We start from the raw sequence: 44645 nt of genomic DNA, 5'->3' as shown, positions 1-44645 counted from the left end.
CGCAAAAACACCTCCAAGGTTGTCTCCATATCTTACGACATGGTTGCATTCTCTTGAAGGTGTTTTAATTTGTCTCACGCTATGGGGTCAGTCCCCATCCTCGCTTGCTCTTTTTGATTTATAAAGATTTATGATGGCTTCTTCGTGATCTGCGTTTTCGAAAGAAGCCATAAAGCTTATCGAGAAGACGGACATTTTTGGCGGCGCGCTGGGATTTGCTTATTCCTGTCTCGTCATAAATAACGAATCTTCCCTGACGATCAAGTTCATCCAATCTTGTCTGTTGATACTCATGTAACTTCTCCAGCGTATATATATCGTTGTTCATGTGACCTCCCTGCAAGACATTCATAAATTCGCTTCATCCATGCGGAATGTCTTGATACTTTCATTATGGAGGTCCACCGAACTTGTAAAAAGGGTAAACATGAGCAGCAGATTTTCCCCTTTTAACGAACTACAGGGCTGCCGCAGGGAAGGGCTTTAGACTTTATTCTTCTTATGAACGATAGCGGTATTCTCAATCTGAATCGTGGCATGTTCGATGTGGAACTGGGTGTCCAGAAGGTCGATGGCTTGCTGTAAAACATCAAAGCTATCTATGTCATCTGCGATAACAACGTGGCAGCTCAAGGAGTCGAAATTGGACGTAATCGTCCAAATATGAAGATCGTGGATACCTGTAACCCCTGTAATGGATAACAATGACTTCGTTACGGCCTCTGGGTCTACGGATGCCGGTACCCCTTCCATTAAAATATGAACCGTATTCTGTATGATTCTCCAGGCACTTTTGAGTATTAATATCGATACCAGGATGGAAATTATGGGATCGGCAATATACCAGCCGAAAGCAATCATGACAATCCCGGCGACAATAGCACCCACAGAGCCAAGCGCATCCCCAATGACGTGAAGGTAAGCACTGCGGAGATTTACATTGTTCTTCACATCACCCGTTCGCATTAAGAACCAGGCACTGAGAAGGTTAGCTAGCAATCCGATAACCGCGATCAGCATCATGCTCCCGCTGGCAACAGTTGGAGGGTCATCGATACGCTGGATCGCCTCCCACACGATAAATCCGGCAATGACAAACAATGCGACACCATTTAAAAGAGCCGCCAAGATTTCAAAACGGTAAAATCCATAGGTTTTATTCGGTGATGAAGGCTTTGTGGCAAACCATAGAGCTACCAAACTGAGCAATAAAGCACTGGCATCACTTAACATATGGCCCGAATCCGATAACAGAGCCAGACTGTTGGTCAGCAATCCTCCGACAAACTCCAGAATCATGATGCCAACCGTGATGATCAAGGCAATGCGAAGTCCTTTCTTATTCCCTGACCGGGCATGATCATGATGGCTATGATCATGTCCGTGTTGATGGTTATGTTGATGCATAATCAAAAACTCCCCTTCCAAATGAATGATGTTAACATTTTGATTAAATGGTTGTAATACAAGCATGGATTAAATATGAGCATATGTTCATATTTAATGTTATTTCTTTAATTAGGAGTTGTCAAGTTTTTCCGGGAATTATTCAATTGAAATTAATTTAATTCTCACTTGTTTCGTTATCTAGTATGCTTAAGGGGCAGGCGATTCATCATCCGGTACGGCCATATCCACTCAATTGAACAGAAGGAGTGACTGACCTTATGAACGAACAACATAAATCTCTTGGCGAAGCTTATAATGAGACTACATATCCATTGATTGGGCATAGTCGCAGGAATGTCGAGGTGTTATTGGAGGCATTTCAGCCTGTGGACGGGTCTCAGGCGGGAGATATGTACGGCAATGGTGCCGTTATTGAAGATTTTCAGAAGTTTATGGCAGACGAATTAGGGAAGGAATCGGCCGTGTTTTTTCCAAGCGGAACGATGGCGCAGCAGATTGCCCTGCGGATATGGTGTGATGAAGCCGAACTGAAACGGGTAGCGTATCACCCGCTGTGCCATTTGGAGATTCACGAAGAGGATGGGCTTAAGGAGCTGCATCAGATTGAGACAATTCTCCTTGCTGGCGAGGATCGTTTGATCACACTCGAAGATGTTCAGAATCTGAATAGCGACATTGCTTGTTTGCTGCTTGAACTGCCGCAGCGTGAAATCGGAGGGCAGCTACCCTATTACGCGGAGCTTGAGGCCATTTCGGCCTATTGTCGATCTCAAGGCATAAAGCTGCATCTGGATGGGGCAAGATTGTTTGAAATTACGCCTTATTATCAGAGAACCGCTGCAGAGATCTGCTCGCTTTTTGATAGTGTATATGTGTCGTTCTACAAGGGCATCGGAGGGATTGCCGGAGCCATTCTGGCTGGCGACAATGATTTCCTGGCTAAGTCCAAAGTATGGAAGCGGCGTCATGGCGGTGATTTGGTCAGTCTGTACCCGTATATCATCAGCTCGGAGTACTATTATAAACAGAGAATAGAGAAGATGGGCCGTTATTATGAAGAGGCCAAAGAGCTGGCTGCGATGTTTAATCAGTGTCATGCCGTTGTCACTAAGCCTATAGTTCCGGTATCCAACATGTTCCATGTGTACTTTCAACTGGGCAAGAATCAGCTTGAGCCGATCCTGATGGATATTTACAATACGACCGGCATCGGATTTATCAGTTATCTTAAAGAGGCAAGTGAAGATCATTGCCAATCTGAGGTTCATATAGGGGAACGATACGGCAAGACGCCGAGGGAAGCCATTCAAGAAGCCTTCCGTGTGTTGAATGAGAAGCTGCTAGAGGCTGTGCAGCCATAAAAAGGACCTGTATGGAGAGGAGCTCATGAAAAATGATCGCCATCGGCAAAGCAGAAATCGGGGATTTACCTGCAATACTTGACCTACAGCACGATGCTTACATGAACGCTGTTGAGAACCATTATAGTGATGTTAACCGGGCAGAGCTGTTCACAGGTCACAAAAGCACGAAAAATCTCGCATTTTACGAAAGATTAGGTTATACCAAGTTTAAGGAAAAGGTTATGAATCATAACCTGACAGTGATCTATTTAGGTAAAGATATTTAATCAGCGTGTAAAACAAATGGATCGTGTTGTTGATCGTAGCCTGAGGATATAGATCCTTAGGCTTCTTTTTTGTCACGTATACAACTATACTTGTTTCAAGTTTTCCACATATCGATCCTGACTCGCGTATAGGGGACGAGGACCGGGTTCGTACATCCCAAACTCTTCTTGATCCCTCTCTTCTTAAATAGATAAGCGTCAGAGAATAGTGGTTACTTGTAACCGTACTACAAGGTATCCCGTGTGGGCACGTCGAATGTCCAAGATTACAAGTTGCACAAAATCATTGTGATCGAATGAACGAAGCGTGAAGGAGGGGGCCGATGATATGAGTGAGTTATTAACCGGTATGGAATCATTGAACGGGATCCATACCTATATCGAAGAGCAGATGAAGGCGTGGAAGGTTCCCGGATTATCTGTTGCGGTTGTGAAGAATCATGAGATCCTCATGATGGAGGGTTATGGTCATCGAAATATCGATCAGGGACTTCCTGTGACAAGTGAGACCATCTTTGCCATCGGTTCATCCACGAAAGCCTTTACTGCGCTCGCTGCTGGAATCCTGGCGGATGAAGGGAAACTGGATTTGGACAAGCCTGTAAAGGAGTATTTCCCTACCTTCAAAATGTTTGATGCTTTTGCAACGGAGAGAATCACCATCAGGGACATGTTGTGCCATCGTTCCGGTTTACCCAGACATGATCTGATGTGGTACAATTCCGCCCTGACGAGAGAAGAGATCATACATCGTCTGCAATATCTGGAGCCGAATGAGGATTTCAGGGCGAAGTGGCAGTATCAAAATATAATGTACATGGTAGCAGGATATCTTGTGGAATATGTAAGTGATTCTTCTTGGGAAGAGGTTGTGCAGAACCGGATATTTACACCGCTTGGTATGACCTCAAGTCAGTTCTCGGTGGATCAGACGCAGCTTCAGCATGATTTTGCAATGCCTTACATACTTCTCGAAGAACAAGCTAAACCAATACCATTCCGCAACATCGATACCATAGGTCCGGCGGGTTCAATTAATTCCAACATAAAGGACATGGCACACTGGGTAAAGTTTCAGATAAATCATGGGATCTATGATGACCAGCACATCGTGTCAAAAGAAATGCTGCAAGCTATACATTCGCCCCACATGGTATGTGACATGACGGAGATCAATCAGAATCAGACGAATATGGCGAGTTACGGTCTTGGCTGGGCAATCGAGCCATATCGCGGTTCACGCATGGTATATCATGGAGGTAATATTGATGGGTTCACTGCTCATGTCGCCTTTATTCCGGCGGAGCAAATAGGTATCGTTGTTTTATCGAATCTCAATGGCACCCCCCTTCCCGTGCTGATTGCCAATCATATTTTTGACCGTATGCTGGGTGGAGAGGTAGAGGATTGGAGTGCGCAAGCGCTGGAAAAAATGAAAGCATCCGAGGTGGAAATTAAGCCGACAGCAGAGGGTGAGACACTTCCGGACGTGAAAGCACTCGTCATTCCATTAACGCTCTCATTACTGCATTTTACGGGAGCCTATGAACACCCGGGATACGGCAAAATGGTTGTTGAGCTGGATGAGGGAGAGCTTCGGGCAACCTTCAATTCCATGCAGTTCCCCCTCACACACGTTAGCGACCTTCAGTTTGAACTTTATATTGCCGTGTTTAACATTAAAACGTCCGTGACCTTTCAACTGGGTTCAAACGGGCATGTTTGCCAATTTTCTACCATGTTGTTATTTGAACCTGGCACGAAGGAAATTGAATTTGTTAGAATAGAAAATAATAATGAACGATCCCATTCTTTTCAGCGAGGTGAAATGCATGGCTCATAGTAGAAGCACAACCGTTCAAACCGTTAAATCAGGCTCCGAGCAAAGCAGCACGGAGATAAGCGAACAAAGATTTGTTCGGAGCCTACTTCTATACCCATAGCGGCTTATATTTCATGTGAGTGCTTTGCTCGCTATTTACACGATTCTATGTAGATAGGAGCAGGGAGAATGAAATACGAGAAAGCACTAGATATTTTGCCTGAACACATAGTCAAAACCATTCAACATTATATTGATGGAAGTTATATTTATATTCCGAGAAAGTCGGAGAATCGGAAGTCCTGGGGAGAGCAAACCGGGATAAAGAAGGATCTGGATATTCGGAATCAGATGATTCTGGAGAGCTATGTGAAGGGTGATTCCATTCAAGCCCTATCCGAGCGATATTATTTAACGGAGCCATCCATCCGTAGAATTATTCGGAGTGAGAAAATGAAACTCTAGAATTAAAGCGACATTCGATGATACCCACGCGGATTCATCAGATGTCGCTTTATGTCTTCTTTCGCGCGATCCTGATTCATTCAGAATTAAACATGAACTTGAGTTGTCAGCCTAAAGAAGCTAAGTTTAGATCAGGTATAACTAAGAAGGGAGGGCTTCATGTTTATGACTCAAAACATATATGATAATGATGAATTCTTTAAAGGGTATAGTCAACTTAGCCGATCTGTCCACGGACTGGATGGTGCTCCTGAATGGTCGAGCCTGCGATCCATGCTGCCGGATCTAACCGGAGCTCATGTGCTGGATTTAGGCTGCGGGTTCGGATGGTTCAGCCGCTGGGCCAGACAACACGGTGCCACTAAGGTGTTAGGGGTCGATGTATCCGAGAACATGCTGACGCGGGGAAGGGCCGAAACGCAGGATTCTCATATTACTTATATTCGAGCCGATATGGAGGTCCTGGAATTAGAGCCGGAGTCGTATGACTTGGTCTACAGCTCCCTGGCTTTTCATTATATTAAGAACTTGTCGGGTCTGATGGGGGAAGTGTACTCATCACTCAAACCTGGGGCAAGCTTGGTGTGCTCTGTTGAGCATCCGATATACACCGCATCGATCCGTCCTGAATGGATCCAGCATCCAAATGGATACAACACATGGCCTGTTGATAACTACCAATATGAGGGGATGCGTACGACGAACTGGTTAGCCGATGGCGTTGTTAAGCAGCACCGGACGATGGGAACCTACTTGAATATGATGATAGGGCTGGGTTTCACGATTACCCATGTAGAAGACTGGGGGCCGTCCGATGAACAGATCATGTCCCATCCGGAATGGGGAGAGGAATGCCATCGCCCCATGTTTCTATTGATATCGGCAAGAAAATAGGGGCTAGGCGGGACATTGTTCCAGTATACGGGGAACGCGGTATAGGATCTGGTATGGTACAGGAGGAAATGGCGTCTAAGACGAGTGTCTTGGCCGCTTTTTATATGGAACCGTGCTTTATACTGTCAGAGAAATGGTGACAAAATTATAAATATTGTTTCTTAATGATTTACCAACATCAGGAAAACTATTAAAATAGAGGTTAACGGCATTTGCAAGAGGCTTTGCATGGGCTAGAGCATCAAGATGCGGAAGCGATTGAGGCTGAAATACGGTCTTACAGGTAAATCATCATAGACCTGTTCGTTACACATTACACAATTACTGGAGGCATCTCGTACATATGAGTCCAAAACCCGTAATCATCGAAGAGTACAATCCGGAATGGCCAAAAAAGTTTCTTGAGATCAAAACCATACTTGAGCATACGCTTGGTAACGATGTATTGAGAATCGAGCATGTAGGGAGCACCTCCATCCCGGGGCTGGCTGCAAAACCTGTTCTGGATATCGATGTAGTGATCGATTCTATGAAATCGCTTCCTACAGTTATAGCGAAACTCGAAACCCTAGGTTATTATCATCAGGGGAATTTAGGCGTCGAGGGCCGAGAGGCTTTTGGGAGAAAGGATGATTATGTCCCCTACAGCGATGGGCTTGAATTGAAACTTGCTCAACATGTATATGTCTGCGATCAAGAAAGCCGTGAATTGCATAGGCATATTGTTTTTCGGGATGCCCTCCTTCATCATCCTGAATGGGTTGTGGAATACGCCATTTTGAAGAAAGAGTTGTCCACCGTCTTTCGGCATGATCGCGAGGGCTATACGGTAGGAAAATCAGATTTTGTAAACCGAGTATTGGAGTTATCCGGAGGACAAGGAAGCCTCCTCCCATAAAATACATATCAGTGAGGTACATCGTATGGAAATTATATTGAAAGTATTAGATAGCACGGAGCTTAAATGCACCTGGAAAGAAGGATTCCAGCAGCAAAATATACACCGTTCGGAAGAGTATTATAATCTGTGTGAATTTGAAAACCAGATTGGCATTCGAGTCACCATGTTAGCTTTTGTTAATGACAAGTTGGCCGGAGTTGCCCACTTGAAATATGAATCGGACTATCCGTACTTTCGAGATCAGAACATTCCGGAGATCAATGATCTGAACGTATTTCCTGAGTACCGAAGGAACGGTGTAGCGAACAGGATCATTGAACAATTCGAAACCATCGTGAGTAAAAAGCTGCCGCGTATCGGAATTGGTGTGGGCTTGTACAAGGACTATGGTCCAGCACAAAGAATCTATGCCCGGCGCGGTTACATTCCCGACGGAAACGGCATTATGTACAACCTTGTGCCTGTTGTTCCCGGCGAAATGGTATGCGCAGATGATGATCTGAATTTATATCTAATTAAGGAGTTAGGGAAATAAATCATTTTCCACTGGGGATAAATTCTTCAATTCTTATGATTGCCGGGAGTTGGGTACATGAGATTCTTCATTCGATTAAATGTTTCGAGTTTTCTGTATGCAATGTTCCCTTTCGCAGTCATTGAACTGATGGCCAATGTTTACCGAATCAGTCGAGTAACAGGTTGGGAGTTAAGTCATGTGAACAAGCTAATCCTGGCCTTCTGCGTGGCTGGCATCACCGTATCCAACATTGCGTTTCCGAAGCTGATCAGGCATTGGCTGGATGGCCGTAAAGCAAGTTATTTTTCCCTTATCCTGTGGTTTCCCTATTTCGTGATACTGGTCAGTATTCTCGTTTCATGGCTGCCGATCACCGAACCAGCAGATCAACCTAACCCTGTGACAGGACTTATTGCCATGGCTGCATTGGCCTTGTACCCATTCTACTTGGGTATCCTTCATCTGTTTGGTACTACAGCAAAAAACATGGATAGATGAAAAGAAGCAAACATTAAAGATGTCCAACTGATCATGGCTAAGTGACCGGGAATTTTAAGCGAGAAAACGAGAAAGACAAATAATTGATAACAAGACAGGAGATAGGATCATGGATAGAGGTTTTACGCACTGCTTGCAAATCTTTCCGACGGCTGATTTTCAAAAAACAATCGAGTTCTATGAGCGGATTGGGTTTCGTGCGGTTGCCTATCTGGATTCAGGAGAACCGCATGTGTGTCTCTATCAGGATTCCATAGAGATCGTGTTAACCAAGTCGGAGATTGAAGTCGTGCCGAATCGGATTCGTTATGGCTACGGATATGATGCGTATTTTATTACTTGTAATCAGTACGAAATTCAGGAAGATTTAATGAACCTGGATGTGAAGATTGTCAGACCATTGTCCACGACGGATTATAACAACCATGAGTTTGTGTTTGAGGATGTGGATGGGCGCTGGATTGCCGTTGGCAAGAAACAACAAACCTGAGTGCGGATGTTAAACGGAGGCTTACACATGGTTGAGATTATGGTTGTACGACACGGACAATCGGAAGCGGATATTTTGAATCGGTGTGAAGGACGGGCTGACTTTTCTCTTACCGATCTCGGGTTGCAGCAAGCACAGCTTCTGGCCGAGTGGATTCAGCGTAATTACGCCTTGGATGCGATTTTTTGCAGCACCTTGATTCGGGCCAAGCAAACCGCGGCAGCTATTGCTGAATTGACGCAAGTGCCTGTAACCTATGACAATGATCTCATGGAGCAGAATAATGGCGTCATCGGTGGGATGTTGAGAGATGAAGCATTAATGAAGTATCCGATACCGGCCGGGGGAAGAAAGCGGCATGATGCCATTGAGGGCGGAGAATCTGAAGTACAGTTCAGAGCAAGGGCGGAACACTTCATATCCAAGCTGTTTACGACAATGGATAGCAAGCCTGAGTTACAAAGAGTCTGTATTGTTTCCCATGGTGGCATGAACTCGATGTTATTTCGAGCTTTCTTGAATCTTCCCTATCATTCCGAGATATTCATTCCTACTGGCGATACGGGCGTCCATCTATGGCAATATGAACCGAGTGGGAAAAAGGTCATAATGGCAACGAATTGGCAAGAGCATTTGGCTGCGACCTGATAGGTTCAGTCTCTCCCGTAACGGTCACATTGGTGTTACGGGTTTTTTACTAAGTTTGTGACACAGTTCTACATCATCTTAAATATTATTAACGGATCAGAGAAACTTTTTTACCAAAATTTACGTCTAATAGTATGACCTCATTAAATATCAAAAAAGGATTAGAAGGAGTTATGGAATGAAACTGAAGAAACGATCATTGCTTACCGTACTGGCTGTTGCCCAATTAGCTGCAGCTTATCCGGCGAGCGCGGATGCAAATGCCGCAGACAAGACACAGCCACCAGTCACCCAAGAAGTGTATGAGCAAAACACCGCGGCATCTAACGCAGTGAAATCCGGGGCCAACGATACGACTCAAGAGACACCTGAAACAACAGAGACAGAAGGGGCTCAAGAGACGAATAACACAGGAACAACGGACGTGCCTGTCACTGAGGAAACCGGTGAAGTTAAAGACCCAGCCACGGCAACGGAAGTGCAAGGCAACCAGAACAACAGCAATAGCCAGCAAGTCGCAAGCGGAAAAGAACTTATTCTTTTTTTTAACAGCACAAAAATGATTCAAGACGGCGTCACCTACAATGCACCACAACCCATGCAAGTCAAAAAGGGAGTATCCTATGTTCCCATTCGTGCTCTTGTGGACCGCGTAGGCTTCAAGGTCACTTACGATAAGAAGACCAAGGAAACGGTTATCACAAAAGGAACTAACGAGCTTCGTTTTAAGACTGACAGCAGCAAGTATACCGTAAACGGTGTATCCAAGGATATGAAAGGGACTTCCTATCAGACCAACAGCACGTTCATGGTTCCACTGACAGCGATTACGCAGGCGCTGGAAATCCCGTATAAAGTGGATAACGTAGGTAAACGTGTCATCATGAGTTTGGTTAGCAAGCCGGTCGCCAAATTTACGGTAGGGCCTAAAGAGATTTTCGCAGGAGAAACTACAGTTACCTACACACCGCAAGTTGAGAATGTGCAAGGCGAGATTATCAACGAGCGTTGGGAAGGCAATCAGGATATCTTCGATGCACCAGGTCAATACATAGTCACGTACTCTGTTCAGGATTCTACCGGAACGTGGAGTGATCCTTACAGTCAAACGATCACGGTCATTCAGCCTAATCTTCCACCTGTGGCAATGTTCGAAACTGACAAGTCGGAATATAAAATGGGTGAGCTGATCACGTATACGGACAAGAGCTCGGATGATCAAGACAAGACCGAGGATCTGACGTATAAGTGGGAGAACAAGGGTTATGCCTTCTTTACACCCGGCGTTCATACCATTAAGTTGACCGTTACCGATAAGAAGGGACTTAGCTCCAGTTATGAATCGACGGTTTATGTAACCAATGAAACACTGTATACAGAAGAAGATTTTAATATGCTCTTCATTCCGGAAGGGGAGAAATTCTCGTTCCTTGGCAACGTGACGTCCCGTCCGAAAATCAATTATGATTTTAACGATGAGCCCAGCACGCTGATCCGCAGCAACAGCCCTGAAACGGTAAATTCAGAAGGTATCGTTTATCGTGAGACAGCGGTTGGAGACATGCGCTTCATGATTCACCATGTGAACAATCTGAACAAGAATGTCAAAATGTACGTAATTGCAACGAACAAGAACAGTACACCTGTGACATTGAGACAAGATTACCTGGGATTTGCTGGGCCATCCCCGATTGCAACGGCTGCAGGCAAAAAATCCGTGCAATACTATTTCCAATCCATGCAGGATGGATCGAAGAGAACATCGGTTACGCTTGCTCCAGGTGAACAGAAGCTGGTTATGACAGAGCTGAGCGAGATCCGAATGAAACAGGGACATGTTATTTCCCTTTACTCGGATATGTACAGCGACCAGCCGATTCAATTCGATGTCGTTATGATCGATGAGAAGTCCGATCCATTGAAGGTGCTGGGAACACTGCCGATCCTGGACCGCGATGGGGTGCATAACCGCGGAACTTACCCGGATTCAACACGCATCATCCGTTATTCCGAGCTCGTTGGTGCGGAATCCCAGCGTCTCGTTCTGGGAGATAACCAGGATGACCCTAACTTGCAGGGAATGGATCCTATGGTCGGAGATATCACGCACAATACAGGCAACTTCGGCGTCTTGTACAAAATCACGCTGGATCGCGTGGCTCCAAATACACTGATCTCCTTTAACCCTAGGGGCGGTAAATACTCTGGCTATGCGATGATGAATGGTACGATTGTACCAATCTATTCCCTCGGACAGGTATCTCCTGGCGAGCAAGCGGTTCTGTATCGCACAGGTGATTACGAGCAAAAGGTTGAAATTATGCTTACAGCAGCGCCGGGAAGTAACCTGCCCGTCAATCTGCTGTTTACCCAGATGCCAGACACGGTTCATTAATACACCATACGGAAGACTTCATCACTTCAGTTTGTACCTGGTTCAAGACCGGGTCACAGGTTGAAGAGTGATGAGGTCTTTTTTTTATTGGAAAATGAAGAGATGAATGATAAAGTGTTGGGTATAGACTCCGTCGGGTTGACGGACCATACTGGAGTGATGAATGGTGGTCAAATCAGTGGATGTACCCTCCTAAAATGAAATGATTTATATTTTTAGGAGGGATAAGACCGATGAATTTTAATGTGATTGATATTAAGCAGTGGCCCAGAAAACCGTATTTCGAGCATTATACGTCCGTTCATGAATGCACGTACAGCATGACTTTAAACGTTGATGTATCTTTGCTGCTTCAGTCGTTGAGGACTAGGGGATTAAAGTTCTATCCTGCTTTTATTTACATGGTAACTAGAGTGGTCAACGAGCGGGTAGAGTTCAGAACTTCATATCATCCCAAACCGTTGTTAGGTTACTGGGATTCCATGACACCGAGCTACACCTATTTTCATCACGATGACCAGACCTTCTCCTGCGTATGGACTGAGTTTTCTGATGATTTCTCTCGGTTTCATAATCGATATGAGCAGGATATGGAACGCTATCGTGACGTGAAGGGAATCTTCGTTAAAGAAAATCCCCCTCCGAATACATTTTTCATATCGATGATACCCTGGGCAAGCTTTAGCGGTTTCAATCTGAATATGACGAACGGGAACACCGATTTTCGGCCGATCATTACCGGGGGCAAATTTGCCGAGCAAGGCGGTCGCATGTTGTTACCCATCGCATTGCAGGTACATCATGCCGTGTGCGATGGATATCATGCAAGTTTGTTCTTCCAAGATCTGCAGACCTTAGCTGATTCGTGCAACGAATGGCTATGATAAAGTAATTGTACATTTACTATTCGATAAACGACTGCTCACGCAGTCGTTTTTTGTGTTTTACAGAGGGGAGCATCGGTTATAAATAAGATTTCAAGTCGACATGGTCATCAAAATGAATGATATCGTCATGAATACAAACGATTTTACAACGATTCCCAATGACCTTATGCTAAAAGATAGAATTAGACCACGCGCATGAAGGGATGGGATCGGATGATGCTTGAGAACCAGAACTTGAGAACCAGAACATGAACCAGAAATTGTTAGTGCTTGTTGGAAGCCCGAGACGAGACGGGAACTCTGCCGCGCTGGCTGCCGTAGTTAAGCGAGGGGCCGAGAAGAAGGGCACGCAGGTGGCTTTGCATTTTGTAGATGACTTCATCTCTAGTTTTCTTCATGACTGCCGGATTTGCCGGCTCCCAAGTGGAGAATGCTCGATACAGGATAACTATGAATCCTTAATCATGGGAGAGTTTGTCCCGGCGGATGGCGTAGTATTCTGTTCCCCAATCTATTGGTATGGCTTATCTGCCCAGATGAAAGCATTCTTCGATCGCTTGTTCTGTTATTACGCGGCCTCGTACAAAAATTCGTCTGTGATATCGGAAGGAATGTCTAACAAACGAATTGGTTTGACGCTTGCATCGGAGGAAACCTATCCGGGTGCGGCCTTAGGCATTATTCATCAGATACAGGAATACGCTCGTTATACTCATTCTGAATTCGTTGGGGCAGTTCGTGGAGTAGGTAACAGCCGTGGTGAGGTAGCACTGGATATCCAATCGCCGCTGATGGCTGCTGAACAGTTGGGGTACGATATTTTTGAACGGAAATATTCGGACTATCAGAAGGATTCTGTTCGAAGCACTAAGGTCTGGTCTTGATCGCAACAAGAAAAAAAGCGTACACCCCTTGTGAGGCGGTGTACGCTTTTTTGGATCATACATTAATGAACACTGATCTGGAAGGTTTCCCATCCCGATGCGGTGCTCCGATTGGCAATGAGGGGAGAAGCCCCGGCATTATCCGCGCTGACAAATTGGCTATTCGCAGCAGCTCGCAAGGTAACGCCGCCGCTAACGCTGGCAACCTGGAACGTTTCCCATGTCCCGATGGAGCCGCTTCGAGCGATTAATGGCGAGGCCCCCGCGTTCTCTGCAGCAACAAACCGTCCGTTGGCCATGGATTTAAACGCATAATTTCCGATGCCCAGATTGATTCGTTCAAAGGATTCCCACGCACCGCCCACAGCATCGCGATTGGCGATCAAGGGACTGTTGCCCCCGTCCTCAGCAGCGACGAATTTGCCGTTAGCCGATGCTTTTAACGATATCACGTCCCGGGTTGTCTCCCCGTACCACTTGAATGTCAGAGCAGAACCAGCGGGAATGGTGTAGGTGAATGATTGATTGCCCCAGCGGGCCTTGAAGGTCTGGTTCTGATTCTCGGAGTTCGCGACTACGAGCACTTTGGACCCGTCCGGATTTTGAAAAGCGACATTATCCAGGCTGTTAGCATACGTATTGGTATCCACTCTGTATGCTCCAGGTACGACAAATTTGCTTAAGTGTCCCATCGCATAATATTGATTGTTATAAGTGACTTGATCTTGCGCATCCGAACGAATTCGCAGCATACCATAGTTAATGCTGTTGGAGAGCAGGGAAGGGCCGTTATTCTGATCCAGCGCAATGTTCCACAAAATGTACGATTTGGACCAGTTCCGGGTAACGTTAATCATCTCCCGGATCTGGTTCTTAAAGCCGTCATTCCATGAGCCGAAGCCTCCCTCGGTAAACCAGATATCCTTGTTCGGATGCAGGTTATGAAGCGTCGTCATGGCAGTGACATCCCCGCCGTAATGGTGGAAAGCGCTGCCGGCAATATAAGAGGCGGCGGCCGCGTTATTCAAGACGTCCCGCGGATACGCATATTGATCATAGTTATGGTCATAAGCGATGATTTTGGTCTGTAAACCGCTGCCGCGAAGGGCAGGCCCCAGATGATCGCGGATGAATTTGGTTTGATCATCCACCGACATATACATGGTCGGATATTCGTTCGAACCGTTAAACAACGGTTCATTCTGAGGCGTTATGGCATAAATCGGAATGCCCTCCGACTGGTAGCTTTGAATGAATCTACGAAGGTACTGTGCGTATACCTCGTAAGAATCATGGTTCAGATAGCCGCCTATCATGGAACCGGTGGATTTCATCCAGCCCGGCGCACTCCAAGGAGAAGCCATCACCTTAATCTGTGGGTTTTTCGTCAGGGCTGCTTTGACCATGGGAATGATGTAAGGTTTGTCGCGGTTAATGCTGAAATTGTTCAGGTTCCAGTCCCAGGCTGTATCTGCATAGCTGTACATTTCCCAGTTGAAATCCGAAGCGCCAATCGTTTGGCGCAGCATGCTGAGTCCGATGCCGCTTTGACCGAATAATCGCTCCATGACCTCGGCACGTTTCGAATCCGACAGCTGATGGCTGATTAGCCATGCGGATGAGTCGGTCATGGAGGCACCGAAACCATCCATTTGCTGATATTTCAAAAAGTCATTCACATCAATGGTTCGCTGATTACCGAGACTGTCCTGCTGGAAGACGATATCGCCCTGCCTTTGCAAAGCAGTGCTAAGATTATCGCGAGTCATCCAGACCTCAACCGATGGTCCCGCCGCCTTAATCGGCAGAGAACTCAGGGCCGAGCCGCTCCATATTACGGACAGCATGGATAGAAAGAGCAGCGGCTTTTTCATATTCAACTTGAACTTTAACATGACCAAACCCCCTTCAATTCATTTGGATTAAGCGTTTGCAAAAGTACAATTCCTCCTTTCTTTGGATTAGTTTACCATCGAATTAAAACGTTTTTAGTGTATCATTTTTTCGAAAAGGTATTTGTTTTTACGATGATGTATGGTCTGGGCTATGCTGGATTCCATTATGAAGCTTTAACTCCAGATGTTTTATGCCTATCAATGTTCTTGATTCAGCCTATGACAACGTGACGTTACGGCAAATACACCTACAGCAAACGCGACTGCAGCTCCAGGCAGGTATTCGAGACTGATGGGGTTCATGCTATAATATGAGGAAAAAACGGAGTAGGTGGAAACCTTGAGTAAACATACATCGGAGCGATCATGGCGTGCGGACAAACTCTCACAGCTGGGTTCTTCCATATTCTCAGAGGTTAGCGAGTGGAGGCTGGAGGCGCTTCAGTCAGGACGACATATTATCGATTTGAGCATTGGCAGCCCTGATCTTGGTCCTTCAGTTGAAATTCGTGAGTCGCTGAGCCAGGAGGCGCTGAAAGAAGAGAACTATACATATCCGGGTACAAGAGGAAGCGCGGAGTTCCGCGGACAATCAGCAGCATGGATGAAGCACCGATTTGGCGTGGAAGTCGATTCAGAGACCGAACTTCTGTCTTTAATGGGTTCTCAGGATGGATTATCGCACCTGGCTCAAGCTGTATGTAATCCTGGAGATATTGCGATTGTGCCGAATCCGGGATATCCGATCTATTCGGGAGCCCTTGCGATTGCGGGTGTAACTCCTTGGTATCTTCCGTTGAAGGAAGAGAACGAATTTATGCCCGATCTGGATGACATCCCCGAGGAGATTTGGACAAAAGCGACTTTTATTTTGTTGAATTTTCCGGGGAATCCGATAGCGGTGCGGGCGGATCTGGCTTTTTTTGCAAAATTGGTGGGCTTGGCGAAAAAATGGAACGTGCTCGTGGTGCATGATCTTGCTTATTCTGAAATGGGCTTTGACGGTTACCGTCCTGTTAGCGTTCTCCAGGTTCCAGGCGCCCGGGAGATTGCGGTTGAATTCCATTCCTTCTCAAAAAGCTTTAACATGGCCGGCTGCCGCATCGGATTCGTTGCGGGGAACGCAGATGCGGTTGGAGCACTCCGGGAGTTAAAAAGCAACATTGATTTTGGCATATTCAAGCCGATTCAGGCCGCAGCTATTTATGCGTTGGAACAGGCAATGGCATATAGCGAAGAGGAGGATGGCGTGGCATCATTGTATCAGCAGCGCCGCGACATCCTGGTAGCCTCACTGGCCGAAGCAGGATGGAACGTACCGAAGCCGGAAGCCACGATGTTTCTATGGGCTCGGCTCCCAGAGGGGTTCCGCAATTCATCGGCGCCATGGAGCTCACGCCGTTTCGCCCGCGAGCTGCTGCTTGCAACCGGGGTAGCGGTTATCCCGGGAGATGCCTTTGGCAGCGAAGGCGAGGGTTATGTGCGGATAGCACTTGTCCAGGAAGAGGCAGCCCTGCAGGAAGCAGCACAGCGGATCGGGAAGTTTATTAGGGAGCATGCGAGTCCGTCCACGTAAAGGACCTAGAGTAAAAAGTCATACGGGTTAATTAGCTAATCTATTGATTAAAGGGTGAGCACATGCGGAACTATGTCCCTGTACAAGCACCGACGCTGGAGAATCGATCTGCTGATTCTTCTTATACCTATCAGGAATACCTGCCAAGCTGGCCATTGACTCCTTATGTGGCCTGTTATTGGACAATGCATTATGAAGTTTTACCGTTTCAACATCATCGTCTTCATCGTATTCTTCCGGATGGTTGCGTAGATATTATATTTAATCTGAAGTCGCTGGAAGCCTCAACCTCTGGATTTATTGCCGGTCTGATGTCCGGTTATGAAGCTATAATACTTACGCAGGATCGAACTGATTGAAACGTTTTTATTGAACGTCATCAGACTGAATCATGTCCGTTCCGAGCCGCTGCTGAAGCATGGCATGCAGTATTTGTACGCGGCAAGAGGAAGAATGACGATTCATGACTTGGCCGACAAGCTTAATTATAGCGAGAGAAACATACGAAGAACGTTCCAGAAGGAACTGGGAGTCAGTCCGAAGGAAATGACGGATATTATTCGATTTCAAAATTTGCTGCAGGAGATGCGCCGGACCAAACCCACCCGGTTTCCCGAAATCGCTGCACAATACGGCTACTATGATCAGCCTCATTTTATTAACAGCTTCAAGCGTTTATACGGCATGTCACCAAAACAGGCATTTATGCCCTAAGGGATAGAAATGAAGGTGTGAAAGCTTCAAGGATGTCCGTTTTTTACAATCCTTTATTGCCTAAATCAACGAAAATGAGTAAGAGGTTATGATAATGATGTACAGGAGGTCATGCAAAATGAGAGCAAGCATATCCGTATTGACACTTGGCGTTGATGATCTTGAGCGCTCACTAAAGTTTTATCGGGATGGGCTCGGTCTTCCGACCGAAGGGATCATGGGGACTGAATTTGAGCATGGAGCGGTAGCGTTCTTTGACCTGCAGGCGGGCGTGAAGCTGGCGATATGGAATCGCAAAGACCTGTCGATTGAAGCGAATGTTCCTTTGTCTCCTGTGAGTTCCTCAGAGTTAACCATCGGACACAATGTGGGCAGCAAGGAAGAAGTGGATGAGGTGATGGAGCAAGCCAAAAGGGCGGGAGCTGCGATTACCGTGCCGGCACAAGACACATTCTGGGGAGGATACTCCGGTCATTTTCTCGATCCGGACGGACATCTCTGGGAGGTTTGCTGGAATCCTAATTGGGCTTGACTATGTTGTAAGGGATATGATAAATTAATCATCGATTGTTGCGCAACGGAACTGAATATTTGAATTTGAATGTATAACCTCATTAATATGGTCTGAGGGTCTCTACCAGGAACCGTAAAATCCTGATTACAGAAAATGTATCTCATTTTTTGTAATCGGGATTTATTTTTTTTGGTTGACTATAAGCAAATATGACTTCGAAGAAAGGGGATTTCATTCCAGATGAATCTGAAAGTATTAATTCTAGCGATTTCAACCATATCCGTGGGATTGGTAGAACTTATTGTTGGCGGAATTCTGCCGCTGATTGCAGATGATTTAAACATTTCGCTTGGCACGGCAGGGCAATTGATTACGGTATTCGCATTGGTCTATGCGATTTCGGGACCGGTTCTCCTTGCACTTACGGCAAAGGTGGAACGCAAACGGCTCTATATCATTTCCTTATTTGTATTCTTCATCGGTAACTTGCTGGCGTACGTGAGCCCGAACTTTGTGCTGCTGATGGGTGCCAGAATATTAACTGCTATGAGTACTGCTCTTATCATCGTCTTATCGCTTACGATTACAGCTAAAGTCGTTGAACCCGCACACCGGGCAAAAGCACTGGGCGTTATCTATATGGGGATTAGCTCGTCATTGGTGCTCGGGGTGCCGCTCGGTATTTTAATCAGTGAAGCTTTTGGATGGAGAGTATTGTTCCTTGGCATCGGCATTCTGTCCATCGGTTCCATGGTGCTGATCTATATGTTCCTGGATCGGATCAAGCCTGAAAATGTAATACCGTTGTCTCAGCAGATCAAAGCGCTGGGCAAGTCCAAAATCGCTGGTGCCCATCTGGCGACCTTGTTTATGCTGGCAGGGCATTACACCATTTACGCTTATTTTACGCCATTTCTCGAATCGGAACTCGGCTTGACTCCGTACTGGATCAGTATCTGTTACTTCCTGTTCGGACTGTCGGCCGTTGGAGGCGGGGCGTTCGGAGGCGCACTTGCCGATCGGATCGGATCACACAAGAGTATCGTGATTATCATCACTTCTTTTATCCTGGTGCTGTTCCTGCTGCCCTTCTCAACGTTCTCGATTGGTGTATTTTTAGTCGTGATGATGGTATGGGGAGCATTAAGCTGGAGCCTGGCTCCGCCACTGCAAAATTACCTGATTCAAGTCGATCCCGCTTCGTCCGATATTCAGCAGAGCTTCAACAATTCCGCGCTGCAAATAGGAATCGCGATGGGATCAGCAATCGGAGGGCTCGTATTGGAACAGGGCGGCTCGGTTGCCAGCACGGCTTGGGTAGGCGGAGGAGTCGTTATAGTGGCATTGGTCTGTGCTGTCTATTCCTTAACAAGACCTGCGCTGGCACTGAAGGCTGGCAAATAGTCTATGATGTAATTGATTGTTATCAAAGCAGTTGTCATCATGGCAGCTGCTTTTTAACATCCTCGCTCCAAAAAAAGCAGGTGCCTATTTAACCATTGCTTGTTATCGAGATAATCGAACGAATTCTGACTGAGAGGGCGCTTAAACAGCAAGTCCTCTCTTTTTTAAAATTAATCCCTACTTGACAGGTGTCATTAATTGGTTTAATCTAAGCGACAAGCAATTTCATTTAGCCATCATTAAATGATTGTTCATTATCTCAGTATTAAACAATATGATCAGCCGATTGGTCCACCAAAGGCTCCTGTTTACTGTTTTTCGTGATTGCAGCGAGAAGCGTAAATAGGGGCCTTTCTGTATATTCATAACGACCACACCAGGTTGTAGTGAGAACAAACCCATAGGCTGATAGGTTGGCATACGGAGGTGTATGACCCGGGAGAGGAGCGGCATGGAAGAGAAGGATTGGGCATTGCTGGAGGAAGCCGATTGGCATTTTCGCAGGATGGTTCGCAGATTCGTGAAGGAGCGCGACAAAATATCAGTGGAAGGCATTTCGTTACCCGGCCTGTTGATTCTAAATACGATACATCGCGATGATGGGGAACAGAGACTGGGCGAGTTAGCCGAACAGCTGGATTTCACATCCGGGGCGGGGCGTACTCGCAAGAGGAGTTAAGCGATCAAATCGCTTTTTTTAAACAGCTGAATGATCGTCTGGAAGGATTTGCGGTCCCCGTACTCGGGCAGACCCATTCAGCTGATAAGTCATTCGCAGACATTTCACAGACAAACGTAAGCCATCCGAAGCGTACGAACAAATTTACCTCTTATTGAATCTATTCATTAATCAACGAAAGGGAGTAGAGAACGATGGGACATCCGACGATTTATCCAACAGGTTCAACGGTATATAACCCTGCGAAGGCATGGAGCGGTTACACGATCTATCAAGCGGCGGAGACAGGTGCGCTATTAATCGACATGAATGGCAGGGAGGTTCATTTGTGGAAAGGACTACGGGGGTTTCCGAATAAGCTGTTCCCGGGAGGCTATGTCCTTGGCAGCACATCCGAGCGTGATCCGAAATACGGATTTCAGGATGAGACCAATCTCGTGCAGGTGGACTGGGACGGCAATATCGTCTGGAAGTTTGATCACTATGAATACATAGAGGACCCCGGACATCCGGCTCAGTGGATGGCTCGCCAACATCATGACTACCAGCGTGAGGGGAATCCCGTCGGTTATTATGTTCCGGGGCAAGAACCGAAGGTGGATTCCGGTAACACCCTTATTCTGGCACATAAAAATGTGAAGCGTCCCGATATATCCGATATTGAGCTGCTCGATGACACGATTATCGAAGTGGATTGGGAAGGAAACGTAATCTGGGAGTGGGCGGTCAGCGACCACTTCCATGAGCTCGGATTTGATGAGGATGCCAAGCTGGCATTATCCCATGATCCCAATACCCGTGGCTTCGGTGCCCACGCAGGGGACTGGATGCACATCAATTCGGCCTCGGTGCTAGGCCCTAACAAGTTCTATGACGCAGGAGACGAACGGTTCCATCCCGACAATATCATCTGGGACGCACGGGAGAGCAATATCATTGCCATCATTGATAAAAGCACCGGGAATATCGTGTGGAGGCTTGGCCCCGACTATTCAACCGCGGAAACCAAGCATATCGGCTGGATCATCGGCCAGCATCATGCCCATCTCATTCCGAAGGGCCTTCCGGGAGAAGGCAACATCCTGATCTTCGACAACGGCGGCTGGGGCGGGTATGGACGGCCAAACCCCGAATCGGAGGATGGGTTGAAAATCGCCCGTCGCGACCATTCCCGCATTCTGGAGATTAACCCGGTCACTTTGGAGATTGAATGGCAGTATACACCAACAGAGGCCGGCTTTCAGGCTCCGCTCGATTCTTATCGCTTCTACAGCCCCTATATCAGTTCGGCCCAGCGGCTTCCGAATGGCAACACATTGATAACCGAAGGCGCAGACGGTCGGATATTCGAAGTGACAAGAGAATTTGAGCTGGTGTGGGAATATATCTCTCCTTATAAGAACAGCCGCAACTCCAACATGGTCTATCGCGCTTACCGGGTTCCATATGAATGGGTGCCTCAGCTCGATTTGCCTGTGGAAACGGAACTCGTGCCGATCGATGTTGCCGATTACCGCCTTCCGGGCGCGGCGCCCAGAGGTGCCGTAACCAGTGTGGAGGTTGAAGGTACGATCTCGTATGGTGAAGGCGCGCTTTGCGTAGCCCGAACGGATGAAGTCGTGCAGAAAGAAAGGGATCGCGATGAATAGTAGCCGACATATTTGGAAGCGTTGGTGTGTTCTGCTGCTGGGTACAATTCTCGCCACCAGCGTACTTGGTGCTTGCGGAAACGCCTCAGGCGATCAGCAAGGAAGACGCCTCAAACTGAAAATCGCCGATATCTCCACAAATACCGTATTTCGGGTGGCAAAAAACAAAGGGATCTTCGAGAAGCATGGAATTGATGCGGAACTGGTAAACTTCGCCACGCCGGCAGAAGGCGTTAACTCCTTATTCATCAAGCAGGTGGACGTGGCATTCGGAGCTGATTTTCCACTTCTGAATGCTGTTAGCAAAGGCGATTACTCGATATTCGCTTCATCCGGGACAGCGACGGATCTGAGTGCAAGTGAATGGAAGCTGTTCGTTCGTCAAGAAATCGGCAGTGCAGCTGACCTGAAGGGTAAAAAGCTAAGCTTCTCCAGGGGGACGTTCGTGCCTTATCTATGGGACGTTTACCTTGGGGAAAACGGGGTTGCCCTGTCCGATGTGGAGTTAATCGGACAAGGAGGGTTTGACGAAGCCTACGTAGCGCTCAAAAAAGGCGAGATTGACGCGGCTTGGGTATACGGTGCAGTGCTGAACGAGAAGTTTGGCGCACTTGCGGAAGCGAAAGAGCTGTCGGATATGTCGAAGACCCCGGTACGGCTCGGAACAGGACTGATCGCTTCAAACGAGCTGCTGGAGGGCCATAGGGAAGTTTTCGTCCAGTTTCTGAAGGCGCTGGATGAAGCATCGATTTATGCCCAGGCCCATCCGGAGGAAACCGCCGACATCATGTATGAGGAAGTCAAGCAGCCGAGAGAAGCCACCTTAAAGGATCTGCCAAAGAATCCATGGAAGCTTGGATTTACGGATAAGGCCTATGCAGGATTACAGGGACAGAAGGATTATATGGTAGCTAACGGGATGATCGAGCAAGATTTTGAGCTGAACGATAAATTGAATTTGGATTTGGTAAGAGAAGCATTCCCGGAACGTGTAATCGATTTAAAGTAAGGAGATGAAGGCGATGAGAGCCCTGTCAAGTCAGAATGAAATCCATATCGAACGGTTGAATAAGAGCTACGCACAGCCCACAGCCGGTGATTTGCATTATATTATCCAAAATGTCAATCTGGCGGTAAAGGGCGGAGAATTCTTTGTTCTGCTGGGTCCGAGCGGGTGTGGAAAGTCAACGCTGCTCAGTCTGATTGCGGGCTTCGTATCCAAGACCTCCGGTCAAGTGAGAGTGGGGGAGAAGGAGGTGGAGCGCCCGGGCCAAGACCGCGCGGTTGTATTCCAGCAGGCAGATTCTTCGTTGTTTCCATGGCTTACCGTTAGAGAAAATGTGGAATTTGGTCTCCGCATGAAACGAATTCCTGTGGCGAAGAGAGAGGAAATATCCAATCAATTCATCTCGCTGGTGGGGCTTTCAGGCCATGAGAGCAAGTATCCAAGAGAGCTGTCGGGCGGGATGAAACAGCGCGTTCAGCTCGCTCGGGTACTATCCAATGATCCCGCAATTCTGCTCATGGATGAACCCTTCGGTGCATTGGATGCCATGACAAGGCGAACGATGCAGCGGGAATTGGTGCGGATATGGCAAGACACGGACAAAACCGTTATCTTCGTGACGCATGATATCCAGGAGGCGCTTCTGATGGGGGGACGAATCGGCATCATGTCAGCGAGTCCATCCTCCCGAATAACGGACATCTACGAGGTGCCGCTTGCCTACCCGAGAGACTTGTCAGATCCCGGCTTTCATACGCTGTACAACCAAATCCAATCGCACTTTGATGAGTAGAGAGAAGGTGAAGACCACATGAGCAACAGACTAAAAAAAGGGTTGCTGCACATCCTGTTCTGGATGGCCGGACTTGGGATATGGCAGCTGCTGTCCCTTGTGTACGGACCCGAAATTCTGCCGGGACCGATCTATACTGCGAAAGGCGGATACGAACTATTGATGGATGGCACCTTGTTACAGTACATCGGAATCAGTTCATACCGGGTGCTGCTCGGGTGGACGCTTGGGAGTCTGATCGCGATCCCGGCTGGACTTGTTATCGGGAAGGTTGGGACGATTCGGGTCTTTGCGGAACCCTTCCTTAATTTCATCCGGTTCATTCCGCCCATCGCATTCATCACTTTGTTCCTGGTCTGGTTCGGGATTGGGGAGACATCCAAAGTCATGCTTATTCTGTATGCGACCTTCTTCATTGTGGTCCTGAACACGTTGACCGGAGTCTTGTCAGTGGAAGAGGATAAGATAAGGTCCGCCCGCAGCATGGGTGCTTCGGAGTGGCAGATTGTGATTCATGTGATCATACCTGCAACGGTACCGTACATGTTCACCGGCATTCGGCTTGCGATGGGAACATCGTTCATGGCCATTATCGGAGCAGAGATGATTGCTTCCAATGAAGGAGTGGGTTATCTGATCTGGAATTCACGTTTGTTCTTCCGTACGGACTGGATCTTTGTCGGGCTGATCTGCCTCGGATTCATGGGATTCCTGACAGATCGTGCTGTCGGATTGCTGGGCCGAAAGCTATTGTCCCGATACGGCGTAGTCAGCGCAAATTCATTGCGACGGTGAAGAGATGGCTTCATATACAACGTAACGCACCCTCTGATAGAGGGTGCGTTTTGCGTTTATGAAATTCACACCTACTGTTACTTGGGATAATGGATAACCATGCTCAAGCGATTCAAGGAATCGCCGGAATTGTGGTAAACATGGGGTTTGTCTGCTGTGAATCGAATCGCTTCACCATGGCCCACTGTATATTCTTCGTTATCGATGCGCACCGTAAGTTCTCCTTGGAATACGGTGATAAACTCCTCAGTACCCTCGATATGGGACTCGGCGGTAAGATAACCGCCCTTGTCCATTTCGAGGGAATACATCTCAAAGCGCCGTCCGTCCTCAAAAGGGAAATGCGGATAAATCCGAATCCTTCCATTATCTTCTATTAGTGCCTGCGCATCATCCCTTGATACCACGACTGTATTCGAGTAGGGTTCATGGATCAGGGAAGTGAATGAAAGCTTCAGCCCGTTCGCAATCTTCCATACGGTTGTGATGGAGGGACTGGATTCGCCGCGTTCAATCTGCCCCAGCATGGTCTTGCTGATTCCGGTCAGTTCCGCGACTTTATCCAGACTCAGCTTTCTTTGCTCTCTGAGACTCTTCAAATTATGAGCCAATATAAGATGAATGGGTTTCAACGTCATCAACCACCTTCGTATACATATTGTGCGTTATAACATACTTAATGTATAATCATAGCGTACGTACGTTATAACGTACATTTCATTACATTATATCATACACACATACAAGAAAGGGGTGGGTAGTTTGTTTATCGTTCCGCTGTTGACTTATGCGATTGTCGCTTCATTCACGCCAGGTCCCAACAACATCATTTCAATGACCAACGCACGAAATCATGGTTTTAGAAAAACGCTGCAATTTATAGGTGGGGTAGCTGCCGGATGTTTGGTCATTATGCTGCTCTCCAGTTATTTCAATCTGGTATTATATCAATTCATCCCGAAGATCCAATTCGTAATGAATATCATTGGATGTCTGTATATGCTCTATCTGGCCGTAAAAATCATACGCAGCCAACCACAGGAGCGGGGCGATAAGGAGGAGGGCTTCAACAGCTTTTTCTTCGGATTCATCTTCCAGTTCATCAATCCCAAGGTCATTTTATACGGAATTACGGCGATTTCAACATTCGTTATTCCTTTCTATTCATCGCATGCCCATCTGGCATTATTCTCGGTGATACTCACGCTGGTCGGCCTCTGCGCTAACATGACCTGGGCATTATGCGGTTCGCTGTTTCAGAGCCTTTTGTCCCGATATGAACGCCCATTCAATATACTTATGGGGCTGCTTCTCATTTATAGCGCCTTTTCTGTCTTTACGGTGAGCTGATTTTGTCCTCAGTGACCATGATATTATCCCTGTGCTGGACGAAAAAAAGGCTTTACGGATCACGGATCCGCTAAGCCTTGGGCGTTATTCAAAGATTTTGGAGATCTGTTCCTTTAGCTTATTAGCGGAAGCGTGAAATTGGGTGAGCTCCTCGTCATTGAACTCAAGATTGAGAATTTCCCTTACCCCTGTGCGGTCAACCACACAAGGCACGCCCAGGTATACGTCAGACACGCCGTGATAATCGGTGAGCAGTGTCGACACATTAAGCACCGACCCTTCATTTTGCAGTATGGAGACGATGATCCGGTCAAGCGCTAACGCGATTGCATAAGAGGTAGAGCCTTTTGCATTGATGATTTCATAGGCAGCATTCTTGGTCCGGTCAAAAATATCATCTCTTTCATCATCTGACAAATCAATGCCGATACCGGCTATGTTGGCAATGCTCCACAGCGGCAGCTCGGAATCGCCATGTTCTCCGACAATATGGGCGTGAATGCTGCGCGGATTAATTCCTTTGTTCTGTCCGATCAAATAGCGGAATCTGGCGCTATCCAGAAGCGTACCCGAACCGATAACCCGATTTACAGGGAAACCGCTCTTTTTCAAAGTAACGTAAGACAGAATATCCACCGGGTTGGTAGCTACAAGAATGATGCCGTGGTCATTGTATTCCACGATGTTCTGAATAATATCGTCAAATATGGCCGTATTTCGCTTCAGCAGATCAATCCGTGTCTCGCCGGGTCTTTGGTTGGAGCCTGCTGCAATGACAATGATATCTGCATCCTTGCAATCGCTGTAATCTCCAGCCCACAGCTTAACTCCTCCTGCAAAGGGGAGACCATGGTTCATATCCAAGGCTTCACCAAGCGCTTTATCGTGATTCGCATCGATCAACACCAGCTCAGATACTCTCTCTCGTAAGAACAAGGTATACGCAGTCGTTGCTCCAACCGCTCCTGTCCCGATAATAACCACACGAGACGGTCGCTGAGTTTCATTTTGTGCCATAGTGCATCTTCTCCCTTGTCATCAATTAATGAAACCTTTGAATTTGCTTTACGAGGAACTGCATACAGCTGCGCTTTAAAGCATCCTCGGTAGTAATGATAACATAAACAGGAAGAATTAAGCAGCAAATGAAGCCTGACGAGGGAGGTCTCCGACTTTAAGAAGCGGAGATAAATCTCTGCTCCGCTTGATTGCAGGGATGGACTAGTATTCATTCAGCAGCGTAAACAGGACTGGCACGACCATGGTCATACCCGCAAGAACCGCAGCACCGATGGCTCCGCGGTAATTTTTTTGACGCCATAGCTGAGGGGTCAGACTTCCAACATAGAAGGCTGCCCACAAGGAAAAGATTCCGACCAAAGTAAGCTTGGCAATCTGAAGCATCATTCTGTCATCTGGTCTCCTTCAATGACGGGACCGACTTGGTCTCCGAACGTTCTCATCTTGAATTGGATATTAAGGTCGTATTTGGCCGTGTGGATGTGATCTCTCCATTTGTAGGCGTACCAATCCTGAAGAGTGGGAAAGCTGCCGCGAATCTGATTCCCGATGTGGAAGCAATCGACTTCCCATTTATACAGCATTTTATTTAGCAGTTTAGAAGCTCTTTCCTTTAATTGCTCCTCGATGGATGTTTCCAGCTTCTTCGTATTTTCCGACTGGGTATAATCAACATCGGAAACCGAACCTAACAGATCACCTTCCATCGTAATATTGAAGATGATCTGAATATGATCATCGAAACGTTGTGCATGCATGACTTTATTGGTGAGTGTGCCCATGTTGATACTGATGTTCAGCTTCGGATCGGAAGGGTCGCGAAATTCCCATACGGTTTTCTCGAACTGGCCGCGCAGCATATTCAGTGTTTTGGTCTCCATACCGTTAAGGAATCCCCGTAATTTCTGCCCCTTGTACACTGCGGTGCCAAAAAAATCGATAGGAACTTCTCCAGCTCTTGGTAAATCTCCCGCTTTATGCTCACTAACCAGTGGCTGGCTTGTATTTGAATTGTTGGCAGATTCACCATCATGCAAGTTCTCACTGCCCTTGTCGATATCAGGCCGCGCAGCCGTTAAAATGGACGTTGCGCCGTTACCCGGCTGTTCCATGTCCAATATAAAATCATGAAATCGTGCCTGCTTGGGTGTAATTGCCCCTATATTGTGAGGGTCTAATTCCAGTTCGAACCATAGATTAATGTCATTTTCCATCTTGGGTTTAATGTAATGCATATATTCCTGGGCACGACCCTTCGTTGTCAGGATGTTAACGTTCCGCCTAAACTCCGTATTCCGAACAACCTCGCCAACAACAGGAAGGATGCCTTGACGCGCAAGCTCTTCCCCTAGGACAAGGGCTTTGGAGTGGATCAAGGTTAGTCGTCTGGCGACAAAACTTTGACTTGTCAGCAGGGCAGCAGACAAATTGGCTCCTTCCTCAGAGAAGATTGTGACGACCTTATTGCTGCTCTGATCCGATCCACTTACGCTTGAAGCAGTTGCTCCGCTGCTGGCTTTCGGCATGGCGACGGCAAATGTATAGATATAGTCATTTTTCGGGCCGGTGTCCACTCCAATTGCCATAATAAAGGCCATGTTCTCTGGATCCAGCCGATCCCAGCAACCCGTCAGCATGGGAATACATATCGCAGGGATGAGAAGGCAATGAATGATCCGTCTCATAAGTTTCATGCAGTTCGTCTCCTCATTCTGTGCCTCATGATTCCGGCGAACCAGGTCAACATGGGTAGAGCTATGGAGAAGATAGATCCATAGGTACGCAAAAACCCGCCATCCCATGACACGGCTGTCATTTCATTGTTCGGGAGCAACGCAAATCCATAAACAAGCAGTGTAAGTGGAAAGATGAGGGTTTGGACCCTGGGTAATCGCAGAATCTGAGACATGGTGGCCGCGGTGCAATATAATCCTATGGCCAGTTTAAGGGCTGCGCTAATCAGCCAGGCAATCAGAAACAGACTCTCCAGGCGTTGAATCCACCTGCCGAATATAATCAGTCGGCTGACTTCGAACATCGGAACGTTTAATCGAATGGCGGTTGGATACGGGAATACATAAAGATAGACAATAGTGGTGCTGAATAGGGTGATGGATGAGATTGCGATGCACCACCAGACCGCACGTCCCCATTCCCGGGATTTGCGCATTCGGGGCAGCAGGAAACCAAAGACCAGCATCTCCGAGAACAGTGAGCTTTTGGCAATCCCGCTCATGATGATCCTGGATTTCCCCGTTCCCCAAAAAGGGGACAGCGCACTGGGCTCTGCGTGTGTCAGCAGACCACCAATCAGCACAATCAGCACACTTCCGATAATCAAACCAATGGTAAGCCAGCAGATTCGGCCCAATGACTCGATTCCGCAGTACGCTACAAAGGCGATCGGAACGATCAGAAAGATCAGAATCATATTCATCGGCGTACGCGGTAAAATATCGGAGGATAGAAGCTCCGAAAATTCACGCAGCACGAGAAAGGTTATCGCAAAGAAAAAGCAAAAGTAAGCGAGATTCAAAAAGGTCCCCACCCAGGGGCCCCATATTTCTTCCGTAGCTTCGATCAGCGTGGAGCCTTGCTTCGCATTCCGGAGAACACCGCGGATCGCCCACCACGTCAACGGACAGAAGATGGCGGCGATAATGGCTATCATCCATCCTGCCGTACCTCCTGCTTCCGCCAGTGATCTCTGAAAAGGAAGGAATATCTTGGTGATGATGAAAATGATCCCAATGGATGCGGCTTCCCTTATTCCGATATGATGCTGGTACATTAGTTTTCTCCCCCTTGCTCGGGAGCACCGTCTTGTCCATCCGGCTTTTTCTTTGATCGTTGCGGGCGCACAGAGAAGGGCCGCGCGAGCGGTTTCTGCAGGGGGCCGCGAAGCAGTGTATTTTCATTTTTAGGGTGAGGAGTAAGGGGTGCCAGACTCGGTACGCCGAATCGGTTCACAGACATCCAGCTTGTCCAGAGAATGATGGAGAGCAAGACGATGCCGATTAATCCCATAAAAGATGCGAATGCCAAATAAACGAAACGGAGGATTCGCGTTGTGAATTGCATATTGTAATTAGGAATGGTATAAGATGCGAGCGCCGTGGCGGCTGTCACGATAACCATGATCGGACTTACAATATTGGCTTGGACAGCGGCTTGTCCCAGGATAAGAGCGCCGACAATACCGATTGTGGGACCGATGACACTCGGAATGCGGACGCCTGCTTCCCGGATCAGCTCAAACATGGATTCCAGAAGAAATGCTTCTGCCGCCACGGGAAGCGGAATCGATTCGCGTGTCCCCGCAATGGCAAGAACGAGAGTAGTCGGTATCATCTCATGATGGAAGTTAGCAATCGCCACGTAAACCGCTGGTAAATAAAGGGACATGAGAAATCCAATCGCCCGTATGATTCGCAGGAAGGAACTGTATTGCCAACGAAGATATCTGTCTTCGGCGGTTTGCAGGAACAGCGGGAATTGTGTCGGTACGATGAGAGCGAAGGGCGAGTTGTTAACCAGAATTGCAACATAGCCATCCGCAATTTGAGCTGCCGTATGATCCGGACGCTCTGTACTAAGCATCCCCGGGTATATGGAATAGGGCTTATCCTCAATCAATTGTTCTAGCATTCCGCTATCCCCGATGTAGTCGATCCGAACTGCGGCTATACGCCGGCGAACTTCGTTGACCAGTTCGGCATTCGTGATAGATTTCAGATACACAATAGAAACGGCTGTTTGGGAGACCGTGCCTACAACACCGGATTCAACGATCAGATCGGAAGTGCTAAGACGTCCTCTGAGCAAAGACAAATTGGTTTGCATATCTTCAGTGAAGCCTACCTGTGGACCGCGCACTACATTTTCCGTTTTTGGACTTTCAAGACCTCTTTTCTCACCGCCTTTGACATCAGCCAGAATCGCAGTATCTAACCCATCGATGAGAATAGCGGCGGAACTGTTCAGAATCTCATGGACGATTTCCCCGAAATAAGAGGTTGATGTTAAATGACAGTCTGTGACAATATGAGTTTTCAAAGTATCCACGCTTAAAGGCTGATCCTCCGTCAGCTTGGCATTGATCAAGGGATGAATGACGAATTGGTTGAGATGCTGCGAATCCACCTGACTCTCCAAGTGGACAATCATGCCCTGAACCACCGCCCCTGTTTGTTCGATGACAAAAGGACGAAAGACCAATCCGCTGTTCTGAGGATATGAGAAATGCCCCTTGAGCCAATTGATATTCTGCTCTAATGTCGACGTCATCGCGAGGGGACCATTATCCCCAAGCAAAGGCTTGATTTGTGGCATGCTGGCAGGTTCTTGTCCATTCAACAATCCGGCATCTTCATCATTTTTTAAAGGTCTCAATGCGAATGGAGCATTTGGATTTTGGGTCTGAGACAGGTCAGCTACGAGGTATTTTTTAATTTTATGCCAACCCTGCATAATTCCATCTCCTGTGAGGTGAGTCAGGGACTCACGTTTATTTGTTCCTAGGTTTTGTACATACAGGTAAAATTATGCGGATATGATTGCGATGACTATGCTCTTCGCGGATGGTTTTAAGGTATAATTTAGTAAGAATTCCAGCATGAAGTCATAAATCATAATGAGCGCCTGAGGTGGTCTCTTGTTTGATTTATCAGGGACAAAACCTATTTAACGGATCTCTCCCTTGAAGTGCCACGTACCCCAATGATAAGATGTTTCATAAAAAATTTCGTGTTGTGGAGTGTACATTACATGCTTCATTACTCACTAAGGAGATATCGTTTATGGCAACTATTGAGGATTTCACCCAATTGGACATTCGAGTCGGAACGGTTATAGAGGCAGAACCCTTCCCTAAAGCCCGTGTTCCGGCTATTAAGATGAAGATCGATTTCGGGCCGCTTGGGATTAAACGAACCAGTGCGCAGATTACGAAGCGGTATGATGAGAATTCGATCGTAGGACAACAAGTGGTAGCAATCGTGAATTTCCCACCTAGGCGGATCGCGGGCTATGATTCTGAGGTTCTCGTCATCGGCGGAGTTCCGGAGCAGGGGGATGTTGTGCTCCTGAAGCCGGATTTCGACCTCCCCAACGGAACTCCGATTGCATAAGTTCCATTCATCTGCCGGTCTGGATAGGTTGAAGGGCGGGACGCTCCCACTTACGGAAAGTTCTTGTTAAGCGAACTGGACGGTTGTATTATGGAAGAAAAATATAGCTGGAGATGATCTAATGAGCAAAATTCAATTCTCGGTTCAAGTTCGTTTAGTATCAGACCTTACCCGTTCCAAGTTATTTTACGAAGAGGTGCTTGGATGTGACGTGAACGACGTCTGGGCTGTGCGGGATGATTTTGCGCTCGGCTTCAAATTGCTTCAGGCGAATTCTGCTACAGACGTAACGCCAAACCAAGCAGGCAAGGATCAACAGACGCCATGGGATACCTATGCATATGTGGATACACATCATGAACTTGATGAATTGTATGAAGAGTTGACCTCCAAAGGGGCAGAAGTGGTACAGGAGCCGGTATTAATGGAGGCGGATTGGGGCGTATGGAAGGATTTTGCGATTAAAGATCCGGACAACTATGTTATCGCTTTTGGCTCGGGGAAAAAGAGTTAACGGATCGATGAAGGACATCGACATAAAACAGGTCTTGATTAGCAGTGACCCCGCACTGTTGGATGTTGAGGCAATTGTGCACTTTCTGCGCCAGAGCTACTGGGCTAAGGAACGGTCAGAGGAGAAAATCCAGAAGTCGCTTGAAGGTTCTACATGCTTTGGGGCTTATTATGACGATCATCAGATCGGCTTTGCCCGAGTCGTTACCGATGGTGCCACGGTATATTGGTTATGTGATGTGTTTGTGGATACTGCCTGCCGCGGACTGGGTGTGGGTAAGAAATTAATCGAAACGATTACCACCCATGAAACTTACCGCAATTTATTTGGAATCTTGTCAACACAAGATGCCCATGGTCTCTATGAGCAATATGGTTTTGTCCGTGACCACGGGAAGACGTTGAGCCGAAGACCGGATTTTCTTAAAAAAGAGTAATTGCCTCCTTAAAGATGTATGATTCCGGTACTAAGGGATGTCAGAATCCTTGCGCATAACCCTGCTTAGAAGGGAGGATTCACCGATGATTATATGGGTTAACGGAGCATTTGGTTCCGGTAAGACCCAGGCAGCGTACGAGCTTCACCGAAGAATTCCGAATTCGTATGTGTATGATCCTGAGAATGCCGGTTACTTCATTCGGGACAATCTACCAGCCGATGTCAAACGTGGTGATTTCCAGCACTATCCCATGTGGAGGGAATTCAACTACTCCATGTTTAAGTATCTGGATCAGGAATCCAATCAATTAATCATTGCACCGATGACGATAACAAATGCTGATTATTTCAATGAAATTGTCGGTCATTTAAGACGCGATGGGGTTGCAGTGCAGCACTTTACACTGTGCGCATCCAAGGAAATACTCCTCCGACGTTTGCGAAGCAGAGGGGAAGGTCCAAACTCATGGGCTGCACAGCAAATTGATCGCTGCATCGACGGTTTCTCAAGTGAAGTGTTCCGCCATCATATTGATACCGACCATTTAACGATTGATGCAGTGGTGGAGACAATTGGCGCTTTGGCGCGTGTGGATCTTTTACCCGATCATCGAAGCCCTGCTAAGAAAACAATCGACCGAATAAGAACCAAACTCGCACATATCCGTTTTTTTGGATAGTCTGTGGCTAAACAAGGAGAAGGATTGAATGGGAATGGAAACACCAATGGGAAAAAATCCGATCTTGTTGTCTTTTCCAGACATGAATGAAGTGTCAGAGTCGCGGAGAACTGCGGTTTCACATTGGAAGGTGTATTGCGTAATGTGAAACCTAATGATTCCGGCGGATTTTCTCACTTGAAGATCTATTCTAAAGTGCGCGGTGTGGAATATTAAGCTAGATCTGAATCAGGATTATCAAAAAGACGATTTCTCTTCATGAGAAGTCGTCTTTTTGCGGTCGCGGAGCTGATTTCATTTCAATCATATTAAAATATTTATATAGAGCTAAATATTTTGCGCATATGAAAAAACAAGCTGTAAATCATCGATTAAACTAATGAAAACAAGCTTTTCCTAAAAGAAGAGGAAGGGTGAGAACCAAAAAAGTATAAAATTTGCATTGACAAAAGCCTATAGATGGATTATTTTTTGTACATGGGAATTAAAGTTGCACAAGAGCAAAATAATTGGCAAATGGCAGGACGAGTTTTAGAGGATTATACATTTTATCTGAATGAATTGAGCGAACTCATCATTTATTGGAGTGGAGGAGAAGAAGATGAAGAACAAGGGGACTAGAAGAACCAGGATATTGATAGGGGCTGCCATACTGAGTTTGCTGCTGGTATTATCTGCATGCGCAACGGGGGAAGTTGATCAGGAGGGTGCGGCAGGCGAGCAGCCCGATAAGAAAATTCGTGTAGTCACAACCATTGGACAGATTGCGGAACCGATCTCCGTTATCGGGGGAGACCGCGTGGAGGTACTCAGCTTGATGGGACCAGGCGTTGATCCGCATTTATATAACGCAACTCAAGGTGATATCAAGAAACTGGACAGCGGGGATGTCATATTCTACAGCGGGCTGCATCTGGAAGGAAATATGACGGAAATTTTCGAGCAGATCGGCAAGAATAAACCTGTACTGGCCATTGCTGACGCCATTCCGAAGGATCAGCTGCTGCAGGATGATACACAGGCTACAGACCCCCATGTGTGGTTTGATATCGATTTGTGGAAAACCTCCCTGGATTCTGCCGTAGAGAAGCTGAAGTCTCTGTCACCGGATGATGCGGCGTATTTTGAAGAGAACAAGCAGAAGTATTTTGCGCAATTAGACGAATTACAAGCAGAAGCCAAGGATAAATTGAGTCAGGTTCCTGAAGAGCAGCGGATCATGGTTACCGCGCATGATGCCTTTGGATACTTCGGCCGCATGTATGGGCTGGAGGTGGTGGGCCTGCAGGGTCTTAGTACGGAGGATGAAATCGGCCTCTCGGATATCAATGGAACGATAGATATTTTGCTTCAGCACAAAGTCCCTGCCGTATTCGTTGAGAGCAGTGTCAATCCTGCTTCCATCAATGCCGTCATCGAAGGTGCCGCCAAGAATGGCCTTAATCTAAAGCTTGGTGGCGAGTTGTTCTCCGATGCAATGGGTGAAGCAGGAACAACGGAAGGAACTTATATCGGAATGTACCGCCATAACGTCGAAACGATTTACCATGCACTAACAGGAAGTGGTGAATAAAATGTCTGTACTCCAAGTTCAAGGCCTCAATGCATCCTACAGAAAAAATAAAGTGCTTCACGATGTGTCCTTTGAAGTGGAGCAAGGTTCTCTAACCAGTATCGTCGGACCGAATGGTGCCGGTAAATCGACACTGTTAAAGGTCATGCTGGAGCTTCACCCGAAGCTATCTGGCGATGTTTCCTTCTTCGGTTCGAGCTTAAGCAAGACCAAAACCCGCGTTGGCTACGTGCCGCAGCGCGGGTCCGTGGATTGGGATTTTCCAACAGACGCACTGGATGTTGTCATGATGGGTTTATACGGCCGCGTGGGATGGCTGAAACGTCCCAACAAGAGCCATAAAGAGAAAGCAATGGCGTCCCTTGAGCAGATGGGCATGGCCGATTTTGCCGGCCGACAGATCAGCCAGCTCTCCGGTGGACAGCAGCAGCGGGTGTTTCTCGCCCGGGCGCTTGTACAGGATGCCGATCTATACTTCATGGATGAGCCGCTTGCAGGTGTTGATGCAGCAACCGAGAGAGCCATCATGACCACGCTGAAGGATCTCAAAACGGCAGGTAAAACTGTTATGGTTGTCCATCACGATCTGCAAACGGTTGAGGATTATTTTGACCATGTTCTGCTCCTGAACCGTACGGTCATCGCGCACGGCAAGACGGAAGAAGCATTCACGAAGGAGCATGTATACCGCGCATATGGCGGTACGCTTCGCTGGATGAAGGAGGCGTAACCTGTGCTGAACTCACTACTATCACCGAACACGCAATGGGTGCTGTTAAGCACATTGATATTAGGCATGGCAGCAGGTATGATCGGCTGTCTGGCTTATTGGAAGCGTCAAAGTCTCATGAGTGATGCGTTGTCGCATGCGGCTCTGCCTGGTGTCGTGATCGCTTTTGCATTGACGGGGAGCAAGAACCTGCTGGTCATGATTCTCGGAGCAGCCGTGAGCGCATTGATCGGGGCATGGATGATCCAGTGGATTCGTTCCTCCAGCCGCATTAAGGAAGATACGGCAATGGGCATGATTTTATCCGTATTTTTCGGTTTAGGCATTATGCTGCTCACGATTGTTAACCGTACGGCTGGCGGGAATCAAAGTGGCCTTGATAACTTTATTTTTGGTCAGGCAGCGTCCATGGTGCGCAAGGATGTCTTTACGATGCTAATTCTGGCTGTATTGGTTATCCTGGTTGTGTCGATCGGTTTTAAGGAATGGAAACTGTTCCTGTTCGATCCCGATTTTGCCCGTGGTTTGGGGCTGAACAGCCGACTGATGAACAGTCTTTACATGGGGGTGCTGGTTCTCGTGATTGTCATCGGCATCCAGGCCGTTGGCGTCATTCTCATGGCAGCGATGCTGATCATCCCTGCAGTCAGTGCAAGATACTGGACACAATCGTTTAGAACGATGGTCATCCTGTCTGCTGTATTTGGCGGCGGCTCCGGATTTATCGGCACGTTGATCAGCACACTCGGAAAAGGATGGCCAACAGGGCCATTCATCGTAGTCGCTTCCTCTGTGTTATTTACCATTTCACTCGTATTTGGTGCAGAGAAGGGACTCCTTATCCAGGCGATGCAGCTGCGCTCCCAGAAAAAGGAGCATATCGAATCCAGCAATCAAGCCGTTATAAAACCACAGCTGTCGGAGAGGGGGAGCCATCAATGACGTATACAGGATGGATATTATTGACCGCCTCACTTGTCGGTTTGTCTTGCGGGATCGTTGGGGTGTTCCTCATTCTGCGCAGAATGGCGATGATGGCAGATGCGATCAGCCATACGGTGCTGCTTGGAATCGTAACAGCTTTCCTCATCACAAGGGAACTAAGTGGTCCTCATATGTTAATCGGTGCTATTGTGGCGGGATTGCTTACCGCAGTGCTCGTTCAATGGTTTAATTCCCGGGGCGTCCAGCAGGATGCATCTATCGGTGTTGTATTTACTACCCTGTTTGCGATTGGTGTGATTCTGATTGCAACCCAAGTAGGCAATGCCCATCTGGATACAAAGCATGCTCTCATGGGGGAAATTACATTTGTGCCATGGGATTTGATGCATGTTCCGTTGTTAGGTGAGGTCCCGAAAGCAACCTTTATGCTGGGTGCCGTATTACTTGTCGTTGTTATTGTGATTTTGACGTTCTACAAGGAATGGAAAATCACATCCTTTGACCCGGCTCTGGCCGCCAGCATCGGAATTCCCGTGGTGTTGATGCATTATGTATTCATGTCGCTGGTATCGATCACAACCGTTGCCGCGTTTGATGCCGTGGGGGCAATCATGGTGGTGGCCATGCTGATAACACCTGCAGCGGCTGCTTATCTGTGGACGGATAAACTCTCGATTATGCTGGTGTTAAGCGGAGCGTTCGGCGTGATCTCCGCATTCACGGGTTACTATATCGCCGTATGGCTGGACACCTCGATCTCAGGATCGATGGCTTTTGCAACCGGAATCGTATTTCTCATCAGCTTCCTGTTCTCTCCAAAACATGGCGTGCTTTCCCGTTATCTTCATAAATTCAATACGCACGGCAGCCAGGAAAAACTGGATGGTATATCCTGACATTACGTGTTGCAAGAAGCTTGGGCGAATAGCATGCCCAGGCTTCTTTTTTTATAACGTAACCTTCAAAGCCATGTGGTATAATTAGTAAAATTTCTGTAGCGGCATGAAATGATAGCCGTTTTCAAGGAGTGCGTCCATATGCAGATGGAGTCGAAAAGACTAATGATCCGGGATTTTCAGGAAGAGGATTGGGCAAGCATCCACGCATATGCTTCAGATCCGTTGGTGACTGAATACACGATGTGGGGACCGAACACGGAAGAGGATACATCGAATTATTTGAAAGAGATTTTTCAGATGATGAAGCAGAACCCCAGGGACAGCTATGAGTTAGCGATCGTACTGAAGGAAAACGGCCGATTAATCGGCGGTGTGGGTCTTCATCGTTCCAAGACGAATGCGGAGCTTGGATACTGCTTGAATTCTCATTACTGGCGTCAGGGATATGCTACGGAAGCTGCAAGAGCCATGTCCGAGTTCGGCTTCAAAGAGCTGGGCGTGAACCGGATATTTGCTACGTGCCGGCCCGGCAATGTCGGGTCAGCAGGTGTGATGCGCAGCATTGGAATGAAGCAGGAAGGGCATCTGCGGCAGCACTTATGGTTTAAAGGCGGATACCACGATTCTTATCTGTTCTCCCTCCTGAGAGAAGAATTCGAAGCTCGAAATACATAGGGTTGAAAAGGGGATTCTACCGTCATGGGAAAAACGAAATTGTTGATTCGTCATCATGGGATATCGATTTACGAGGAAGCGTCAGGTAAAATCTATTATACCAAGGAACATCATCAATCCGTTGTTGTTCTGGCTAAGCAAGGTGAGGAGTTTTTGCTGATCCGCCAATATCGCGCTGCCGTGGATGAAGATGTTATTCAGCTCCCTGGAGGTGGCGTTGATGAAGGGGAGGATCTGGAATCTGCAGCCCGCCGGGAGCTGCTGGAGGAAACAGGCTGCACTTGCGGCAAGCTTGTTTATCTGGGCTGGCTGTACCCGGCATCCTGGAGATGCAATGAGATTGCGCATGTCTATTATACGGATGACGGAATCAGACAAGCTGAACAACAGCTCGAAGGATATGAGAACATTGACGTGGTCCGGCTGAGCGTGCAGGAATGCTTGCGGCGGATTCAGGCGAACGAGCTTCAGGATTCCGAGCTGGTCTATGCAGTGCTGCAGAGCTTGCTTAAGGGATTTATTCAACTAAGCGTTAACGAAGTGAACAGGCATATCGTGGATCAAAGTGTCTAGTCGATAGTTGATCCAGCTTGATCATCATTTCATCTAAAGAGCCGTTACCATGCAGAATATCATCTGCAAGGGGCGGCTTTTTTTTAATGCAAATATGGACCAATTCATCATTTATGTCCAAGGAGCAAACTTGGAGGCTCGAAGACGAATATAATCTATTATGAGCAAAAAGGAGTGTGCGATTCATGGGAAGGCATCTGCTGATCTATGATGTGGACTGGTGGATATTAGGGAAACATGCAAAGGTCATACAGCGTCATCATCCTGATCTATACCTGATGTCCATTCAGGATCTGGATCGGTATTTGGAGCAGCACAGCAGCGAAGAGCTTAATCAGGCTTATGACCGAACATGTGCGATGTGTCTGGGCATCGCCGCCTATTGTATATTCAAGCATATTCGTATTGATGCCTCTGCCGCAGTCTCCTATTATTACTTCAGTCAGAATTACGAGACATATCGCGAATGGACGAATAATGAGCTCATCCCCGATCCGGAATTCCTCGGGTTAGTCATACCCCGAGTTGGAGTCATAGGCGCGATGAATGAGCGGCTGAGCCGCGCTTTGCAAGTGACTGCTCCGCAGGCAGACGTGCAGTATATCGGGCATTTTGTGGATCACCGATTATTTCGACCGTTAGATACGCCCCGCGAGGGCCGTGCTCACTTGGTGGTTGGCTGGGCCGGGGATCCTGCCAAACGTTCCAAAAATTATAATACATTATATAAACACATCCGAGAGCACTTCCGGAATGATGAACGGATCAGGTTCGTGGAAACAGCCGGAGCGTATGCATATGAAGAGATGCCGAGATTCTATCAACAGCTGGATCTGCTGCTGATCACAGCAGCCAATGAGGGGAGCGGAGCACCCGCGCTGGAGGCCTATGCATGTGGAGTGCCTGTTCTAGGCACTCATGTGGGCAACATAAAGGCCGCGGCTCATCCGGATGCGTATGGGTTGATACTGGATAGCGACAACCCGGAAGATTTTATTGCTTCGATCCATCAGTGGATCGGACAGAAGCACGAGCTGGCTGGTATGGGGCAGAAGTGCAGACGTCACATTGAATCATTTTGGACCATGGATCAAGTGATCCCGCTCTGGTTATCCGTATTATTCAATTTAAAGAAATAGGAAGCGCCTAGGAGTAAGGAGGGAAGGATGTGTTTGACCGCGTATCGGTACTGATTCCGTATCAATCGGATGGTAACGGACCCAGAGATTGTGCATTGGAATGGGTGTTAGGCTACTATGCGAAGTCCATGCCGGAAATCGAGTTATGCATAGGCGAAATATCCGGGACCGAGGAGCCCTTCAGCAGATCCAAAGCCATCAATCGAGCCTACACTCAGGCTACCAAAGAAATTATTGTCATTGCAGACAGTGATATCGCTTATGACCCGTATCTATTGAAGGAATCCATCGCGCTCGTGAACAGCAGACAGTGGGTAATCCCCTTCAGCCGAATTCTGCGTTTATCCGAGGATATTACCGGGCTTGTGCTGCAGCAAGCAAGCGAATGGCCCTTGTCTATAAAGATTGACATGCCAGCAGAACAGGCATCTTCTTTTGTAGGAGGGTTTAATGTGCTTGGCCGCGAGGCATATGAAACGGTAAGAGGTTATGATGAACGGTTTATCGGCTGGGGCGGGGAGGATGAAGCATTTGCGTACGCGCTGGATACGCTGATTGGCCAACATGTTCGACTGGACGGAGAAATGGTTCACTTGTGGCACCCATTCGTTGGGCCTTCCGGGAATCCCAACTACGATTCAAATTACGCGTTATACCAGCGGTATCAAAAGGCACGCGGCCACATGTCCGCCATGCTGAACTTGATTCACGAACAAACTTGTTAATAAGGAGGTACCCTAGCGATGAGACTGTCAGTCATTGTTCCGGTATTAAATGAAATCACTTTTATCCCCTTATATATAGAAAGTGTAAGCCGATACGCCGATGAGATCATCATCGCCGATGGTGGCAGTACGGACGGAACGTTAGAACAAATAGACAGTCTGCAGAATCGGTATCCGATCCGGTTGCTGCATGTTCAACAAAAGGGCTTGCCCTATACCGAGGATTGGAACGAGTCCGTGGTCCGCAATGTTCTGATTGAACAGGCTCAGGGAGACTGGATCATGAATCTGGACATCGACGAGCTCATGGATGACCGTTTTGTCGAGGTTTTGCCAGAGCTCATGAATCGTACAGATGTGGACGTCTATCAGTTTCCCTTCGTCAACTTCTGGGGAGATCCTTGGACGATTCGGGTCAACAGTCCCGGGGATGAACGCTGGTCCAACGACATCACCAGAATGTGGCGGGCTCATCAGGGCATACGTTATCGCGACGAGAAGCATCATTGTACGCTGGAAGCTGCGGAAGGGCGGAGTATATGGAGCATTCCCCGCGGGCGCTGTGATGTGAACGTGTATCACTATCACTATGCACTGGGCAACAAAATCAAATTTAATGACAATCGAAGAGGCGACGTAAATGTGCAGCTGAATGACGGACAGCCGGATTGGAATTACAGACCCGAGGAATATGAAATCGTCACCAAGCCTTATCAAGGCCAGCATCCGGAAGTGATCATCAACCATTTGAGTCGGCAGGGGATTTGAGGATCTGAACAGCGTGTTTCGGATAAAAGAATACAACAATAGAAGAATAGAAGAAAGAAGGCCCCTCCTAGAGCTGAGCGGAACTCAGTCAGAGCGGAGGCGCCTTTTTTTTAGAGTATCTTTATTTTGTTACATGATCCACAGAGCAGCGCAGATCGTTTACGACTTGAGATACTGCGATCCGCTCCAGTATCCGGAGATTCGGTAATCGAGTCTGCAAGGATGTAAGCTGTTGCTCATGATAGCTTAGGGGATCGGCCCAGTACTGTTCGGAGTGAATCTGCGCATGAACAACTGGGGATCCGCAGTAGATGACCTGATCGAATAACACCTCAGAGAACAGATCAATCCGGTTCGTAAAATAAAGCTGTGGCCCGATCTTCCGAGTGCCCACAATAAGATTGCCATGGTATAAGTGGGTATACACAATCACCAACAGATCTTCATCTTCGGTTAATCCCTTCACGATCTGCTGCCATCGCCTTGAGTTGGTCTCCCATAGAGTGAGTCCGAGCACCAGCACAACGTGCTTACCGGTTTGCCGGATCCTGGACGCTATTTCCGAAGGTTGATCCACCATATGAAAAATGCTATGCGGTCCTTTTGGCAATCTCCACGACTTGTTCCATTTCTGCTCGTAATATGCTTTGTTCTTGTTCCATAGCGAGTTGTACACGCTATTCTTCAGCTTCTTGATCGTAGCGCTGCCGTGATGGTATACAAAAGCGTCCTCGACAATCGCCAGGCGGTACCCGGCATTTCTTACGCGCTCGCAATAATCATCATCCTCAAACATCCCCAGACCAAATGCGGGATCCAGAGTTCCTACACGTTCCCAGACACTCCGTTTAATAGCCACGCAGAAGAATCCTAGGAGATCCGTATAACGGGTTCTTCTCCGGTACCGCTCGTAGAACTCGCTAAGCCAACGCGGACTGGCGCCTTGTACAGCATCCCCTATGAAATGATCGAGCGCTTGATCATTTCCCACATGATTGGACATCGGTCCTGTCATGGCAAGCGAGGCATCCTCTTGAAAAGGTCTGAGCAGACGGGAGATCCAGCTCCCATCCGGAACGATGGTATCGTTATTGAGCAATATGATGAATTCTCCCGTAGATGCTTCACACCCCAGCGTATTTCCGGCGGCGAAGCCAAGATTCGTAGGCGAGGTTATAACCTTGATGAGCGGATTGCTCAGGCTTCTAAGATAGGAGGAGGTTTGGTCCCTTGAGGCATTATCTACAATAATAACCTCCAGGTTAGGGTAATGACCCGGCTGCATCAGCCGGTGGAGGCATTGCTGCGTGTAGGAGCAGTTATTATGAACCACCAGGATGACACTGACCTTGGGATACAGCTTCTGCACAATATGGGTATTCAGTGCTTCATAACGATGCTCCCAATTGTTATGCTCCGCAAATTGCTGCCGCTGCTTCATAACGCCAGCTTCGGTTTCAATCAGTGCAGCTTCAATTGCCTCCTCATACTCGGCAGCCGTATTGGCAATCGAGATCATGTCGCCCGCAACGGTCTTCACTTCAGGTAGCTCCGTAGAGACAACCGCCTTGCCGGCCGCCAAATATTCGTACAGCTTGACGGGATTGGTAGCTTGCGTCAGTTCATTTTTTATGAACGGGATTAACGCGACCTGAAATCGATGCAGATAAGCCGGGAGTTCATGATACGGCTTCTCCCCGAGCAGCAATACGTTGCTTAGACCCTCAATGCCTGAGGTATCGCAGCCAAAGGTGTGTCCGATGAGGACAAACGTCCAATCCGGCCGATGTCGAGCCAGCGATTCGATCAGCTGAATATCAAACCAGTCGGAGATGGCGCCATAATAACCAATGATCGGCTGATCGATCCCTTCAAGCTCGAACAGAGGTTCATTATCATTAGGCGGTTTGGAGAAATGAACAGTATCTGCTGCATTGCGAATAAGTACTGTGGACGGATTATAGGGAGCGGCCCAATCGTACAGATGCTGTGAGGTGGTTACAACAAGCTCGGCTTCACGCAGTAGCTGTTCTTCTTGATGGAGCATGGTCTGGTCGTTGGTTGAAAAACCGGCATGGTGATCCATGCAATCGTAAACGATATGATGCTGATCCATTGCCATCACGAGTGGAGTCCAGAACGGAAGATCCACGATGGAGACCAATTGAAACAGTCCGAATTTATCCCGGACATACTCAACTGACCATTTCAGGTACTGGATATCCCACAGATCCATTTCGTCCTGGTACAAATTTAACGGTTGATTGGCACATAAGGTGACAAGCCAAACATTCCGATCAATATTTTTAACCGTTACCTGGCGATTGATTTCTTCCCTTGATGCTTCCTCTTTACCTAAACCAACCATCTCCGTCGTTACATAAAAAACCCGATGTCCTTGCTGCGCAAACTGCTCCGATAACTGCTGGGGACGCTGCCATCGAAACTGCCAGTCAATTACGGGAAAACGCATGATATCGTATAGAGGCGCGGATATAGGTTCGGTCTTCTCGGCTGTCTGCAAATCGGCTTCCCCAGACTTTTCAGGCTCAGGTTCAGTATGCAACAAAGACCGCGAATACGTCATTGGCAGCGAGACAACGGGGGACACCCTGGAAGCCGACCGCTTCTTTCGGTTGAACTTCAGACTGCTGTGGCGGGCTTTCCACTGACGTGAGGCCGATCGATTGGAAGAAGACTTGCGGCGGCGGTGTTGCTTGATTTTATTCAAGATTAGCCTCCTCTCTGGTGCAAAGGTCTATTTAACAAAATATGTATCATCTAAATCATCTGTATGGGTAGATCACCATTTGGAACGGAAATACCCAAAATGTTCGGGGTCTCCTTATGGCTTGATTGAACCCTAATGTCCCTCGGAGTAGGCCATTTTCTTATCTTTGGCATTCCTGGTTGCCATTGTCCTGACCGTAACATACGGTACCAATGAGTATATACAGGGGGGATGCACTAGTGAGGAGATATTGGAGCCGGGGGCAGCAAGGGGAGTGTAAGGAGATCACG

At 47.5% G+C, this 44645-nt stretch carries 48 protein-coding genes, 1 pseudogene and 1 riboswitch (1 of these 50 only partly in view); of the genes and pseudogenes, 39 read left to right on the top strand and 10 right to left on the bottom strand.

Annotated elements, in window-relative coordinates; translation table 11 throughout:
• Positions 1–118: 118 nt before the first annotated feature.
• Both M2277_RS27190 and M2277_RS27185 read right to left on the bottom strand, forming a co-directional pair.
• Positions 119–328 (bottom strand): hypothetical protein, encoded by a 210-nt coding sequence (locus tag M2277_RS27190; RefSeq protein ID WP_040680731.1) that lies wholly within the window; start codon positions 326–328, stop codon positions 119–121.
• A gap of 155 nt (positions 329–483) precedes the next feature.
• Positions 484–1407, bottom strand: coding sequence for a cation diffusion facilitator family transporter (locus tag M2277_RS27185; protein ID WP_280756091.1), 924 nt, complete (start codon positions 1405–1407; stop codon positions 484–486).
• Between the two features lie 260 nt (positions 1408–1667).
• Between M2277_RS27185 and M2277_RS27180 the strand changes: the two genes are divergently transcribed.
• The 13 genes from M2277_RS27180 to M2277_RS27120 all read left to right on the top strand — a co-directional run bounded on the left by M2277_RS27180 (position 1668) and on the right by M2277_RS27120 (position 13441).
• Complete coding sequence (locus tag M2277_RS27180; protein ID WP_280756090.1) at positions 1668–2771, top strand: threonine aldolase family protein; 1104 nt, start codon at positions 1668–1670, stop codon at positions 2769–2771.
• Positions 2772–2803: 32 nt separating this feature from the next.
• Positions 2804–3040: an N-acetyltransferase gene (locus M2277_RS27175; protein WP_006210774.1), complete on the top strand. Its 237-nt coding sequence runs from the start codon at positions 2804–2806 to the stop codon at positions 3038–3040.
• A gap of 328 nt (positions 3041–3368) precedes the next feature.
• The gene (locus M2277_RS27170; RefSeq protein WP_280756089.1) at positions 3369–4883 is read left to right on the top strand and encodes a serine hydrolase; all 1515 of its coding nucleotides are present in this window, start codon (positions 3369–3371) and stop codon (positions 4881–4883) included.
• 168 nt (positions 4884–5051) lie between these two features.
• On the top strand, positions 5052–5327 hold the full coding sequence (locus tag M2277_RS27165; RefSeq protein ID WP_063479493.1) for a CD3324 family protein: 276 nt from the start codon (positions 5052–5054) through the stop codon (positions 5325–5327).
• A 165-nt stretch (positions 5328–5492) separates the two neighbouring features.
• Positions 5493–6221: a class I SAM-dependent methyltransferase gene (locus M2277_RS27160; RefSeq protein WP_280756088.1), complete on the top strand. Its 729-nt coding sequence runs from the start codon at positions 5493–5495 to the stop codon at positions 6219–6221.
• Positions 6222–6564: 343 nt separating this feature from the next.
• Positions 6565–7119, top strand: a complete 555-nt coding sequence (locus M2277_RS27155) for a GrpB family protein (protein ID WP_280756087.1) — start codon at positions 6565–6567, stop codon at positions 7117–7119.
• Between the two features lie 25 nt (positions 7120–7144).
• The gene (locus M2277_RS27150; RefSeq protein WP_006210769.1) at positions 7145–7657 is read left to right on the top strand and encodes a GNAT family N-acetyltransferase; all 513 of its coding nucleotides are present in this window, start codon (positions 7145–7147) and stop codon (positions 7655–7657) included.
• 57 nt (positions 7658–7714) lie between these two features.
• Positions 7715–8137: a hypothetical protein gene (locus M2277_RS27145; protein ID WP_280756086.1), complete on the top strand. Its 423-nt coding sequence runs from the start codon at positions 7715–7717 to the stop codon at positions 8135–8137.
• Between the two features lie 109 nt (positions 8138–8246).
• On the top strand, positions 8247–8627 hold the full coding sequence (locus tag M2277_RS27140) for a VOC family protein (protein ID WP_006210767.1): 381 nt from the start codon (positions 8247–8249) through the stop codon (positions 8625–8627).
• Between the two features lie 27 nt (positions 8628–8654).
• Entirely contained in the window at positions 8655–9275 is a 621-nt protein-coding gene (locus M2277_RS27135; protein WP_280756085.1) for a histidine phosphatase family protein, read from the top strand.
• 178 nt (positions 9276–9453) lie between these two features.
• Positions 9454–11670: a stalk domain-containing protein gene (locus M2277_RS27130; RefSeq protein WP_280756084.1), complete on the top strand. Its 2217-nt coding sequence runs from the start codon at positions 9454–9456 to the stop codon at positions 11668–11670.
• 233 nt (positions 11671–11903) lie between these two features.
• Entirely contained in the window at positions 11904–12554 is a 651-nt protein-coding gene (gene catA, locus M2277_RS27125; protein WP_006210764.1) for a type A chloramphenicol O-acetyltransferase, read from the top strand.
• 251 nt (positions 12555–12805) lie between these two features.
• Positions 12806–13441 carry a flavodoxin family protein gene (locus M2277_RS27120; RefSeq protein ID WP_152825985.1) on the top strand — a complete coding sequence of 212 codons (636 nt, stop codon included), beginning with the start codon at positions 12806–12808 and terminating at the stop codon, positions 13439–13441.
• A gap of 62 nt (positions 13442–13503) precedes the next feature.
• Here M2277_RS27120 and M2277_RS27115 read toward each other — a convergent pair whose 3' ends face one another.
• Positions 13504–15336: a glycoside hydrolase family 30 beta sandwich domain-containing protein gene (locus tag M2277_RS27115; RefSeq protein WP_280756083.1), complete on the bottom strand. Its 1833-nt coding sequence runs from the start codon at positions 15334–15336 to the stop codon at positions 13504–13506.
• A 340-nt stretch (positions 15337–15676) separates the two neighbouring features.
• On the opposite strand from M2277_RS27115, the gene M2277_RS27110 reads away from it, so the two are divergent.
• The 10 genes and pseudogenes from M2277_RS27110 to M2277_RS27065 all read left to right on the top strand — a co-directional run bounded on the left by M2277_RS27110 (position 15677) and on the right by M2277_RS27065 (position 24466).
• Entirely contained in the window at positions 15677–16912 is a 1236-nt protein-coding gene (locus M2277_RS27110) for an aminotransferase class I/II-fold pyridoxal phosphate-dependent enzyme (RefSeq protein WP_481857791.1), read from the top strand.
• Positions 16913–16974: 62 nt separating this feature from the next.
• A complete protein-coding gene (locus M2277_RS27105; RefSeq protein WP_063479499.1) occupies positions 16975–17271 on the top strand; it encodes a DUF6597 domain-containing transcriptional factor in 297 nt (98 codons plus the stop codon).
• A 10-nt stretch (positions 17272–17281) separates the two neighbouring features.
• Entirely contained in the window at positions 17282–17626 is a 345-nt protein-coding gene (locus M2277_RS27100) for a helix-turn-helix transcriptional regulator (protein ID WP_228029974.1), read from the top strand.
• Positions 17627–17744: 118 nt separating this feature from the next.
• Entirely contained in the window at positions 17745–18158 is a 414-nt protein-coding gene (locus tag M2277_RS27095; protein WP_006210760.1) for a VOC family protein, read from the top strand.
• A 49-nt stretch (positions 18159–18207) separates the two neighbouring features.
• Positions 18208–18307: riboswitch (purine riboswitch) on the top strand.
• A 73-nt stretch (positions 18308–18380) separates the two neighbouring features.
• A complete protein-coding gene (locus M2277_RS27090) occupies positions 18381–19544 on the top strand; it encodes an MFS transporter (protein WP_006210759.1) in 1164 nt (387 codons plus the stop codon).
• Positions 19545–19995: 451 nt separating this feature from the next.
• Positions 19996–20199: pseudogene (locus tag M2277_RS27085) on the top strand (MarR family winged helix-turn-helix transcriptional regulator); the annotation flags it as partial.
• 218 nt (positions 20200–20417) lie between these two features.
• A complete protein-coding gene (locus M2277_RS27080) occupies positions 20418–21872 on the top strand; it encodes an aryl-sulfate sulfotransferase (RefSeq protein WP_280756080.1) in 1455 nt (484 codons plus the stop codon).
• On the top strand, positions 21865–22881 hold the full coding sequence (locus tag M2277_RS27075; protein ID WP_280756079.1) for an ABC transporter substrate-binding protein: 1017 nt from the start codon (positions 21865–21867) through the stop codon (positions 22879–22881). Before M2277_RS27080 ends, M2277_RS27075 begins: the two co-directional genes overlap by 8 nt.
• Positions 22882–22894: 13 nt before the next feature.
• Entirely contained in the window at positions 22895–23671 is a 777-nt protein-coding gene (locus M2277_RS27070; protein WP_280756078.1) for an ABC transporter ATP-binding protein, read from the top strand.
• A gap of 18 nt (positions 23672–23689) precedes the next feature.
• Positions 23690–24466, top strand: coding sequence for an ABC transporter permease (locus M2277_RS27065; protein WP_280756077.1), 777 nt, complete (start codon positions 23690–23692; stop codon positions 24464–24466).
• A 77-nt stretch (positions 24467–24543) separates the two neighbouring features.
• Here the strand turns inward: M2277_RS27065 and M2277_RS27060 are convergent, their stop codons facing one another.
• Positions 24544–25098 (bottom strand): helix-turn-helix domain-containing protein, encoded by a 555-nt coding sequence (locus tag M2277_RS27060; protein ID WP_280756076.1) that lies wholly within the window; start codon positions 25096–25098, stop codon positions 24544–24546.
• Between the two features lie 130 nt (positions 25099–25228).
• Between M2277_RS27060 and M2277_RS27055 the strand changes: the two genes are divergently transcribed.
• Positions 25229–25816 (top strand): LysE family transporter, encoded by a 588-nt coding sequence (locus M2277_RS27055; RefSeq protein WP_063479506.1) that lies wholly within the window; start codon positions 25229–25231, stop codon positions 25814–25816.
• 84 nt (positions 25817–25900) lie between these two features.
• Here the strand turns inward: M2277_RS27055 and M2277_RS27050 are convergent, their stop codons facing one another.
• From M2277_RS27050 to M2277_RS27030, 5 genes are all read right to left on the bottom strand, one after another.
• On the bottom strand, positions 25901–26833 hold the full coding sequence (locus M2277_RS27050) for an L-lactate dehydrogenase (RefSeq protein WP_280756075.1): 933 nt from the start codon (positions 26831–26833) through the stop codon (positions 25901–25903).
• Between the two features lie 204 nt (positions 26834–27037).
• Positions 27038–27223 (bottom strand): hypothetical protein, encoded by a 186-nt coding sequence (locus M2277_RS27045; protein WP_006210750.1) that lies wholly within the window; start codon positions 27221–27223, stop codon positions 27038–27040.
• On the bottom strand, positions 27220–28530 hold the full coding sequence (locus tag M2277_RS27040; RefSeq protein WP_063479507.1) for a Ger(x)C family spore germination protein: 1311 nt from the start codon (positions 28528–28530) through the stop codon (positions 27220–27222). The genes M2277_RS27045 and M2277_RS27040 overlap by 4 nt, the downstream gene beginning before the upstream one ends.
• Positions 28527–29627 carry a GerAB/ArcD/ProY family transporter gene (locus M2277_RS27035; protein WP_063479508.1) on the bottom strand — a complete coding sequence of 367 codons (1101 nt, stop codon included), beginning with the start codon at positions 29625–29627 and terminating at the stop codon, positions 28527–28529. Before M2277_RS27035 ends, M2277_RS27040 begins: the two co-directional genes overlap by 4 nt.
• The gene (locus tag M2277_RS27030) at positions 29627–31306 is read right to left on the bottom strand and encodes a spore germination protein (protein WP_280756074.1); all 1680 of its coding nucleotides are present in this window, start codon (positions 31304–31306) and stop codon (positions 29627–29629) included. Before M2277_RS27030 ends, M2277_RS27035 begins: the two co-directional genes overlap by 1 nt.
• A gap of 329 nt (positions 31307–31635) precedes the next feature.
• Here M2277_RS27030 and csaA point away from each other — a divergent pair, with 329 nt between their 5' ends.
• The 14 genes from csaA (at position 31636) to M2277_RS26960 (ending at position 41624) form a co-directional block, all read left to right on the top strand.
• The gene (gene csaA / locus M2277_RS27025) at positions 31636–31965 is read left to right on the top strand and encodes a chaperone CsaA (RefSeq protein ID WP_006210746.1); all 330 of its coding nucleotides are present in this window, start codon (positions 31636–31638) and stop codon (positions 31963–31965) included.
• A 121-nt stretch (positions 31966–32086) separates the two neighbouring features.
• Positions 32087–32479: a VOC family protein gene (locus M2277_RS27020; protein WP_006210745.1), complete on the top strand. Its 393-nt coding sequence runs from the start codon at positions 32087–32089 to the stop codon at positions 32477–32479.
• Positions 32480–32486: 7 nt separating this feature from the next.
• Entirely contained in the window at positions 32487–32915 is a 429-nt protein-coding gene (locus M2277_RS27015) for a GNAT family N-acetyltransferase (RefSeq protein WP_280756073.1), read from the top strand.
• A gap of 85 nt (positions 32916–33000) precedes the next feature.
• Positions 33001–33597: an AAA family ATPase gene (locus M2277_RS27010; protein WP_006210742.1), complete on the top strand. Its 597-nt coding sequence runs from the start codon at positions 33001–33003 to the stop codon at positions 33595–33597.
• A 477-nt stretch (positions 33598–34074) separates the two neighbouring features.
• Complete coding sequence (locus tag M2277_RS27005) at positions 34075–34218, top strand: hypothetical protein (protein ID WP_280756072.1); 144 nt, start codon at positions 34075–34077, stop codon at positions 34216–34218.
• Positions 34199–35170 carry a metal ABC transporter solute-binding protein, Zn/Mn family gene (locus M2277_RS27000; RefSeq protein ID WP_040680720.1) on the top strand — a complete coding sequence of 324 codons (972 nt, stop codon included), beginning with the start codon at positions 34199–34201 and terminating at the stop codon, positions 35168–35170. The genes M2277_RS27005 and M2277_RS27000 overlap by 20 nt, the downstream gene beginning before the upstream one ends.
• A 1-nt stretch (position 35171) precedes the next feature.
• Complete coding sequence (locus M2277_RS26995; protein WP_063479511.1) at positions 35172–35900, top strand: metal ABC transporter ATP-binding protein; 729 nt, start codon at positions 35172–35174, stop codon at positions 35898–35900.
• A gap of 3 nt (positions 35901–35903) precedes the next feature.
• A complete protein-coding gene (locus tag M2277_RS26990; RefSeq protein WP_006210737.1) occupies positions 35904–36842 on the top strand; it encodes a metal ABC transporter permease in 939 nt (312 codons plus the stop codon).
• Positions 36839–37741 (top strand): metal ABC transporter permease, encoded by a 903-nt coding sequence (locus M2277_RS26985; protein ID WP_063479512.1) that lies wholly within the window; start codon positions 36839–36841, stop codon positions 37739–37741. Before M2277_RS26990 ends, M2277_RS26985 begins: the two co-directional genes overlap by 4 nt.
• A gap of 141 nt (positions 37742–37882) precedes the next feature.
• The gene (locus tag M2277_RS26980; protein WP_063479513.1) at positions 37883–38419 is read left to right on the top strand and encodes a GNAT family N-acetyltransferase; all 537 of its coding nucleotides are present in this window, start codon (positions 37883–37885) and stop codon (positions 38417–38419) included.
• 24 nt (positions 38420–38443) lie between these two features.
• Positions 38444–38992, top strand: coding sequence for an NUDIX hydrolase (locus M2277_RS26975; protein WP_063479514.1), 549 nt, complete (start codon positions 38444–38446; stop codon positions 38990–38992).
• A gap of 185 nt (positions 38993–39177) precedes the next feature.
• The gene (locus M2277_RS26970; RefSeq protein WP_280756071.1) at positions 39178–40131 is read left to right on the top strand and encodes a glycosyltransferase family 4 protein; all 954 of its coding nucleotides are present in this window, start codon (positions 39178–39180) and stop codon (positions 40129–40131) included.
• Positions 40132–40160: 29 nt separating this feature from the next.
• Positions 40161–40856: a galactosyltransferase-related protein gene (locus tag M2277_RS26965; protein ID WP_006210732.1), complete on the top strand. Its 696-nt coding sequence runs from the start codon at positions 40161–40163 to the stop codon at positions 40854–40856.
• 18 nt (positions 40857–40874) lie between these two features.
• Entirely contained in the window at positions 40875–41624 is a 750-nt protein-coding gene (locus tag M2277_RS26960) for a glycosyltransferase family 2 protein (RefSeq protein WP_036639260.1), read from the top strand.
• Between the two features lie 121 nt (positions 41625–41745).
• Here M2277_RS26960 and M2277_RS26955 read toward each other — a convergent pair whose 3' ends face one another.
• Entirely contained in the window at positions 41746–44355 is a 2610-nt protein-coding gene (locus tag M2277_RS26955; RefSeq protein ID WP_280756070.1) for a glycosyltransferase, read from the bottom strand.
• A gap of 239 nt (positions 44356–44594) precedes the next feature.
• Here M2277_RS26955 and M2277_RS26950 point away from each other — a divergent pair, with 239 nt between their 5' ends.
• Positions 44595–44645: the 5' end (the start) of a hypothetical protein gene (locus tag M2277_RS26950; RefSeq protein ID WP_280756069.1), read on the top strand. It continues 348 nt past the right edge of the window; 51 of the gene's 399 nt are visible here — the first part of the coding sequence; the start codon lies at positions 44595–44597; its stop codon lies beyond the right edge, outside the window.

It is taken from the genome of Paenibacillus sp. LBL, from assembly GCF_029893715.1.
GTDB lineage: Bacteria > Bacillota > Bacilli > Paenibacillales > Paenibacillaceae > Paenibacillus_AQ > Paenibacillus_AQ glucanolyticus.
Note: the sequence above shows the minus strand (reverse complement) of the source record. Positions and strands in the feature narration are given on the sequence as shown.

Excerpts from the sequence above, each read along its gene's own strand:
- M2277_RS27075 (WP_280756079.1), top strand. The coding sequence starts at position 21,865 with ATGAATAGTAGCCGACATATTTGGAAGCGTTGGTGTGTTCTGCTGCTG.
- M2277_RS27005 (WP_280756072.1), top strand. The coding sequence starts at position 34,075 with ATGGGAATTAAAGTTGCACAAGAGCAAAATAATTGGCAAATGGCAGGA.
- M2277_RS27185 (WP_280756091.1), bottom strand. The coding sequence starts at position 1,407 with ATGCATCAACATAACCATCAACACGGACATGATCATAGCCATCATGAT.
- M2277_RS26960 (WP_036639260.1), top strand. The coding sequence starts at position 40,875 with ATGAGACTGTCAGTCATTGTTCCGGTATTAAATGAAATCACTTTTATC.
- M2277_RS27035 (WP_063479508.1), bottom strand. The coding sequence starts at position 29,627 with ATGTACCAGCATCATATCGGAATAAGGGAAGCCGCATCCATTGGGATC.
- M2277_RS27160 (WP_280756088.1), top strand. The coding sequence starts at position 5,493 with ATGACTCAAAACATATATGATAATGATGAATTCTTTAAAGGGTATAGT.
- M2277_RS26980 (WP_063479513.1), top strand. The coding sequence starts at position 37,883 with ATGCAGATGGAGTCGAAAAGACTAATGATCCGGGATTTTCAGGAAGAG.
- M2277_RS27135 (WP_280756085.1), top strand. The coding sequence starts at position 8,655 with ATGGTTGAGATTATGGTTGTACGACACGGACAATCGGAAGCGGATATT.
- M2277_RS27050 (WP_280756075.1), bottom strand. The coding sequence starts at position 26,833 with ATGGCACAAAATGAAACTCAGCGACCGTCTCGTGTGGTTATTATCGGG.
- M2277_RS26975 (WP_063479514.1), top strand. The coding sequence starts at position 38,444 with ATGGGAAAAACGAAATTGTTGATTCGTCATCATGGGATATCGATTTAC.
- M2277_RS27020 (WP_006210745.1), top strand. The coding sequence starts at position 32,087 with ATGAGCAAAATTCAATTCTCGGTTCAAGTTCGTTTAGTATCAGACCTT.
- M2277_RS27090 (WP_006210759.1), top strand. The coding sequence starts at position 18,381 with ATGAATCTGAAAGTATTAATTCTAGCGATTTCAACCATATCCGTGGGA.
- M2277_RS27065 (WP_280756077.1), top strand. The coding sequence starts at position 23,690 with ATGAGCAACAGACTAAAAAAAGGGTTGCTGCACATCCTGTTCTGGATG.
- M2277_RS27130 (WP_280756084.1), top strand. The coding sequence starts at position 9,454 with ATGAAACTGAAGAAACGATCATTGCTTACCGTACTGGCTGTTGCCCAA.
- M2277_RS26985 (WP_063479512.1), top strand. The coding sequence starts at position 36,839 with ATGACGTATACAGGATGGATATTATTGACCGCCTCACTTGTCGGTTTG.
- M2277_RS27080 (WP_280756080.1), top strand. The coding sequence starts at position 20,418 with ATGGGACATCCGACGATTTATCCAACAGGTTCAACGGTATATAACCCT.
- M2277_RS27155 (WP_280756087.1), top strand. The coding sequence starts at position 6,565 with ATGAGTCCAAAACCCGTAATCATCGAAGAGTACAATCCGGAATGGCCA.
- M2277_RS27095 (WP_006210760.1), top strand. The coding sequence starts at position 17,745 with ATGAGAGCAAGCATATCCGTATTGACACTTGGCGTTGATGATCTTGAG.
- M2277_RS27180 (WP_280756090.1), top strand. The coding sequence starts at position 1,668 with ATGAACGAACAACATAAATCTCTTGGCGAAGCTTATAATGAGACTACA.
- M2277_RS27165 (WP_063479493.1), top strand. The coding sequence starts at position 5,052 with ATGAAATACGAGAAAGCACTAGATATTTTGCCTGAACACATAGTCAAA.
- catA (WP_006210764.1), top strand. The coding sequence starts at position 11,904 with ATGAATTTTAATGTGATTGATATTAAGCAGTGGCCCAGAAAACCGTAT.
- M2277_RS27145 (WP_280756086.1), top strand. The coding sequence starts at position 7,715 with ATGAGATTCTTCATTCGATTAAATGTTTCGAGTTTTCTGTATGCAATG.
- M2277_RS26970 (WP_280756071.1), top strand. The coding sequence starts at position 39,178 with ATGGGAAGGCATCTGCTGATCTATGATGTGGACTGGTGGATATTAGGG.
- M2277_RS27010 (WP_006210742.1), top strand. The coding sequence starts at position 33,001 with ATGATTATATGGGTTAACGGAGCATTTGGTTCCGGTAAGACCCAGGCA.
- M2277_RS27040 (WP_063479507.1), bottom strand. The coding sequence starts at position 28,530 with ATGAAACTTATGAGACGGATCATTCATTGCCTTCTCATCCCTGCGATA.
- M2277_RS27030 (WP_280756074.1), bottom strand. The coding sequence starts at position 31,306 with ATGCAGGGTTGGCATAAAATTAAAAAATACCTCGTAGCTGACCTGTCT.
- csaA (WP_006210746.1), top strand. The coding sequence starts at position 31,636 with ATGGCAACTATTGAGGATTTCACCCAATTGGACATTCGAGTCGGAACG.
- M2277_RS27190 (WP_040680731.1), bottom strand. The coding sequence starts at position 328 with ATGAACAACGATATATATACGCTGGAGAAGTTACATGAGTATCAACAG.
- M2277_RS27175 (WP_006210774.1), top strand. The coding sequence starts at position 2,804 with ATGATCGCCATCGGCAAAGCAGAAATCGGGGATTTACCTGCAATACTT.
- M2277_RS26995 (WP_063479511.1), top strand. The coding sequence starts at position 35,172 with ATGTCTGTACTCCAAGTTCAAGGCCTCAATGCATCCTACAGAAAAAAT.
- M2277_RS27000 (WP_040680720.1), top strand. The coding sequence starts at position 34,199 with ATGAAGAACAAGGGGACTAGAAGAACCAGGATATTGATAGGGGCTGCC.
- M2277_RS27070 (WP_280756078.1), top strand. The coding sequence starts at position 22,895 with ATGAGAGCCCTGTCAAGTCAGAATGAAATCCATATCGAACGGTTGAAT.
- M2277_RS27120 (WP_152825985.1), top strand. The coding sequence starts at position 12,806 with ATGAACCAGAAATTGTTAGTGCTTGTTGGAAGCCCGAGACGAGACGGG.
- M2277_RS27140 (WP_006210767.1), top strand. The coding sequence starts at position 8,247 with ATGGATAGAGGTTTTACGCACTGCTTGCAAATCTTTCCGACGGCTGAT.
- M2277_RS27170 (WP_280756089.1), top strand. The coding sequence starts at position 3,369 with ATGAGTGAGTTATTAACCGGTATGGAATCATTGAACGGGATCCATACC.
- M2277_RS27115 (WP_280756083.1), bottom strand. The coding sequence starts at position 15,336 with ATGTTAAAGTTCAAGTTGAATATGAAAAAGCCGCTGCTCTTTCTATCC.
- M2277_RS27150 (WP_006210769.1), top strand. The coding sequence starts at position 7,145 with ATGGAAATTATATTGAAAGTATTAGATAGCACGGAGCTTAAATGCACC.
- M2277_RS27105 (WP_063479499.1), top strand. The coding sequence starts at position 16,975 with ATGCGGAACTATGTCCCTGTACAAGCACCGACGCTGGAGAATCGATCT.
- M2277_RS27045 (WP_006210750.1), bottom strand. The coding sequence starts at position 27,223 with ATGATGCTTCAGATTGCCAAGCTTACTTTGGTCGGAATCTTTTCCTTG.
- M2277_RS27015 (WP_280756073.1), top strand. The coding sequence starts at position 32,487 with ATGAAGGACATCGACATAAAACAGGTCTTGATTAGCAGTGACCCCGCA.